This window comes from Synechococcus sp. CS-1333, assembly GCF_025128015.1.
In the GTDB taxonomy this organism is placed as follows: domain Bacteria; phylum Cyanobacteriota; class Cyanobacteriia; order PCC-6307; family Cyanobiaceae; genus MW101C3.
Window position 1 is genome coordinate 55,487 of the sequence record NZ_JAHLYO010000014.1, and the last position, 57,671, is coordinate 113,157.

51 protein-coding genes (1 of these 51 cut by a window edge) are annotated in these 57,671 nt (G+C 67.9%); 35 read left to right on the forward strand and 16 right to left on the reverse strand.

Annotation, left to right across the window (positions count from 1 at the left end; translation table 11 throughout):
- The 3 genes from KQ303_RS04755 to KQ303_RS04765 form a co-directional block, all read right to left on the reverse strand.
- On the reverse strand, positions 1-531 hold the 5' portion of the coding sequence (locus KQ303_RS04755) for a glycoside hydrolase family 104 protein (RefSeq protein WP_259729363.1). The gene continues 240 nt to the left of window position 1, outside the view; the window shows 531 of its 771 coding nt (coding positions 1-531); it begins with the start codon at positions 529-531; the stop codon falls past the left edge of the window.
- 479 nt (positions 532-1,010) lie between these two features.
- Positions 1,011-2,066 (reverse strand): hypothetical protein, encoded by a 1,056-nt coding sequence (locus tag KQ303_RS04760; protein WP_311134120.1) that lies wholly within the window; start codon positions 2,064-2,066, stop codon positions 1,011-1,013.
- Positions 2,067-2,077: 11 nt separating this feature from the next.
- Positions 2,078-2,929, reverse strand: coding sequence for a TIGR04168 family protein (locus tag KQ303_RS04765; protein WP_259729365.1), 852 nt, complete (start codon positions 2,927-2,929; stop codon positions 2,078-2,080).
- A gap of 123 nt (positions 2,930-3,052) precedes the next feature.
- On the opposite strand from KQ303_RS04765, the gene nadA reads away from it, so the two are divergent.
- From nadA to KQ303_RS04790, 5 genes are all read left to right on the forward strand, one after another.
- Positions 3,053-4,000, forward strand: coding sequence for a quinolinate synthase NadA (nadA, locus tag KQ303_RS04770; protein ID WP_259729675.1), 948 nt, complete (start codon positions 3,053-3,055; stop codon positions 3,998-4,000).
- 28 nt (positions 4,001-4,028) lie between these two features.
- On the forward strand, positions 4,029-5,024 hold the full coding sequence (locus tag KQ303_RS04775) for a ligase-associated DNA damage response exonuclease (protein ID WP_259729676.1): 996 nt from the start codon (positions 4,029-4,031) through the stop codon (positions 5,022-5,024).
- 349 nt (positions 5,025-5,373) lie between these two features.
- Entirely contained in the window at positions 5,374-5,718 is a 345-nt protein-coding gene (locus KQ303_RS04780) for a hypothetical protein (RefSeq protein WP_259729366.1), read from the forward strand.
- 357 nt (positions 5,719-6,075) lie between these two features.
- Positions 6,076-7,710 (forward strand): M10 family metallopeptidase C-terminal domain-containing protein, encoded by a 1,635-nt coding sequence (locus KQ303_RS04785; RefSeq protein ID WP_259729367.1) that lies wholly within the window; start codon positions 6,076-6,078, stop codon positions 7,708-7,710.
- Positions 7,711-7,889: 179 nt separating this feature from the next.
- Positions 7,890-9,602, forward strand: a complete 1,713-nt coding sequence (locus KQ303_RS04790) for an ATP-dependent DNA ligase (RefSeq protein WP_259729677.1) — start codon at positions 7,890-7,892, stop codon at positions 9,600-9,602.
- A gap of 67 nt (positions 9,603-9,669) precedes the next feature.
- Here KQ303_RS04790 and KQ303_RS04795 read toward each other — a convergent pair whose 3' ends face one another.
- The 4 genes from KQ303_RS04795 to KQ303_RS04810 form a co-directional block, all read right to left on the reverse strand.
- Positions 9,670-10,296 carry a DUF4178 domain-containing protein gene (locus tag KQ303_RS04795; protein ID WP_259729368.1) on the reverse strand — a complete coding sequence of 209 codons (627 nt, stop codon included), beginning with the start codon at positions 10,294-10,296 and terminating at the stop codon, positions 9,670-9,672.
- A 93-nt stretch (positions 10,297-10,389) separates the two neighbouring features.
- Entirely contained in the window at positions 10,390-11,937 is a 1,548-nt protein-coding gene (locus tag KQ303_RS04800) for a polyamine aminopropyltransferase (RefSeq protein WP_259729369.1), read from the reverse strand.
- Positions 11,934-12,167 (reverse strand): hypothetical protein, encoded by a 234-nt coding sequence (locus KQ303_RS04805; protein WP_094510625.1) that lies wholly within the window; start codon positions 12,165-12,167, stop codon positions 11,934-11,936. The genes KQ303_RS04800 and KQ303_RS04805 overlap by 4 nt, the downstream gene beginning before the upstream one ends.
- Positions 12,168-12,197: 30 nt before the next feature.
- Positions 12,198-13,274 (reverse strand): hypothetical protein, encoded by a 1,077-nt coding sequence (locus tag KQ303_RS04810; RefSeq protein WP_259729370.1) that lies wholly within the window; start codon positions 13,272-13,274, stop codon positions 12,198-12,200.
- Here KQ303_RS04810 and KQ303_RS04815 point away from each other — a divergent pair.
- The 4 genes from KQ303_RS04815 to KQ303_RS04830 all read left to right on the forward strand — a co-directional run bounded on the left by KQ303_RS04815 (position 13,273) and on the right by KQ303_RS04830 (position 17,813).
- Positions 13,273-13,482, forward strand: coding sequence for a DUF350 domain-containing protein (locus KQ303_RS04815; RefSeq protein WP_094510627.1), 210 nt, complete (start codon positions 13,273-13,275; stop codon positions 13,480-13,482). The genes KQ303_RS04810 and KQ303_RS04815 overlap by 2 nt on opposite strands.
- An 82-nt stretch (positions 13,483-13,564) precedes the next feature.
- Positions 13,565-16,081, forward strand: a complete 2,517-nt coding sequence (locus KQ303_RS04820) for a DEAD/DEAH box helicase (protein ID WP_259729678.1) — start codon at positions 13,565-13,567, stop codon at positions 16,079-16,081.
- 47 nt (positions 16,082-16,128) lie between these two features.
- A complete protein-coding gene (locus KQ303_RS04825; protein ID WP_259729371.1) occupies positions 16,129-16,851 on the forward strand; it encodes a PspA/IM30 family protein in 723 nt (240 codons plus the stop codon).
- A complete protein-coding gene (locus KQ303_RS04830; protein WP_259729372.1) occupies positions 16,848-17,813 on the forward strand; it encodes a phosphate ABC transporter substrate-binding protein in 966 nt (321 codons plus the stop codon). Before KQ303_RS04825 ends, KQ303_RS04830 begins: the two co-directional genes overlap by 4 nt.
- A 30-nt stretch (positions 17,814-17,843) precedes the next feature.
- On the opposite strand, the gene KQ303_RS04835 is transcribed toward KQ303_RS04830, so the two are convergent.
- Positions 17,844-19,823, reverse strand: a complete 1,980-nt coding sequence (locus KQ303_RS04835; RefSeq protein ID WP_259729373.1) for an NAD-binding protein — start codon at positions 19,821-19,823, stop codon at positions 17,844-17,846.
- A 195-nt stretch (positions 19,824-20,018) separates the two neighbouring features.
- Here KQ303_RS04835 and KQ303_RS04840 point away from each other — a divergent pair, with 195 nt between their 5' ends.
- Together KQ303_RS04840 and KQ303_RS04845 are read left to right on the forward strand one after the other, a co-directional pair.
- Positions 20,019-22,550 carry a glycogen/starch/alpha-glucan phosphorylase gene (locus KQ303_RS04840; RefSeq protein ID WP_259729374.1) on the forward strand — a complete coding sequence of 844 codons (2,532 nt, stop codon included), beginning with the start codon at positions 20,019-20,021 and terminating at the stop codon, positions 22,548-22,550.
- On the forward strand, positions 22,540-24,756 hold the full coding sequence (locus KQ303_RS04845) for a PhoX family phosphatase (protein ID WP_259729375.1): 2,217 nt from the start codon (positions 22,540-22,542) through the stop codon (positions 24,754-24,756). Before KQ303_RS04840 ends, KQ303_RS04845 begins: the two co-directional genes overlap by 11 nt.
- Positions 24,757-24,764: 8 nt before the next feature.
- Here the strand turns inward: KQ303_RS04845 and KQ303_RS04850 are convergent, their stop codons facing one another.
- Positions 24,765-26,912 (reverse strand): 4Fe-4S binding protein, encoded by a 2,148-nt coding sequence (locus KQ303_RS04850; RefSeq protein ID WP_259729376.1) that lies wholly within the window; start codon positions 26,910-26,912, stop codon positions 24,765-24,767.
- A 188-nt stretch (positions 26,913-27,100) separates the two neighbouring features.
- The gene (locus tag KQ303_RS04855; RefSeq protein WP_144036890.1) at positions 27,101-27,709 is read right to left on the reverse strand and encodes a hypothetical protein; all 609 of its coding nucleotides are present in this window, start codon (positions 27,707-27,709) and stop codon (positions 27,101-27,103) included.
- A gap of 881 nt (positions 27,710-28,590) precedes the next feature.
- Here KQ303_RS04855 and KQ303_RS04860 point away from each other — a divergent pair.
- Positions 28,591-28,815, forward strand: a complete 225-nt coding sequence (locus KQ303_RS04860) for a glycosyltransferase family 2 protein (protein WP_259729377.1) — start codon at positions 28,591-28,593, stop codon at positions 28,813-28,815.
- Between the two features lie 137 nt (positions 28,816-28,952).
- Here KQ303_RS04860 and KQ303_RS04865 read toward each other — a convergent pair whose 3' ends face one another.
- A complete protein-coding gene (locus tag KQ303_RS04865) occupies positions 28,953-29,189 on the reverse strand; it encodes a hypothetical protein (RefSeq protein ID WP_094510663.1) in 237 nt (78 codons plus the stop codon).
- Positions 29,190-29,284: 95 nt separating this feature from the next.
- On the opposite strand from KQ303_RS04865, the gene pdeM reads away from it, so the two are divergent.
- Positions 29,285-29,971, forward strand: coding sequence for a ligase-associated DNA damage response endonuclease PdeM (gene pdeM / locus KQ303_RS04870; protein WP_259729378.1), 687 nt, complete (start codon positions 29,285-29,287; stop codon positions 29,969-29,971).
- Here pdeM and KQ303_RS04875 read toward each other — a convergent pair.
- Positions 29,928-30,362 carry a CBS domain-containing protein gene (locus KQ303_RS04875; protein WP_259729679.1) on the reverse strand — a complete coding sequence of 145 codons (435 nt, stop codon included), beginning with the start codon at positions 30,360-30,362 and terminating at the stop codon, positions 29,928-29,930. The genes pdeM and KQ303_RS04875 overlap by 44 nt on opposite strands.
- A 125-nt stretch (positions 30,363-30,487) precedes the next feature.
- Here KQ303_RS04875 and KQ303_RS04880 point away from each other — a divergent pair, with 125 nt between their 5' ends.
- The gene (locus KQ303_RS04880; RefSeq protein WP_259729379.1) at positions 30,488-31,081 is read left to right on the forward strand and encodes a CDP-alcohol phosphatidyltransferase family protein; all 594 of its coding nucleotides are present in this window, start codon (positions 30,488-30,490) and stop codon (positions 31,079-31,081) included.
- Here KQ303_RS04880 and KQ303_RS04885 read toward each other — a convergent pair.
- Positions 31,053-31,970 (reverse strand): NAD-dependent epimerase/dehydratase family protein, encoded by a 918-nt coding sequence (locus tag KQ303_RS04885; protein WP_259729680.1) that lies wholly within the window; start codon positions 31,968-31,970, stop codon positions 31,053-31,055. The two genes, KQ303_RS04880 and KQ303_RS04885, sit on opposite strands and share 29 nt — an antisense overlap.
- Before the next feature lie 136 nt (positions 31,971-32,106).
- Here KQ303_RS04885 and hisA point away from each other — a divergent pair, with 136 nt between their 5' ends.
- Together hisA and KQ303_RS04895 are read left to right on the forward strand one after the other, a co-directional pair.
- Positions 32,107-32,868, forward strand: a complete 762-nt coding sequence (gene hisA, locus KQ303_RS04890; RefSeq protein ID WP_259729380.1) for a 1-(5-phosphoribosyl)-5-[(5-phosphoribosylamino)methylideneamino]imidazole-4-carboxamide isomerase — start codon at positions 32,107-32,109, stop codon at positions 32,866-32,868.
- A 165-nt stretch (positions 32,869-33,033) separates the two neighbouring features.
- The gene (locus KQ303_RS04895) at positions 33,034-33,396 is read left to right on the forward strand and encodes a Fur family transcriptional regulator (RefSeq protein ID WP_094510784.1); all 363 of its coding nucleotides are present in this window, start codon (positions 33,034-33,036) and stop codon (positions 33,394-33,396) included.
- Between the two features lie 491 nt (positions 33,397-33,887).
- On the opposite strand, the gene KQ303_RS04900 is transcribed toward KQ303_RS04895, so the two are convergent.
- Positions 33,888-34,232 (reverse strand): hypothetical protein, encoded by a 345-nt coding sequence (locus tag KQ303_RS04900; RefSeq protein ID WP_259729381.1) that lies wholly within the window; start codon positions 34,230-34,232, stop codon positions 33,888-33,890.
- A gap of 109 nt (positions 34,233-34,341) precedes the next feature.
- Between KQ303_RS04900 and KQ303_RS04905 the strand changes: the two genes are divergently transcribed.
- The 3 genes from KQ303_RS04905 to fumC are packed head-to-tail and all read left to right on the forward strand — an operon-like array spanning position 34,342 to position 38,047.
- A complete protein-coding gene (locus tag KQ303_RS04905) occupies positions 34,342-36,036 on the forward strand; it encodes a DUF3685 domain-containing protein (protein ID WP_259729382.1) in 1,695 nt (564 codons plus the stop codon).
- A gap of 38 nt (positions 36,037-36,074) precedes the next feature.
- Complete coding sequence (locus KQ303_RS04910; RefSeq protein WP_259729383.1) at positions 36,075-36,671, forward strand: thylakoid membrane photosystem I accumulation factor; 597 nt, start codon at positions 36,075-36,077, stop codon at positions 36,669-36,671.
- Positions 36,671-38,047, forward strand: coding sequence for a class II fumarate hydratase (gene fumC / locus KQ303_RS04915; RefSeq protein ID WP_259729384.1), 1,377 nt, complete (start codon positions 36,671-36,673; stop codon positions 38,045-38,047). The genes KQ303_RS04910 and fumC overlap by 1 nt, the downstream gene beginning before the upstream one ends.
- Positions 38,048-38,052: 5 nt before the next feature.
- On the opposite strand, the gene KQ303_RS04920 is transcribed toward fumC, so the two are convergent.
- Positions 38,053-39,435 (reverse strand): PhoH family protein, encoded by a 1,383-nt coding sequence (locus KQ303_RS04920; RefSeq protein ID WP_259729385.1) that lies wholly within the window; start codon positions 39,433-39,435, stop codon positions 38,053-38,055.
- Between the two features lie 97 nt (positions 39,436-39,532).
- On the opposite strand from KQ303_RS04920, the gene KQ303_RS04925 reads away from it, so the two are divergent.
- The 15 genes from KQ303_RS04925 (at position 39,533) to fba (ending at position 52,989) form a co-directional block, all read left to right on the forward strand.
- Positions 39,533-40,756, forward strand: coding sequence for a F420-0:Gamma-glutamyl ligase (locus KQ303_RS04925; protein ID WP_399233099.1), 1,224 nt, complete (start codon positions 39,533-39,535; stop codon positions 40,754-40,756).
- Between the two features lie 70 nt (positions 40,757-40,826).
- Positions 40,827-41,975: a hypothetical protein gene (locus KQ303_RS04930; RefSeq protein WP_259729387.1), complete on the forward strand. Its 1,149-nt coding sequence runs from the start codon at positions 40,827-40,829 to the stop codon at positions 41,973-41,975.
- Positions 41,972-42,463: a Holliday junction resolvase RuvX gene (ruvX, locus tag KQ303_RS04935; RefSeq protein WP_259729388.1), complete on the forward strand. Its 492-nt coding sequence runs from the start codon at positions 41,972-41,974 to the stop codon at positions 42,461-42,463. Before KQ303_RS04930 ends, ruvX begins: the two co-directional genes overlap by 4 nt.
- Positions 42,464-42,493: 30 nt before the next feature.
- Positions 42,494-43,048: a DUF3727 domain-containing protein gene (locus tag KQ303_RS04940; protein ID WP_094510671.1), complete on the forward strand. Its 555-nt coding sequence runs from the start codon at positions 42,494-42,496 to the stop codon at positions 43,046-43,048.
- Positions 43,045-43,560, forward strand: coding sequence for a YqeG family HAD IIIA-type phosphatase (locus KQ303_RS04945; protein ID WP_094510672.1), 516 nt, complete (start codon positions 43,045-43,047; stop codon positions 43,558-43,560). The genes KQ303_RS04940 and KQ303_RS04945 overlap by 4 nt, the downstream gene beginning before the upstream one ends.
- Positions 43,557-44,678, forward strand: coding sequence for a glutamate 5-kinase (gene proB, locus KQ303_RS04950; protein WP_259729389.1), 1,122 nt, complete (start codon positions 43,557-43,559; stop codon positions 44,676-44,678). Before KQ303_RS04945 ends, proB begins: the two co-directional genes overlap by 4 nt.
- A gap of 47 nt (positions 44,679-44,725) precedes the next feature.
- Positions 44,726-45,778: a UDP-3-O-(3-hydroxymyristoyl)glucosamine N-acyltransferase gene (gene lpxD, locus KQ303_RS04955; protein ID WP_094510674.1), complete on the forward strand. Its 1,053-nt coding sequence runs from the start codon at positions 44,726-44,728 to the stop codon at positions 45,776-45,778.
- A 90-nt stretch (positions 45,779-45,868) separates the two neighbouring features.
- Positions 45,869-46,957 carry a 3-isopropylmalate dehydrogenase gene (leuB, locus tag KQ303_RS04960; protein WP_259729390.1) on the forward strand — a complete coding sequence of 363 codons (1,089 nt, stop codon included), beginning with the start codon at positions 45,869-45,871 and terminating at the stop codon, positions 46,955-46,957.
- Between the two features lie 47 nt (positions 46,958-47,004).
- A complete protein-coding gene (locus KQ303_RS04965; RefSeq protein ID WP_259729391.1) occupies positions 47,005-47,907 on the forward strand; it encodes a phosphoribulokinase in 903 nt (300 codons plus the stop codon).
- Positions 47,908-48,001: 94 nt separating this feature from the next.
- Complete coding sequence (locus tag KQ303_RS04970; RefSeq protein WP_259729392.1) at positions 48,002-48,274, forward strand: hypothetical protein; 273 nt, start codon at positions 48,002-48,004, stop codon at positions 48,272-48,274.
- Positions 48,271-49,113, forward strand: coding sequence for an A24 family peptidase (locus KQ303_RS04975; RefSeq protein ID WP_259729393.1), 843 nt, complete (start codon positions 48,271-48,273; stop codon positions 49,111-49,113). The genes KQ303_RS04970 and KQ303_RS04975 overlap by 4 nt, the downstream gene beginning before the upstream one ends.
- A 74-nt stretch (positions 49,114-49,187) precedes the next feature.
- Complete coding sequence (gene accD / locus KQ303_RS04980; RefSeq protein WP_094510678.1) at positions 49,188-50,063, forward strand: acetyl-CoA carboxylase, carboxyltransferase subunit beta; 876 nt, start codon at positions 49,188-49,190, stop codon at positions 50,061-50,063.
- On the forward strand, positions 50,063-50,617 hold the full coding sequence (locus KQ303_RS04985) for a hypothetical protein (protein ID WP_311134121.1): 555 nt from the start codon (positions 50,063-50,065) through the stop codon (positions 50,615-50,617). The genes accD and KQ303_RS04985 overlap by 1 nt, the downstream gene beginning before the upstream one ends.
- Positions 50,614-51,774: a Gfo/Idh/MocA family protein gene (locus KQ303_RS04990; protein WP_259729394.1), complete on the forward strand. Its 1,161-nt coding sequence runs from the start codon at positions 50,614-50,616 to the stop codon at positions 51,772-51,774. Before KQ303_RS04985 ends, KQ303_RS04990 begins: the two co-directional genes overlap by 4 nt.
- A 141-nt stretch (positions 51,775-51,915) precedes the next feature.
- Positions 51,916-52,989, forward strand: a complete 1,074-nt coding sequence (fba, locus tag KQ303_RS04995; RefSeq protein WP_094510680.1) for a class II fructose-bisphosphate aldolase — start codon at positions 51,916-51,918, stop codon at positions 52,987-52,989.
- Positions 52,990-53,306: 317 nt separating this feature from the next.
- Here fba and KQ303_RS05000 read toward each other — a convergent pair whose 3' ends face one another.
- Complete coding sequence (locus KQ303_RS05000; protein ID WP_259729395.1) at positions 53,307-56,183, reverse strand: UPF0182 family protein; 2,877 nt, start codon at positions 56,181-56,183, stop codon at positions 53,307-53,309.
- 149 nt (positions 56,184-56,332) lie between these two features.
- Between KQ303_RS05000 and thrC the strand changes: the two genes are divergently transcribed.
- Entirely contained in the window at positions 56,333-57,619 is a 1,287-nt protein-coding gene (gene thrC, locus KQ303_RS05005; protein ID WP_259729396.1) for a threonine synthase, read from the forward strand.
- Positions 57,620-57,671: the final 52 nt, after the last annotated feature.

A 57,671-nucleotide genomic window follows, 5' to 3' on the forward strand; every position in this document is an offset into this window, starting at 1 on the left:
GGGCGTGAACACGCCGCGGTCGGCTTTTTCGAGTGCGCCGCGGCGCTGGATCAGGAAGATGGCGGCCTGATCCTGCACATGGGGCCCGAAGCCGTTCAGGCCCAAGCGGCTGCTGGCCATGGTCCAGGTGAAGGGCATGAACTGGTAGGCCCCGGCGGCGGCACTGGCGTAGCCCGGCGTGCGGTTCACCCGGTTGGGGTGACGATCCAGTGAGGGCATCAGGCTGCCGCCGAACATGATCCAGTAGCCCCGGTCTTCACCGCGGGCCCAGGTGCCTTCGGCGAAGCGGATCGTGTTGAGCAGTGCGCGGCGCTCCGGGGTGATCACGAAGAAGCGGGGATCCTGCGGCACTTCGCTGGGCAGGGCCACCGCCATGGAGTGAGGACCGGTGATAGCGGGGGCCGGAGCCGGGCGGCGGATCTCCTGCCACAGGAAGGGCGTTCTGGGCACGGCAGCGTGGGCAGGAGCCGCCAGCGCGAGCGCGGCGGCGGGCAGCAGCAGGTGGCGGGCAGCGGAGCGGAGAGTACGCAAAACGGGGGTCGGAGTGAAGGGGACGTGGGAAAGGAAGATGGCGGAATCCTGAGGGGGACTGCCGGTGGCTAGGCGCAATCGGTCAACGGTTTGTTGTTTCCGCTGCGCATTCGCGTGGGATTGAAAAGTCTGTGAATCGGCTGAGAAGTGACCCTGAACCTTGACGAAGCGGCTCAGATGTGCAGGTCAGTTTCTTGTTTCTGGACCGTCGTAGAGAAGGATGAATCCATCGCGGCGGGTTTGGTTCGGCACAATGTGACAAACGCCAACATGGATCCAAGGGTTATATGTGCCAATCGCACGACTGTCCACCAGTTATCTTGAGGCGCCGCACGGTTCTGATCACTGTTGAGCACTGAGTTTTTTGCTGCTCCGATCAATCTGAGCTGGTTGATCAGATCTGCTGATTGAAGCCGCTCAGTAGTGAAATACACCAGAACGGCTGCGCTGCAATGCTCCCCAGCGATCAGCGCTGTTGTTCAGGGCGCCATCCCTTCGGCCAGCTGCACCAACTGAGCCGCCGCTTGCTGAGCGCCATCGGCTGCCAGCGGATCGTCGCTGGGGGGCAGCAGCGGCTGGTCGAGCTGCCAGTCGCCGGCCAGCAGCTGCGGCTGGCTCAGCAGCCGGTGCCGGCCGTGGCGCCGCAGCCAGCCTTCCAGCACTGCCGCTTCAGCGAAGCCATGGCGCTCCACCAGATGCACCCCCGTGCCCTGGCCCAACGCCTCACAGAAGGTGCTGTAGCCGGCCTTGCTGATCTGGCGGCCGCACAGCCGCATCAGCTCCAGGGGGCGCACGTCCGCCGGCAGCAGGTGCACATTCGGCGCCGCCGACGCGCTGGCGTCGGTGGTCACAAAGGTCCAGCCGGGCCAGCGGGCGTAGGGCTCAGGGCCCAGGGCAAAACCCAGCCCACCGAAGCTCACCATCACGCAGCGCTCCCGCTCGGCCGGCAGGTCGAGCCGCTGCCGCAACGCGTCCGCCGCCAGCTGCGGCGCTGCTGCCGTCAGGCCCACCGCCGTCTCCGGCAGACCCCAATCCATCGCCATCGAAAACGGGCAGCGAATCACGTGCGTGCCGCGGCGGTAATCGTGGTGGAAGCGCTCGGCCCAGTCGAGGAAGGCCCCCCCCATGGGCGCGTAGATGTCGTCCCAGCCGAAGTTGCCCATCCACACCAGCGGCCGCTGCACCAACGCCGCCAGCCGCGCCGCCGCCGGCGGCACATCCCCCAGCAGCAGCACCGGTTCCCCCTGCTGCTGCAGCCAGTGCGCTTCCGCCTCCAGCAGCGGCGGCAGCGAGGCAGTCACGGCCTCCAGCGCTGCCAGGGTGGCGTCTCCATCCACACCGAGCGCATCGGCCTGAATCGCGCCCACATCCCAGCGCAGCGGGCGATGCTCGAACGGCACCCCCGCCAGGGCCAGCTGGAGAAAGGAGGGCGGCAGCGAGGTGGAGAGCACCAGCCGCCAGCGTGGCCGGAGCGTCGCCAGCGCCAGCAGCACCGAGGCCACCCGGGAGCCATGGCCGAAGCCGTGGCCGCTCACGCACGCATAGATCAGCACGGCACGGCCAACGGTTGCTGCACCAGCAACTGTTCATAGAGCAGCTCACCGCCGGGGTGGTACCAGCGGTGGCTGGCGCGCCGCACCCTGCCGTCCACCAGTTCCACCCAGGAGAAGTGGCGCAGGGCACGGCCCTCCTGATCGACGCCATGGCGCGGCACACAGGCGCTGTTGAGATAGGCGGTGCCGCTGCGGTCGATCACAAAGCTGCGGCGCAGGCCCCGGCCGCGCTTGAGCGCGTGGTGCATGTGGCCGAACACCACCAGTGGCACGGGCCGGTGGCGGCGGATGCGCTCGATCGCCAGGGTCAGGTCCTGGTCGCCCCAGTCACACGCGGGTGGTTTCCAGTCGCGACCGCAGGGGTCCTGGGCCTCGCTGCCCAGACCGGCCGGCCCACTGTGGGCCAGCACCAGCAGCGGCAGGGCCGGATCGGCCGCCAAGGCGGCGTTGGTGATGCGCTGGGCTGAGTCGTCGACGCTCATCGGCCCCCAGACCGCCTGCACCGCCTGTGAGAGATGGAAGCCACCGCCGGCGCTGCCGGGCCGGGCGCCCACCACCGCCAGCCCCGGGGGCTGCAGCTGCCGCAGCGCCCAGCCGCAATGGCGATCCCCCAGCAGCTCGATCTGGCGCCGCAGGCAGCGGCCGCTGGCATCACGGCCGGCGTCATGGTTGCCGAGGATGCAGGCCAGGGGCAACTCCAGCCGCCCCAGGCTGGCGGCGATGCGCTCCTGGCCATCGCTGAGGTCGCCGACCACCAGCACCGCATCAGGAGCGAGCCGGTGGAGCAGATCCACATCGCTGGCATCCCATTGCCCGTGCAGGTCGCCGGCGATCGCAATGCGCATGCGGGCCGGGCCCCGTCCCTAGGGTGGTGTCATCTTGGCCCAGAAGCCTTCTGGGCGCCGTCCGCGACACCCTCCACTCCCGCCATCGACACCGTCACCACCAGCCCGCTCTCTACCAGGCCGCTGATCGCCGGCCCCGCTCCCGCCCGGCACGCGCTGCCGCAGGCGATCCGGGAGCTGGCCAGGCAACGCCGCGCCGTGATCCTGGCGCACTACTACCAGAACGCTGAGATCCAGGACATCGCCGATGTGATCGGCGATTCGCTCGAACTCTCCCGCCGCGCCGCCCACACCGACGCCGAGGTGATCGTGTTCTGCGGCGTTCATTTCATGGCCGAAACCGCCAAGATCCTCAATCCAGGCAAAACGGTGCTGCTGCCCGATCTGGAAGCGGGCTGCTCCCTGGCCGATGCCTGCCCCGCCGAAGCGTTCGCCGCCTTCCGCGCCCAGCACCCACACCACTACGTGGTGAGCTACATCAACTGTTCAGCGGCGGTGAAGGCGCAGAGCGACCTGATCTGCACCAGCAGCAACGCCGTGAGCCTGGTGCAACAGCTGCCCGCCGACCGGCCAATCCTGTTCGCGCCGGATCAGAACCTGGGCCGCTGGGTGGCGCGCCAGAGCGGCCGTGAACTCACTCTCTGGCCCGGCAGCTGCATCGTGCACGAAACCTTCAGCGAGCAGGCGCTGCTGAAGCTGCGGCTCGATCATCCCGGGGCCGAGGTGATCGCCCACCCGGAATGCCTGCCCAACATGCTGGATCTGGCCGACTTCATCGGCTCCACCAGCAAGCTGCTGCACCGCGCCGAAACCAGCGAGGCCACCGCTTTCATCGTGCTCACCGAGCCGGGCATCCTGCACCAGATGCGCCTGAAGCTGCCCCATAAAACCTTCTATGAAGTGCCCGGGCAGGACGGCTGCAGCTGCAATGCCTGCCCTTACATGCGCCTGAACACGCTCGAGAAGCTCTGGCACTGCCTGGCCACGCTGGAGCCGGCGATCGAGCTGGATGAAGCGGTGCGCACCCGGGCGCTGCTGCCGATCCAGCGCATGCTGGATATGAGCCTCTGAGCAGGGACCCTTGCTGCCGCCGGGCTCCCTGATCCAGCACACCCCCCAGGGGCTCTACTGCCCGGCCGCCGACGCCTGGATCGACCCCTGGCGCCCGGTGCCACGCGCCCTGCTCACCCACGCCCACGCTGACCACGCCCGGCCCGGCAGCCAGGTGTACTGGGCGGTGGGCAGCGCCGCCGGCGTGCTGCGCCAGCGACTGGGCCAGGGCATTGATCTCCGCCAGATGGCCTACGGCCAGGAGCTGCGCCTCGGCGACGCCACCGTGTCGTTTCATAGCGCCGGGCATGTGCTGGGTTCGGCCCAGGTGCGGATCAGCGCCGGCGGTGAAACCTGGCTGATCAGCGGCGATTACAAGCGTGACGCCGACCCCAGCTGCGTGCCGTTCGAGTCGGTGCAGGCCGATGTGCTGATCACCGAGGCCACCTTCGGTCTGCCGGTGTATCGCTGGCGGCCGGGCCAGGAGGTGGCTGCCGAGATCCACGCCTGGTGGAAAGGTGCCCCGGAGCGGCCCTCGATCCTGTTCTGCTACGCCTTCGGCAAGGCGCAGCGTCTGCTGGCGGAGCTGCACCAGCTGGGCGTGAGAGAGGAGGTGCTCCTGCATGGCGCCGTGCAGACCCTGATGGCGCCTTACCGCGAGCAGGGGATCGCCATGCCGCCCACCCGGCCCGTGAGTGAGCTGCCCCGCAGTGAGCCAATGGCGAGCCGGCTGGTACTGGCGCCCCCGTCGGCGCATCGTTCGGTGTGGATGAAGCGGTTCAAGGCACCGCAGACGGGCTTCGTGAGCGGTTGGATGGCGGTGCGCGGTGCCCGGCGGCGGGGCGGCTACGAGCGGGGCTTCGTGCTCAGCGACCACGCCGACTGGAACGGTCTGCTCAACACCGTGCGCCAGAGCCGCGCCCAGCAGGTGTACGTGACCCACGGCCAGAGCGACGTGCTGGCCCGCTACCTGCGCGACGTGGAAGGCATCAGTGCCGAGCCCCTCAGCGGCGGCATTGCGGCGGAGCGTGGGGAAGAAACGTAGGGGGGGGTTGTGACCTTTGACCTCGTGGACGGAGTCCGCGAGCCCCGAAGCTCTGCATCAGACGGCACACCTTGGCGTCACGACTTGACTGTCTTCGTGCGTCGATGGGTTCGCTGTTGCCGGCCTTGGCGGGCAGAGTTGCTTGCCTTCGGATGGAGGGTTGCCGGCGAATGATGAAAGCGAATGGCTGCTGACTGCAGGCTGAACCTTCATGAATTGCCGGTACAATTGCAGAGGCGACCCCTCCGATGCTGTTGCTCCCGGTTGCCCTCCGTGCCGGCTGCATGCATGGGTCAGGCCGCAGGCAATGGTCGCCACACTGCAGATTTGATCACACACCACGGCTGCCATGACTGCATTCCGCACGTTGCTGATCTCGATGTTTCTTGCCCTTCTCGGCTACACGGCGGTGGTGATCAGCCAGCAAGGGCTGGGCCTGGTGGCTGTCTTCATCGGCAACCTGCTGCAGCTGAACTGGTCCGGGCAGTTCAATCTGGATTTCTCGTTCATGCTGATGATCTCCGCCCTCTGGGTGATGTGGCGTCACCAGTTCAGTGGCGTGGGGGTGATGCTTGGTCTTGCTGCTTTGGTTGGCGGTGTTCTGTTTCTCAGCACGTATCTGTTCATCCAGAGCTTCCGGCTGAATGGAAAGATGGTGCCCCTGTTGATCGGCCCCCAACGGGTGGCTGCCTGAAACGCTGCCCAAGGAGCCCGTGTTTCCAGAACGACTGTGTCGCTCGGAGCGCACAGCACCCCTCCAGGCTGCAGGACTCACCCACGATCAGCCAGGCGCATCGGCGCCAACAAACCATTGTCAACCTGCCACGCCTTGCTGGCTCCTTGGCGTGCACCAGTTGAGGGATGCTGTCCATCCCAGGAAAACCAATCAGTCGGCACGGCGTGATCGGCACCCCTGCAGGCCAGCGGCTGATCACACGCACGACAGCATGGAAAGCCTGCAGCGCTCTACAAAGCTGTGGCATCGTCATGCAGTGCTCAGCAGAAGGGTTCTCTGTAGAGTTCAGCCGAAGCTACACATCCGGATCATCGAATGACAACCGGCAGCCTGGCGATCAACAACAGCAGTGGCGAGCCGCTGAGCTACTGGGTGGTGTCCAATGGCTACACCTCCGAGCAGATCGTGAGCACGGGAACGCTCACTACAGGAACGAACAGCATCTCTGTGCCATCAGGCAGCAACCTAAGAATCTATGTGTCGAGCACAGATATCTTCACGAGCCAGAACAACGCCGGTGGCGGCGAACCGAGTGGGCTCTCAATCCGTGATGCCTTCAGTTTTTATGAGTACACCTGGGATGGAACCTACAGCAGCACGGGATTCAGTGCTGATGTGAGCTATATCAACGACTGGGCCTATCCCATTCAGTCGAACCTCAATGGCACCACCTACGGATTCCTGGATGCCACGGCGATCGCCCAGGCCATGGCTGCCCTGCCTCCACAGAACTTCCTGCCCCAGAGTGCGGCAAGTCTGGCGGCCGTCGGCACCGTTTCCGACCTCTACGACGCTGCCAACCGTCGTTTCATCGGCCCGATGTCGATCTGGCAATGGCAGGCCAGTGAGTCTTTCTGGACCCAGCAGGCGGCGGCCGTCTCGCTGCCGCCGGCGATGGCGGCGGGATGGGCCAGCTTCGGGGCCGACGTGCCCTGGGGGCCGATGCCCTGGGGAGGAGTCTCCCCTACGGCCAGCGGGCTCCAGCCGTCCGGCAAGGCCAGCAAGCTGCCTGCGGGGGGAATCCCCGCCCTGCCCGCCCTGGCGGCCGGGGTGCCGCTGCCTGCTGGCTACCCTTCGCCCACCTTCGGCTTCGATTTCTCCAGCAATCTCAACTGGAGCACGATGAACAATGGAGCCGGATCGAGTGTGGATCCCTCCGACGACTCACTCTTCTATGCGTCCAACTTCAATGTGTGGAATTTCGGCTATGCCTTTGGCACGCCGGGTGCTCCTGCTGGCAATTATGCGCCGGACGACCCCTCCAATCCGAACGCTTATACGTCGATCCTGCGTGCCCAGGCCAACACCGAAGGCGGGATGGGTCTTTATGCCAATGGCAACCAGAACTTCGTTGGTTTCTACACCTTCGCCAAGGACGACTACAACGCCAATTATCAAGGAAATCTTCAGCAGCTCACCATCACCATCGGTGCGCTGGCTTCCGCCTCCACCGGCAGCTCCGGCAATGATGAAGTGGTGGGCACCCGCCGCAATGATGTGATCTCCGGCGGTTACGGAGCGGATCTGCTCTCCGGGGGAGCAACGCCGCCCAGTGGCCAGCAGGAACCCGGCCGTGATGCCATCACCCGTCAGCCCTTGGGGGGATCCAGGCAGGCTCTGCCAGGCCGTGATGGTCGCGATGTCTTCGTCTACGTCCGGGCCGACAGCAGCCTCAACACCAAGCACCAGCGCGATGTGATCACCGACTTCGATCCTTCCGATCAGATCGATCTCGCAGCGGTGGATGCCTGTTCACTTCAAGCGGGGCAGCAACGCTTCAGCTGGATCGGGCAGCGGCAGTTCAATGGTACGGCGGGCCAGTTGAGGATTGATGTCTCCCCTTTCCGCCATGCTTTGTTGCAGGGTGATGTCGATGGCAACGGCAAGCCTGACTTTGAGGTGAAGTTGCTGGGTGTCGATCTGTTCGCACGCTCCAACCTCCTGCTCTGAAGGAATTCACGTTCCGAGGGTTCTGCCAGGACTGGCCTTGGCGCTTGAGGCTTCCGGCGCACGTAGCGGATGGCGCTCATCCTCACGCTGATTGCCGATTGCCCTTTGGTCACGCCGCCTCAGGCCTGATCGCTACAACCGGCGCCAGGGCCGATGCCCTGCCCACCCATCCCCTGCCTGTGCACGCCTTCTGTGACCTGTTCGAGTGCCTGGATCGCAGCAGCGGCACCAAGGCGCGCGTGGCGGCGCTGGTGGGGTACTTCCGCGAAGCGCCCGCGGGCGATGCGGCCTGGGCGCTTCAGTTGCTGCTCGGCAAGCGGCGCCGTCGGCTGCTCACCGGACGGCGTTTACGGGAGATCTGCCTCGGGGCGGCCGGGCTGCCGGAATGGTTGTTCGAGGCCTGCCACTCCCAGGTGGGGGATTCGGCGGAAACGATCGCCTTGCTGTTGCCCCAGCTGAAGCTGCCGGCTGGCGAACCGCTCGACCTGCCGCTGTCGGTGTGGATGGCAGAGCGGTTGCCGGCGCTGGCTGCGCTCGACGGCGAAGTGCAGGCGCAGGCGGTGCTGCAGATCTGGTCATCCCTGCCGCCATCGCAGGTGTTCGTGTTCAACAAGCTGCTGAGTGGCGGTTTCCGGGTGGGGGTATCCACCGGCCTGGTCACACGTGCCCTGGCCGAGGTGAGCCAGCTGGAGGAGGCGGAGCTGGCCCATCGGCTGATGGGTGGCTTCGTGCCCAGTGCCGCTGCCTTCACCGCCCTGCTCAGCCCCACCACCAGCGGTGAGGACGCACCGATCAGCCGCCCCTATCCCTTTTTCCTGGCCAGTCCACTGGAGCCGGAGCGGCTGCTGACGGACGACCCCGCTGATTGGCGCGCCGAGTGGAAATGGGACGGCATCCGCGGCCAGCTGATCCGCCGCGCCGGCACCACCTTTCTCTGGAGCCGTGGCGAAGATCTGGTGAACGAGAGCTTCCCGGAGCTGGTGGCGCTGGGCGATGCCCTGCCGGACGGCACCGTGCTCGATGGGGAAGTGATCGTGTGGCCGCCGGCGGCGGACCGTCCGCTCGGATTTGCGGCCCTGCAACGGCGCCTGGGGCGGCGCAGCGTGAGTCGAGCGTTGCGTCAGGCCTGCCCGGCTGCCTTCGTTGCCTATGACCTGCTGGAAGCGGGCGGCCGTGACCAGCGCCAGCACCCCCTGGCGGCGCGGCTGCAGGACCTGGTCCAGCTCGGCGCGCGGTTGGGGGAGACCGCCGCTGAGGAGTTGAAGGGGGTTCTGCGCCTCTCGACCGGGCTGCCGTTCCAGAGCTGGGAGGAGCTGGAGCCGCTGCGCAGCCAGGCGCGCCAGGCCGGTGCCGAGGGCTTGATGCTCAAGCGGCTGGACTCGCCGTATCTTGCGGGCCGCAAGCGGGGCCACTGGTGGAAACACAAGCTCGAGCCGATGGAGCTCGATGCAGTGCTGCTCTATGCCCAGGCAGGCAGCGGCCGCCGCGCCAACCTCTTCACCGACTACACCTTCGGGCTATGGGCCACCGCACCATCTGACTCGGTGGATCCGGAACCGTCAGGACAAGGGACCAGCCCGCGCCAGTTGGTGACCTTCGCCAAGGCCTATTCCGGTCTTGATGATGCCGAGATCTCTGAGCTTGATCGCTGGATCCGGCGCCACACCACCGAACGCTTCGGGCCGGTGCGGGCCGTGGAGCCGCTGCAGGTGTTCACCCTGGGCTTTGAAGGCATCCAGCGCTCCGGCCGGCACCGGAGCGGCGTGGCAGTGCGTTTCCCGCGCATCCTGCGCTGGCGGCAGGACAAACCCGCGGCCGAGGCCGACACCCTGAGCGCCGCCGAAGCCCTGCTGGAGGACGACAGGTCAGGACCAGGGTCCGTATACGGATGACGGCTGCAACCGTGGGATGGCACCCACCCCATGGCGGCAGGGTCACCGCCCCTAGCGGTAGACCAACTCAGCGGTACACCGAGCGCCCATCGCCGGGCAAGAGGCTGAGCTGGCCGGGATCGATCAGGCGGCCCACGCTGAGCTCGGGCGGGTCGGGGGTCTGACCGGCAGCGGCAGCAGCGGCCAGATCCCACTGCTCCAGCGACAGCACCAGGCCGCCGCTGGCGGTGTAATCGGCGTAGCGGCAGCCGCTCTGGCGCCGGTTCATCACCCGCGCGCTGGAGCTGATCGAAGCCCGGCCCTGCTCCTTGAGCGCGTAGGTGACGCCGTCCAGCTGCAGCCGCGCCGGGAAGCGGCCTGCGCCGCAACCAGCCAGCGACGCTGGATCCAATGCCGAAGCGCTGACGCTCTCCAGCCAACTCACCTCCAGCCAGTCGTCTTCACTGACGCTCAACCAGCGGGCGTCGTTGCCGTCACGCAGCAGATACTCCAGCCACTCGAAGCCTTCCTCGGCACACAGCAGCCTGTCCTCCACCACCCAGTCGCGCCCTTCGAACTGCACGATGTCGCCGTAGCGGAGGGTGAACAGGGTGCGGTCCTGGGGCAAGGCAGCCGGACGGCGGCACCAGCGCCGCAGCTGCATCACCACGACAGCTGCCACCAGCAGCCCCAGCAGCACGATCCAGACCGTCATCGGCTCGATTCCAAGGGCCGGCCACGGCCGCCGGTAGCGGCGAGCCTATCGACACCACCCTGGCGGCCAGGCACATCGCCACCATTGCTCAGCTCACGGCCCCGACCAGCGGCTCTGGCGCTGGTACTCGGACAGCACAGGACGCAGCAGGCGGTTCGGCCGCACCTGCTGGCCGGCCGGCAGGCGCAGGTCCCGCGGCAGCGGGAACAGGCGGGCGATCTGGTCGTCATCGGCCCAGCGGCCGCTGAACGGCAACGGGGCGGCCTGCAGGGTCTGGCCCGCGCGGTAGGCGATCACGAAGCCCCAGGGGCCGAAGCTGGGTACATCCACGCTGTAGGCGCGCGTGGTGAGCGGCAGTTGCTCGAAGGTGGCCTGGATCGAGGCCAGCACTTTGGGGGTGAAGAAGGGCGTGGAGGCCTGGGTCACCAGCCGCCCGTCCGGCGCCAGCAACTGCAGCAGCCGGCCGTAGAAGCTGACGCTGTAGAGACGCGCCAGCGGTGCGGTGGCGGGATCCGGAAAGTCGGCGATCACCACGTCGTAGGCGCCGGGCAGGTGCCGCACCCGCTCGAAGGCGTCGCCACTGTGGAGATGCACCCGCGGGTCGTCGAGGCTGCCCTGGTTGAGCCGCCGCAGAAAGGGGTGCCGGCGCGCCAGCTGGAGCATGGCGGGATCCAGCTCCACCAGATCCACTCGCTGCACACCCGGCCAGCGCAGCACCTCCCGCAGTGCCAGGCCATCACCGGCACCGAGCAGCAGCACGCGATGGGGCTGCTGGTGGAAGGCCATCACCGGATGCACCAGCGCCTCGTGGTAGCGGTATTCGTCGAGGCTCGAGAACTGCAGGTTGCCGTCGAGGAACAGGCGCAGGTCGTCGCGGCGGCGCGTCAGCACGATGCGCTGGTGACGGCTCTGCACCCGGCCCACCACCGGGTCGTCGTAGAGGCTGTCTTCGATCCTGTCGCCCAGGGGCAGCACAGCCCAGGCCACCAGAGCCACCAGCGGCAACGTGCCCCCCACCAACCAGCGCCAGCGGCGGCTCAGGGGGAACACCCGGCAGATCACCAGGCAACTGAGCAGCGGCACCAGCGCCAGCAGGCCGGCGGTGGGCAGCAGGCCCAGCCAGGGCAGCAGCACCAGCGGGAACAGCAGCGCCCCCACCAACGCGCCCAGGTAATCGAGCGCCAGCACCCGTGCCAGCGCCGTGCGCAGGTGCTGCTGGGTCTCCAGCAGGCGGGTGAGCAGCGGCACCTCCATGCCGCCCAGCACCCCCACCAGCAGGGTGAGCACCACCAGCCCCAGCCAGACCGGCCCGCCGGCACCGAACAGGGCGAACAGCCCGAGCGGCGCCAGCAGGCACAGCGGGCTGAGCAGCAGTTCCACCAGCAGGAACAGCCGCAGCAGCCGGGCGAACGGGTTGGGGCCACAGGCGAGGAACTGGCTCAGCCAGGCCCCCAGGCCCATCGCCGCCAGAAAGGTGCCCACCACGATGCCGGTGGCCAGGGTGTGGTCGCCCAGCAGGTAACTGGCCTGGGTGGCGAGCATCAGCTCCAGCACCAGGCTCACGGTGGAGGACACCGCTGCCGCCGCCAGCAGCACCCACACCTGCAGGGGGCGCAGCGGCGGGGCGGCAGCGGTGGTCACTTGGCGGAGCCCGGTCCTCGCCCCTGAAAGCCCGACCAGCTGCGCGAGCGGTCCGGCGCCGCTACCCAGCGGCCCGCCCGGTAGCTGCCGCCGTAGCGCACGCCGCTGAAGCTGGCCGGCGTGCCCTCCTGGCCAAGGCGGAACAGAGCCGGCTGCAGGATGGCCGTGCCGGTGCCCACGCCCACGGCGCCGACGGCCAGTAGCAGGATCACCGCTTGTTCGCGGGGCATGTCGAGCGGTCTCCCAACTCTCTGAGCATCTCAGGCGCGGGCGCCCGGTGGGCGGATCGGCAGCAACGGCACCTGGAAGGCCGTATTGATGCCATCCTCCACCCACAGCTCCAGCCATTCGATCTCCCAGGGGTCGTCCTGGGGAGTGAAGGCTTCCGGCACCGTCACCCGCACCCGGTAGCTGCCGGGTTCCGCCAGCCGCAGGTAGTACGCCTCAGAAAGCGTGAGCCAGTGATCGCCATCGCTCGCCTGCTTGACTAACTGCAGAGTGACCTGATGATCGAGGCGACGCTCGCCGGCCGCATCGTTGAGGCTTAAGCAGAGCAAGGCCGTGGTGGGCGGATACGTCTCAGGCTTGGCGCCATCGGGAAGCTCCCAGTGAGCGTTCACCACCAGCTTCACCAGCCCCGGCCCGCCTAGCGGCAGGCGTGCAGCCGCCACCCCGTGCTCCACCCGCAGCAGGCGCCGCGAGCGCGTCGCGCCGTACACCGCCCCCAGCAGGCAGAGCACGATCGCCTGGGTGACCACCGCCGTGAACACCAGCAGGCCGGCGGCAACGCTGTGGTTGCGCACTGTGCCGCGCAGTGTCACCGGTGCCTGGAGCGGTAAGCCGCTCGCGTCGAGCAGCTCTTCGGGCGTCACCTCGAGTTGGAAACGGCCGCTGCTCCGTGGGCGGAGCTGGAGCAGCAGGGCCGTGTCCTGCTCCTGCCAGCTGCCGCTGTTGCCGCCATCCGTCCAAAGTCCGCTCTCACGCCAGCCATCCTTGAACAGCTCCAACACCGTTCTGCCTGCCTTATCGAGCAGGCGCACTTCCAACACCACCGTGCTGTTGGATGGGATGTCCGCCTCCATGGCGATCCGCGGACTCCCCAGCCAGCCATCGCGAAGCTCGAAGGGCTCGCTGCGGCCCGGCTGCTCCTCCGTCGCCACCAATACCAGCCGTTGCGGTGGTTCGAGCGCGGAGAGCGCCAGCACCGCAAGGGGCAGCAGCGGTAGCAGCAGGGCCAGCAGCGGCCAGCGCACCGTCGTGGCCGCCGTCGCGCTGCCGCCAGGTCGGCCTGCTCCCGGGGAGTCCCTACCCTGACGGCGAAGGCGTGTCGTGGTCATGGTCAAACCGCTGCTCCAGTTGCTGCTGACGGTTGGCTGGACGTTCTTCGGCGTCATCCTCATCTACGGCGGCCTGCTGCTGTTCGATCGCCTCTCGCCGATCGACTACCGCAGCGAGATCCGTAAGGGCAACATCGCTGCCGGGGTGGTGCTCGGCGCCGTGATCCTGGCGATCGCCGCTGTGGTGGTGGCCGTGCTCTCCAGCTGACGGGCGGCGCGACTTGGCCAGCCGCAGGGGCGCGCCGCTCCGCCCGATCGAAGACTGGTTCCAGCTCCAGGGCTGGCGGCCGATGCCGTTTCAGCGCCAGTGCTGGAAGGCCTATCTGGAGGGCCGCGACGGGCTGATCCAGGTGCCCACCGGCGCCGGCAAGACCTACGCCGCCGTGATGGGTCCGATCGCCCGCATGCTGGCCAGCCCCGGGGCGGGTGTGCGGCTGCTCTATCTCACGCCGCTGCGGGCGCTCAGCCGCGATCTGGCCCTGGCGATCCGCGCGCCGATCGAGGCGATGGGCTGGCCGCTGCGCGTGGGCATCCGCAATGGCGACACCGCCAGCGCCGAACGCAGCCGCCAGCTGCGCCAGCCGCCCCAGATCCTGATCACCACGCCGGAATCGCTGTCGGTGCTGCTGGCGGGGGCCAAGGCCGACGAGCTGTTCGGCGGCCTCGAAACTGTGGTGCTGGACGAATGGCACGAGCTGATGGGCAGCAAGCGCGGCAGCCAGTGCGAGTTGTGCCTCAGCTGGTTGCGCCAGCGCCGGCCGGGCCTGCGCACCTGGGCAATCAGCGCCACGATCGGCAACCTGGAGGAGGCGGCGCGCGCGGCGGTGGGGGCAGCGGCTCCGCCGCCGTTGATCGTCACCGCCAAGCTGCGCCGCCACACCGAGATCCGCAGCCTGCTGCCCGACCAGATCGACGGCTTCCCCTGGGCGGGTCACCTGGGCCTACGCATGTATGAAGAGCTGGTGGCGGCACTCGATCCCGCCGTCTCCACGCTGCTGTTCACCAACACCCGCAACCAGTCGGAGCGGTGGCATCAATGCCTGCGGTATGCCTGCCCGGAAATGGAGGGGGCACTGGCGCTGCACCACGGCTCGATCGACCGGGCCGAACGGGAGGCGATCGAAGCGGGGGTGAAGACAGGCGGGATCCGCTGGGTGGTGTGCACCAGCTCGCTCGACCTGGGCGTTGACTTTCAGCCGGTGGAGCGGGTGGTGCAGATCGGCAGTGCCAAGAACCTGGCGCGGCTGCTGCAGCGGGCCGGCCGCTCCGCCCATTGCCCCGGCGGCACCTCCCAGGTGCTGTTCATGCCCACCAACGCCCTGGAGCTGCTGGAGGTGAGCGCGATGCGGCGCGGGCTGGCGGCGGGGCTGGTGGAACGGCGCCGGCCGCCGCAGGCGCCCCTCGATGTGCTGCTGCAGCACCTCACCACCCTGGCCTGTGGCCCCGGCTTCAACCCCGAGCACGAGCTCGCGACTGTGCGCACGGCCTGGAGCTATCGCCACCTCGACGAGGCCACCTGGCAGTGGTGTCTGCGTTTTCTGGAGGACGGGGGGGACTGCCTGGGTGCCTACCCCCGCTACCGCAAGCTCGAACGCGAGCCGTTGGCGTCGCCAGCAGAACCCACGGCACTGGAAGGCACCCTGCTGGCGGGTGCGGTGCCTGAACGCACGCGTGAAGCGCAAGACCATGCAGAAGCTCCCTTCCGTTACCGGGTGCGCGAGACCGCCATCGCCCGCCTGCACCGCCTCAACATCGGCACGATCACTGCCAGCCGTTCGATCACGGTGAAGGTGGTGCGGGGCGCCACGCTCGGCCATGTGGAGGAGGGGTTCGTCAGCCGGCTCAAGCCCGGTGATGTGTTCTTCTTCGCCGGCCGCCAGCTGGAGTTCGTGCGCCTGCGCGACATGACCGCCCTGGTCAAGGCCAGCACCCGCAAGAGCACCCTGGTGCCGGCCTGGGGCGGTGGGCAGATGGCCCTCTCCGACCTGCTCAGCGAACACCTGCGCCAGGAGGTCGACCGCTGCGCCCGGGCCCTGGCGGCCAGCCGCGACCCCGAGGATGCCGCCACGCTCGACACCCCCGAGCTGCGCGCCCTGGAGCCTCTGCTGCGCCGCCAGCACGAGGTGTCGGCGTTGCCACGCGCGCATGAGTTCCTGGTGGAGATCACCCGCAGCCGCGAAGGCAGCCACCTCTACGCCTATCCGTTTGAAGGGCGCTTCGTGCATGAGGGCCTCGGCTTCCTCTGGGCCGGCCGCCTGGCGCGGCTTCAGGCCGGCACGATCACGGTGTCAGTGAACGACTATGGCTTCGAGCTGCTGGCGCCGCGCGGCTATCCCTTCGCCGAGCTGTTCGAGCAGGCCGGCGACGCGCTGCTGGAAGCGGCGGGGCTGCAGCACGACCTGGAACGCACGATCAACCTGTCGGAGTTGTGCCGCCGCCGCTTCCGCGCGATCGCCCAGGTGAGCGGCCTGGTGCTGAACGGCTTTCCTGGCCAGAACAAAACCGGCGGCCAACTGCAGATCAGTGCCAGCCTGCTGTTCGATGTGTTCCAGCAGCACGAGCCGGCCAACCGCCTGCTGGCCCAGGCACGCCGTGAGGTGCTCGACGAGCAGCTGGAGCTGGGCCGCCTGCAGGCCGCCCTCACGCGTCTGCGGGCCAGCGAGCTGCGCCTGGAGCTCACGCCGCGTCCGGGGCCGTTCGCCTTTCCGCTGCTGGCCGAGCGGCTCAACAACCGCATGAGCAATGAATCGGTGCTGACCCGGCTGGAGCGGCTGATGGCGGAGGCGAGGCGGGCCGAGGGGATCTGAGCCGCACTGGACGGGCTACGTACGCTGGGGCGACGGCGCACCTTCCCGTGAAGCGACTGATCTACTGGCTGATGGGCGATCGAGCCGGCCGTGTGGTGGTGGGCAGCTGGCGCTGGCTGTGGGGGCGGCCGGTGGAATCCGGCGGCCAGGTGGCGGTGGCGGTGGCGGAGGAATCCCTGCAGTCGATGCAGCTTTCCGTGCAGAAACTCGCTCAGGCGGTGGCCATGCAGGTGGGCGCCTATGAGCGGGCCAAAAAGAAGTACCAGACGAAAACGATCGAGCTCAGCACCTACGAGCAGCAAGCCCAGCTGGCCCAGCGGGCCGGCCAGATCGACGGCGCCAAGCTGGCGATGGGCCGTGCCATCCAGATCGAGAAGCTGTTGCCCGCCCTGGAGCAGCAGGTGCAGCAGGCTGAGGCCTATGTCACCGCCTCCAAGGACAAGCTCAACCGGGAGCGCCTCAAGCTCGAGCACTACAAGAGCGACATGCAGAACATGAAGGATCTGGCGGAAGTCAACGCCGCGCTGGAATCGATCGCCAAGGTCAACAACGACTTCGACATCGGCTCCGCCCGCTCCTCCTTCGAGCAGGCAAGGAACGCGGTGGAGAGTCGAAATCTGCGCAACGCCGCCCTCGCCGAACTCAGCGAAAATCCGCAGGAAAAGCTCACGGCCGATCTGGAACAGCTTTCGATCGATGCGGAGGTCACCCAGCGGCTTCAGGCCCTTGAAGCTGCCCCCCTGCCCCAGTTCGAAGACAGGCAACCATGAACGGTGAGACCCCGAGCGGCAAACGCAGCGGACCGCCGCCGATCGTTTACATCCTGCTGCTGGTGATCGCAGCCGGAGCTCTCTGGGGTAGCCGCAACCAACTGCTGGGCCTGCTGGGTGCCCGTCCTTCCCTGCCCGGCCTGCCGCAAGGGGTGCCCAGCCTGCCGCAGGGGCTGCCCGGTCTGCCGGGCCAGGAGCCTGCGGCGGCTGCCTTCCCGCCGCCCAGCGCCGTGCCGGCCGGCACGGCCGTCAGCATCGATGGCTCCACCAGCATGGTCCTGATCAACGAAGCCCTCAAGGCCGGCTTCATGGCGGCGTTTCCGGGCACGGAAGTCACCACCGCCGCAGTGGGCACCGACAACGGCATCCAGGCGCTGCTGGGCGGCTCCGTGACCCTGGCGGCGATCTCGCGGCCGCTGACCTCTGAGGAGCAGGGGCGGGGCCTGAGAGCCGTGCCAGTGGCCGACGACCGGATCGCCCTGGTGGTGGGCATCGACAACCCCTTTCGGCGTGGCCTCTCCCGCAGCCAGGCGGTGCAGATCTTCCGCGGCGAGATCATCAACTGGGCCACGCTCGGCGGCGCCAATCGGGCCATCCGGGTGTTGAACCGCCCCAGCGTCAGCGGCACCCATTCGGCCTTCCGCGCCCTGGTGCTGGAGGGGCAGCCCTTCGGCAGTGGCCCCACCATCACCACCATGGAGCGCGACGCCACCACGCCGATGCTGCGCCTGCTCGGCACGGACGGCATCGGCTACGCCACTTACGCCCAGGTGGCTGATCAACAGACAGTGCGCGTGGTGCCGATCGACGGCATCACCCCGGAAGCGCAGGACTATCCCTTAAAGCGTCCCCTCTTCTATGCCTACCGGGAGCCGGCCAGCCCCGCCGTCCAGGCCTTCCTCGGCTACGCCCTCTCACCCCAGGGCAGCGCGGCGGTCGCCGCAGGCGTGAAGGGGCCCTGATCTAGCGCTGCTCGGTTCACCAACTGGATCTTACGGCTGGCGTTCCAGCTGACCTGGCAGCTGCCCTTCCAGCTGGCTGAAGATTCCCAACCGACGGAGCTCAGCGTGCAGCCGTTCGGCGGGCTCACGGTCGAGCAGCGGGGTGAGAACCTCGCTTCGGGCGAGCAACCCAGTGGTCTCTCCCAGCGCGCAGCCCAACCAGCGGGCCAGACACTGCTGACATTCAAAACGCGCCTCCCCCTCTATTCCATCAGGCACGCGCAGCCGCAACCGCCAGGCCGGCGGCACGGCCTCCCCGCGCTCGATCCTGCGCAACCCTTTCAGCGTGGCCAATACCAACACCGCATCGCCCGTAGCCACCACCAGATCACAGGCCGGCAGCTCGATCACCGTGGCGCTGCCGCGGCGCCTCAGAGACACGGCAGTGACGCCATATCCGTGCTCCAAGCGGGCGATGGTGCGGCCGAGCAGGGTGTCGCCGGGCGCGATGCGGTAGCGCACCAGCAGCAGGTGGTGGCCGCCGATGCCCACCACCCCCTCCACCCGTTCCCCAAAGGCGGTAGCCACCAGGGCGTCAGCGGCCAGGTCGACCGCCGAGATCACCGTGACTCCGCCTAGCAACTCTCCTAGCCTGGGCGCCGCTGCCAAGGCGTGGGCAAGCACAGCCAGGCGTGCCTCGGGCCAGCGCCGCTGCAGCGCCAGCGCCGCTTCCAGATTAGCCAGCAGATCGGGAGAGAGCAGCCCCACGGCCGACACCCTGCTTCCCCTGAGGGCGGTCAGGGCCGCATCAACGCTCTCGTAGATGGGGGTGCCAGCCTCCTGGTCCTCCCAGTCCTCCCCCCGCTGCACCCGCACGACCGGCAACTTCTGGCGCTGGAGGGCGTGCGCCACGCCACGCGCCAGGTCGCTGCCTTCCACCAGCAACACCGGCCGCAGCCCCCGCCGCAGCCGGGCAGGACGTCGGCGCACGAGCCGATCACGCAGCAGCCGTTCCAGCAGCACAGCCACCAGCGCTGACGTGAGCAGGGTGCCCACCAACGAATAGAGCAGCGTGCCGGTGATCAGCCAGCCGCTGGCCTCCGCCAGGCCTGCGCCGCCATCGAGCAGCACGTTGACCGGATCCACGTATTCCCCCTTGAGCAGCGCAAGGGTGACGAACATCCCCTGCCGCCAGCTGCCCGGGTGGGAAAACAGCTGTGGGCCGATCACCAGCAGCAGGGCCAGAGCACCCACGGCCAGCCACTGCGCCCGTGACCGGCGGGCGAGGGGCGCCAGCAGCCGCCGTGGCAAGGCGGTGACTCCCGCCACCGCTTCGGCGCGTTGGCCGGCGGCAGTGGGCGCCACCCCGAGCGGGTGGAATGATCCCGGCGTGAGCAGCAGATCGCTCCCACCGCCCCCGGCCTGGTCGGGGTGCTGCACCGGTCGCTGCCAGCGAGGGTCCTGGCGGGGCCCTTCCACCAAGTGATACAGCTGGCCATCGGCTTCGAAGCTGGCGGCGGCTTCGCCCGGGCGCAGCGCGCCGCTGATCGCGCCGGTGGCCAGCAAGGCCGGGTCCACCACCGCCAGTCCGGGCAGGCGGGCTTCCAGCAGCGCACCCAGGCTGGCCTGCCGGCTGGAGGATCGCAGCACAATCGTGGCGCCAGGGTTGAGCAGGCGGCACTGCAGCGCCGCTTCCACATTCACCGAGCCATCGGAGCTGAGCAGCAGCACGGCGCGCGCCTGGTGCAGACCGGCCCGCTGCAGGTCGCCGGGCTGGCGCATGTCACCTTGCAGCAGCCCGGCGCCGAGCCGCTTCCGCAGAGTGGGATCGAGCCAGCTGGGCGGTTGCAGATCGAGCCCCGCCAGGGGCACATCAAAGCTGAGCAGGCGGCTCAGGCAGGCCTGGCCCAGCGAGCCGAGGCCACACACCAGCACCAGTTCAGCCCGGCAGTCCACCGCCGTCGCCTCGCCAGGGAAGCCGGCGTCATCGTCCTCGGATGGGCGTGGCACGCTCGCCGCCAGGGAGGACACCCATCATCAGCAGCGGGGCGATCATCAGCCGAGCCGGCGTGATCCAGGCGACAGCGCAGCAGCAGTGCTGGCCGCGCATCTGCAGGGCAACAGCGGGGCTGGCCGCGAAATGTGACGGCTTCCGAAGCTCAACCGTGTGTTGAACAGCCCTTAACCAGCCACCGACAGCTTGAAAGGGTTCCACGCCCGTCAGCCATGTCCGGATTGCAGACGACGGGTCCTACGCCCTCCAGCGCCGACCTGGCCCTGCCGGCCAGCTACGGCGACCCGCAACGCAATGGGCTGAGCGCCGCCGATCTGGTCGACGGCATGACCGAGCACCTCTTCTACACGCTCGGCCGTCAGGCCAGGGGGGCCAGCCACCATGACCTCTACATGGCGCTCAGCTATGCCGTGCGTGACCGGCTGATGACCCGCCACCTCGCTTACAAGGACGAGCTGCGGCGGTTGCGTCCCAAGGCGGTGGCCTACCTCTCGGCCGAGTTCCTGATCGGGCCGCAACTGGGCAACAACCTGCTGATGCTGGGCATCGTCGAACAGGCCAGGGAAGCCCTGCGTCGTTTCGGGATCAACAACCTGGACACGGTGCTCGATGAGGAGGAGGAGCCTGGACTGGGCAATGGCGGGCTGGGACGCCTGGCGGCCTGTTACATGGAGTCGCTGGCCAGCCTCGAAATCCCCGCCACCGGCTACGGCATTCGCTACGAGTTCGGCATTTTCGATCAGCTGATCGAGCACGGCTGGCAGGTAGAGATCACCGACGGATGGCTGAAGGGAGGCTGGCCCTGGGAATTGATTCAACCCGAGCGCAGCTGCAGGGTGGGTTTTGGCGGCCACACCGAACAAGTCCGCGACGAACGGGGTGAACTGCGGCATCGCTGGGTGCCTGCTGAAGCGGTCATCGGCATCCCCCACGACGTGCCGGTGCTGGGCTTTCGCGTCAACAGCTGCAACCGGCTGCGGCTCTGGCGCGCCGGCGCCGCCGAAGACTTCGACTTCCATGCCTTCAATCGCGGCGATTACTACGGCGCGGTGGAGCAGAAGGTGGGATCGGAAACCATCTCCAAGGTGCTCTATCCAAATGACGGCAGTGATGCCGGACGGCGGTTGCGGCTGCGGCAGCAGGCCTTCTTCGTGAGCTGCTCCCTGCAGGACATGCTGCGCAGCCTCGTGCTGCGGGGTATCCCGATCGAGGCGTTCGCTGATCACTGGGCCGTTCAGCTCAACGACACCCATCCCGCGATCGCCGTGGCCGAGCTGATGCGGTTGCTGGTGGATGAGCATGGGCTGGGCTGGGAAGCCGCCTGGGAGATCACCAGCCGATCGATCGCCTTCACCAATCACACCCTGCTGCCGGAGGCACTGGAGTGCTGGGATCTGGGCCTGTTTGCCTCGCTGCTGCCACGGCATCTGGAGGTGATTCTGGAAATCAACCACCGCTATCTGCAGGAGGTGCGGCTGCGCCAACCGGGCGATAACGACCTGCTGCGGCGGCTGTCGATCATCGATGAGACGGACGGCAAGCGGGTGCGAATGGCCCACCTGGCCGTGGCGGCGGCCCACAGAATCAACGGCGTGGCCAGCCTGCACAGCGAGTTGGTGCGCACCAGCCTCTTCCCCGACGCTGCCCGCCTCTGGCCGGAGCGGTTCACCAACGTCACCAACGGTGTGACACCGCGTCGCTGGCTGGCCCTCGCCCATCCCGACCTGGGGACCCTGCTGGACGAAGCGCTCGGAACCGCCTGGCCTGCCGCTCCGGAGCTCTGGCAGCGGCTGGAAACCTGGCAGAACGATGCAGCCTTTCTGGAGCGCTGGGCCGGGGCGAAGCGCGTCGCCAAAGAGCGCCTGGCGGCTCTGATCGAGGCCCGAACCGGGCAGGTGATCAATCCGACCAGCCTGTTCGACGTCCAGGTGAAGCGGATCCACGAATACAAGCGGCAGCACCTCAATGCCCTGCAACTCGTGGCTCAATATCTCCGGCTCAAACGCGGCGACAGCGATGGCATGGTGCCGCGCACGGTGATCTTCGGTGGCAAGGCAGCGCCGGGGTATGCGATGGCAAAATTGATCATCCGCTTCATTCACGGCGTGGCTGGTGTCATCAACGCCGACCCCGATGTTCACGAGATGCTGAAGGTGGTGTTCCTGGCCGATTACAACGTGAAGCTGGGGGAGAAGGTGTATCCAGCGGCCGATCTCTCCGAGCAGATCTCCACCGCCGGCCTGGAGGCTTCCGGCACGGGCAACATGAAGTTCACCCTCAACGGTGCGCTCACGATCGGCACCCTTGACGGGGCCAACATCGAAATCCGCGATCAGGTGGGTGCCGAGAACTTCTTCCTGTTCGGTCGCACCAGCGAGCAGATCAGGGAACTGCGTGCCAAGGGCCAATCCCACGACCGATTGGAGGCGATACCGCTGGCACGCGAAGCGTTGGATCTGATCAGCGCGGGCCACTTCAGCGAAGGGGATGGCAACCTGTTCCGCCCCCTGGTCGACTCCATCCGGGGGGCCGATCCCTATTTTCTGCTGGCGGATTTCAACGACTATCTCGCCTGCCAGGACCAGGTGAGCCGCACCTGGAGCCAGCCGGCCCTGTGGACACGCAGGTCGCTGCTGAACACCGCCCGCAGTGGCTTCTTCTCCTCCGACCGCGCCATCCGCCAGTATTGCGATGGCATCTGGGGCGTGCGCCCGCTGCGCATCGCCATGACCCATGGCTGCTGATCCGACCCTGCGCCGCCGCGAGCTGCTCGCCCTGCTGGGGGTATCGGCTGCCGCTGCCGCCGCTTCTGGCGGGGCCAACCCGCCGGCCGCCCAGGCCCTTTCCCGCACGGCCGCGCGGCGGCCTCCCTCCCTGAACGCACTGCCCTTCAAGCCCCTGCCCGGCCCCCTGCCGTTGCCGGTGGCCGGGCTCAGTGGCACCGAGCAGGAGCGGCTGTTCAGCACGATCACGCTCGACGACCGGCTGGTGGTGCCGGACGGCTACCGCGCCGAGCTGGTGGCGGTGTGGGGGGAGCCAGTGGCCGCAGGCCGCTTTGGCTACAACAACGATTACCTGGCCCTGCGGGAGCTGGGCGATGGCCTGGCCCTGCTGACGGTCAACTTCGAGTACATCAGCCCCCGGCCCTGGCTGGAAGGCTTCAAGGAAGCCACCGGTGCGGAGCTGCCCGGCCGCGCCATGATCCAGGCGCTGGTGAAACGGGGCGGGGCTCTGGACGTGCCGTCGCTCGATCCCAGCGACCCCCTGGCGCGGCAGTGCCGCCAGCTGGCGGCGGAAGCCCTGCGCGATCTGGGCGTCGGCGTGATCGCCCTGCGCCGCGATGGTGAGGGCAGCTGGCGGCGCGAACCGGGCCGCTACGACCGGCGCATCGATGGGCTCAGCGGTCTGGAGGATCCAGCCGCCCTGCTGCGCGTGAGCGGGCCGGCGGCGACGGTGTTCCGCGCCCGCGAGCGCCTCGGCTACGACGACGGGCTCGGCGATCGGGTGATCGGCACCTTCGCCAACTGCGCCGGTGGCGTCACCCCCTGGGGAACCGTGCTCAGCGCTGAGGAGAACATCCAGGATCAGGTGGTGGAGGCGGTGTATGCCGATGGGAGCGCCTCGTCGCCGGCCCAGCTGCCATTCCAGTTCGGCGAACAGCGGGTGAAAGGCCTCGGCAATCCCTTCGCCCTGGCCGGCAACAAGTACGGCTGGATGGTGGAGCTGGATCCGCAGCGGCCCGAGCAGCCCGCTGTGAAGCACAGCTGGCTGGGGCGCTTCCGCCATGAGGCGGTGGCGGTGCGCGCGCAGGCGGGTGAACCGCTGGTGGTGTATTCCGGCTGCGACCGCATGGGCGGCCATCTCTATCGCTTCGTGAGTGCGGGGCGGATCCGCGATCCCGCCGACCCTGCCAACTCTCGCCTGCTGGAGGACGGCCGCCTGGAGGCGGCCCGTTTCGACGCTGACGGCAGCGGCCAGTGGATTCCGCTGGCGCCGGCCACCGCCGTCGATCCGCTGCTGCCCAGCCACTTCGAACGCCACGGTGTGTCGCAGGCCTGCCGGCTGCCTCACAGCGACCGGCGCCAGGCCGGCGCCGAAAGCTTCAGCAGCGATGCCCAGGTGGCCGACTACCGCCGCCGCTTCCCCACCCTCGGCGACCTCTACCCGGGCAAGGGGGAGCAACGGATGGGGGCGATCCTGATCGATGCCCATCTGGCCGCCAGCGCCGCCGGCGCCACGCCCTCCGCACGGCCGGAGGACACCGATCTCGATCCGCTCAACGGCGACCTGTTGGTCGCCTTCACTGCCGGCGGCGCCAATGACGACGGCCGCGCCGATCCCGCCATCTTCCGTGGCCCGGCCGGTGAAGCCAGCTGGCCGCACGGCTGGATCCTGCGCCTCAGCGATGGCGGCCCCGAAGCGGGCAGCCGTTTCCGCTGGAGCATGGCGGCCACCGGTGGCACGCCATGGCAGGGCGGCGCCGGCTTCTCCAACCCCGACAACCTCGCCTTCGATCGGGCCGGCAACCTCTGGATGGTCACCGACCATTCCGGCCGCGGCAGTGAGATCCAGCAATTCGGCAACAACGGCTGCTGGCTGCTGCCCCGCAGTGGCCCGGCGGCGGGGGAGGCGCTGCTGTTCGCCACAGGACCGATGGAATGCGAGCTGTGCGGTCCCTGTTTCGATGCCGCCGAAACCAGCCTGTTTCTGGCCGTGCAGCACCCTGGCGAAGTGAACGGCACCAGGGCCGGTGAGGCCCGCGAAGGCCAGGGCTATCCGCTCGTGAACCGCGATGGCCGCACCTTCGAGCAGTTGCGGTGGGTGCCGCTGGGCTCGAATTGGCCGTCAGGGGTGCCGGGGCGGCCACCAAGGCCAGGGGTGGTGGCGATCCGGCGCCTGGATAGCGCTCCGCTGCTGGCGCCCACCAGCCCGCGCCCCAGTGATCCGTGATCAGTGCATCAGCCCACCGCCACCAGCCAGCGGCCCGCCGCCGCCAGCAGCAGCGCCGCCAGCGAGCCGCCCCACAACGACAACCGACCCGGCGTCAGCAAGCGGCGCAGCAGCAGCAGTGAGCCTGCGGTGCCCACCAGCACCACCACGCTCTGACAGAAGGCGATCACGTGGGGGTCAGCGTTCCAGGCCGGCAACGGCGCCTGGAAGCTGACCGGCAGCACCAGCCCCGCCTCCGCCATGCCGAGCGGCAGATGGCGCGCCAGCAGGAGCGCCCACAGCAGCGGCAGCAGGCCGTAGAGCGACAGGCGGAGACCGGGAGTTGTCACGGAGGCCCGCAGCGTCGCCACCAGCCGGACCAGCAGGAAAAGCGCGGCCGGCAGCGCCAGAGACAGAGCCGCAAAAGCGAGCCGGGGCAGCAGCGGACCCTCCTGCAGGCTGGCGGGCGCCAGCGGCAGGCCGCCCAGCAGGCGTTGCCACACGTGCAGGCACACGCCACCGGCCAGCACCAGGATCAGGCCGGCTTCCCCCGCCGGCGGCCGCATGTCGCGCTGCAGATCGGCGGCGGGGGGCCGCACACTGAGCTGTACCGAGCGGTGCGGACAGGCCTGGACGCAGGTGAGGCAGAGCACGCAGTTGCGGTTGTCGGCCAGGTGGGCGGGATGGGTGCCGAGCGGGCAGCCGGCCGTGGCCAGCCCCTCGCCTTCCGCCGGCCCCCCTTTGAAGCAGGCGTAGCTGGTGCAGCTGCCCCCGCAGACGCCGGCCTGGGCACGCAGCTCCAGCACGGAGAGCTTGGCGAACAGGCCGTTCATGCCCCCCACCGGGCACAGATAGCGGCACCAGAAGCGCTTCTCGAACAGCACCGAGCAGATCACGGCGCCGGCGGTGATCACCAGCAACAGGCTGCTGCTCAGCCGGGCCTGGTTTTCCATGCCGCTGAGCTCTTCCCACAGCAGGATCGCCGCGAAGCCGGCCGCCAGGCAGGGCGCTGCCCAGGCGTCGGTGTCGCCGTGGGGCCAGGCGGCGGGACGCCAGCCCAGGGCGCGGGCCAGCCGCTGGGCGATCTCCCCCCACACCATGAACGGACAGAACGAGCACCACAGGCGCCCCACCAGCGGGTAGCCGAGCAGGATCAACGGCCACCACCAGGCCCAGAACAGCACCAGTCCGCCGTTGTGGGCGCGGTCCTGAGGGCCGGCCCACAGCCAGATGTTCACCAGCACGAACACCCAGCTCACCAGGCCGAACAGCAGGGCATTCCAGAGGCGCGGTGCGCGCATGGCGCCGCGCAGGGAGGGCTTCCAGCGCCAGAGATCGAAGCGAAAACGCGGCTGCCGCGGCGCCAGCCAGAACACCTCCTCAGGCAGTTGCGGTGGTGGGCGTTGGCTGACGGCAGCGGCGGACGGCACCGGGAGCTGGCGCAGGGCCCGCTCCACCAGCTGCTTGAGCTCGGTGATGTTGCCCGGGAAGTCGTGGGTCTGCAGCCGCCGGATCACCTCCGCCCCCACCGCCGGCGCCACCGGCCAGCCCAGGTGGCGGCTCTGCTGGCGCAGCAGGTAGCGCAACCACTCGCCCAGGTCCTGACGCCGCACCCGCAACGCCGGCACCCGGATGCGGCTGCAGACCCGATCGAAGGCCGGCAGGGCCGATTCAGCGGTGAAGAACACCCGCCCAGCGAAGTGACGCTGCCCATCTGAAGGGTCCTGGGCTGGCGGCTCCCCCGGCGCCCGCCAGCTGCCGTCGCGGGCCAGTTGCAACAGCGCGGGCTGAAGGGCGGGATCCACCCGATCGAGCTGGCAGATCAGCAGGGCGCCATCGCCGAGGGCCTCCAGCAGCGAGCCGCGCCCGCCACTGCCGGCGGCACCGAACAGGTCACTGCCATCGGCGCGCAGCAGCGCCCCATCCAGCCGAACCATCAGGCGGCGGCGGTGGCTGGAGCCACGGTGAATCAGGGCCGCCAGGTTGTCCTTCTCCAGCCCCGGCTCCCCCGAGAGCAGCACCGGCCCGTGCGCGGGGTCGGCGGAAGCGCGGTGCACCGCCTCACGCAAGGTGCCGGCGTAGCGGCTGGAGCCCACCACGCCCCGCCGCGCCGGTCCCACCAGAAACGGAGCCAGCCGCAGGAAGGCCTCGGGCACGTTGGACGACTCTTGCGTCACTGATGGTGGAGCCGGTTCCCTTTCGCGAGGCGAGGCGGGAGAGCCTTCGGAGTCCGGGGGCAGGGGCACGTTCAAGGCCAGTGCCTGCGTATAGCTCCACTCTGATGCGCTTTTGTGCGGTGCAACCGCGCTGCTGTGCGATGCAACCAAGCCAGGACGGCTGAGCCGCAACCAACCGGGCCTGCGCCTCAACGCTGCGGGCCGTAGGGCTGGGAGGGAATCGCCAGGGAGGGAGGCAGATCCGACAGACGCTCCGGCAGAGGGGAGCCGGTGCGCTGCAGCTCGGCGATCGGACGAACCTGGCCCATCGCCAGACCGGTGAGCATCGGCAGTTCTGTCTTCAGCTGATTGGCCGGTTTCGGATTCACAAAGCGAAAACTCAGCGTGGTTTTCTGGCCGGCGGTGTCATAGCCCACCACCGTGAAATACAGGTCGGCCGACTTGCCGGCCCTGGAGCCCGCGAAGGCTCCGCCCACCATGCCCCCCACCAGACCGATCGGGCCCAGCAGCACGCCACCGGCAATCGCCCCGGCGGTGCCGCCGCCGATCGCGCCCACCGTGCCGTTGGTGGTGTCGAAGGTTTCCTGGCCGCCCGTGAACCACTGGGCCACCCGACCGATCGGGATGAAACGCCCCTGAGCAGCGATACCGGTGGCGTCGAGGTTCACGGTGCAGGCACTGGTTCCGCAGAGCGCCTGGTAGGTGGAGGCCCGCGCCGGCAGATGCAGAAGCAGCCCCAGGACCAGGGAATAGGGAAGCAGCGAGGTGAACAACAGGCGTTGCAAGCGTCCGTCCATCGTTTCGGCACTCAGAGCCCTGTCAGTCAATCGAACTGCACGCCAGGAGCAAGCATTGCCACAGAGCCAGCGGTGACCGAATGTGACCCAGGCCGCCTAATCGAGGCGCGTCATTACACCATGGTCTGAACAGACCAGTGGCCGTTGTGGCACAGGTGTGAGTGTCTGCTTCAGGCGATGCCTGCATCCCTCCACTCTTTTGCAGCGGTTGCAATCCAAGTCCATCAGCCGCTCATCAAGACTCCCAAGGGCGCCATCCGATCGAAGAACTGTCGATCCGAATCCATTTGCGGCCTCTACCAGCAGAACCACTCAGGGCAACGGAAAACGTACAGAGTCAGATGTCACTTGCAAGCCGGCAACGTTCTTACCCTCTGCACGGAAAGCCTCACCAACGCTACGGCCGCGGAGGCCAGCACGGCTTTATTGAGGCCATCATTGAGCCCAGCGTCAGTTCGTTTCCGGTTCCATTCACAGCCAAGGGCCCAAGGGAGTAGGCGCGCGTCTCTCATGGGATGCCGACCATTGATTCCGTCATGCGTGAAACAGCCCCTTCGGTGCTGTCTTGACTCCGGCAATCAGTCATTGGCTTGCCGGCCAAGCTGATCGGCAACCCCAGGCCTTCCTGCCGAAAGCGGTGATGGGTTGATCGGGCAGCACAACCTGACCCATGGCGGCTGGGCACGAACCCTCATGGACACAACGTGCATGAGCATGGTGATTCATGCATCAGCAGAACGTGCCCTTGGTGATGACGATGCAACGAGAGTCAGTGGAAAGAACCCCATGCCGACTGGATCGTCTTTCTTTGGCTGGTAGGCGCCTGGGGCTTCAGTGGTAGGGCCCCCACCGCTGTCACCATCGGCGACCATCTCCTGGTAGTGGTCTCCACCTACAACGAATCCGCCAACGTCGAGGGCTGCCTGAGAGCGCTGCTGGCGAGCGATCCCCCGTGCCATCACTGGCAGCTGGTGGTGGCCGATGACGACTCGAGCAACGACACCGTCAGCAAGGCGGAAGGGGTGATCGCCGCGAACAGGCTCGCCTCGATCTGGAAATCCACCACAGGCCGCGGCTGGACCTGGCGGGGACGCTCGCTGGCCTGAGGGAACCCTCAGGCCTTTTCGAGCCGGCGGATGATCATCGACATCAGCGCCAACGAACCGACGAGAGCGACGAGCAGGGCGATGGTCATGACGAATGGGGTGCCGAAGGTGGGTGCAGGTTACGGAGCCGCTGGGGATCAGCCCTGCTCAGAGACCGGCGGGACCGGGGCGAGACAGCGATCACGCAGCAGGCGGGCCACCGTGAGGTTGCTCACCGTCATGCTGCTGTCGCGCTCAAGCAGCCATTCGGCCATCTCCATGCGCAGGGCATAGGCCTCTTCGAAGAACTCCAGCCGCTCCAGATCGCGCAGACGACCTTCGATCCACTGGAGGGTTTCTCCAGGGAGCTGGCGCTGGGAACGACGTTGGCTCACGGGGAGTGCCGCCTAGTGAGGGAATCTTGATGGATGGCGAGGGAAACTGGGTATCGAATGGAACACATCTGCAGCACAGCTGCGCACAAAAGCCTTTGACGGAACACCTTCCCTTCCTCTGGCGCGGTCACAAGCTTGAGCTGCTGGGGGCGCGGGCGGTGTGGGATCCGACGCAACGTCTGCTGTTGGTGGCGGATCTGCACCTGGGCAAGGCCGAGTCGTTTCAGGCCCATGGCGTGCCGCTGCCCAGCGATGGCGATGCCTCCACCCTCAACGCCCTGATCGCGCTGGCGCACCGCTGGCAGCCGGCTGAGGTGGTGGTGCTGGGTGATCTGATCCACGGCCGGCTCGGCCTCACCGGCGAACTGCGTCAGAAGATCCAGGCCTTGCCGGAGCTGCTCGGTTGCCCGCTCACGCTGATCGCTGGCAACCACGAGCGGGGCAGCTGGCTGGAAGGGCTGGTGCAGCAGCCCAGCAGCCGTCGCGGCCCCCTCTGGCTGAGCCACGGACCGGAACCGCTGCCAGTGGGCGGGGGGGAACTGCTGCAGCTCTGCGGCCACCTGCATCCGGTGGCCACAGTCGGGGACCGCAGCGATCGGCTGCGCCTGCCCTGCTTCGTTCACGACGCGGAGGCTCAGCGCCTGGTGCTGCCCGCCTTCGGCAAGCTCACCGGCGGCCACCCCTGCGAAGAGCACCATCAGCGCTGGCTGGTGGCCGACGGCGCGATCGTGGCCTGGCTCAGGCCGCTGCCGCCAGAGCGCGCACCACATCACCGCGGGTGAGCACACCCACCAGCTTGACGCCCTCAAGCACGAACAGCCGCTGGGTGCTGCGGTCCTGCAGCAGCCGGGCCGCGTCCGGCAAGGACAGTTCGGCACTGCAGGTGTGGGGATGCGCACCCATCAGTTCACCCACCGTGCTGCCCAGCACCTGGTGCACCTGCCGGTCCCAGTCGAGCGGATTGCGCAGGTAGATCACCGCGTCCAGCAGCATCACGTAGGGGCCGGCGTCAAAGCCGCTCTCCTTCACCATCAGGTTCTGTTCGGTGAGCTCACCTACCAGCGCTCCCGCCGCATCCAGCACGGGCAGGCCGCTGATGTGGTGGTCGCTCAGCAGTTGCACCGCCTGCTGCAGAGGGGTTTCGGGCGTCACGCTCAACACCGGGGTGGTCATGGCCGCCGCCACCCGCAGGGCCGGCTGGGAGTCGAGGGTCATCGGAGCGTTGCGATTGCAATGGTTCTAGGCCAGCGAGGGGTCGGGATCCGCGGCAGCAGACTGGCCCTTCCGGCCTGCCCAGCTTGACGCCGACACCCCAGCACCGCCCCACAGGCCGACCTGCCGCTTCTGCAGCCCGGCGCCTCGCCGATGGGCTCACGCTGGCGCGGGCCGTGATCGGCTTGCCGCTGCTGCTGCTGCTGGCCGCCGATCAGCAGGGGGCGGCCTGGTTCCTGCTGCTGCTGGGCGGCTTCAGCGACTGGGCCGACGGCGTCCTGGCCCGCCGTGCCGGCGGCGGTTCCGCCTGGGGTGCTCGCCTCGATCCCCTCACCGACAAGATCCTGATCAGTGCACCGCTGCTGTGGCTGGGCGCCGCCGGACGCCTGCCGCTCTGGGCGGTGTGGCTGCTGCTGGCGCGCGAGCTGCTGATCTCAGGCTGGCGGGCCGGCCAGGGGGATGGCGGCCCCGCCTCCCGCGCCGGCAAGGCCAAGACGGTGCTGCAGTTCAGCGCGCTGCTGCTGCTGCTCTGGCCCGAACGCTGGGGGCTGGGCCTGGGCCAGGCCGGGTTTGTCGCCGGGCTGCACAGCGCCGGTTGGTGGCTGTTCTGGCCCTCGCTGGCGCTGGCCCTGAGCTCGGCGCTGGGTTACCTCAGCCCAGCAGCGCCGCGTCGCCGCTGAAATCAGGCCGGGCGGCGGGGCGCAGGGCGTAATCGTTGGTGTAGCTGTCCGCCAGGCCGGCATCAAGATCGAAGGCCGGCGTCCAGGCCAGCTCCCGCTCCAACCGGTGCACATCGGTGAGGAAATGGGCCAGGCGCAGGGGAAAGGCCTTGCGGGCCTTGGGGTCGAGGCCCGAGGGATCGAAACTGCGGATCGTCACCGCTGCCGGATCCTTGCCGCAGGCCCGTGCCGCCGCCGCCACCAGTCCGCGGAAGGTCACGCCCTTGCGGCCCGAGCAGTTGTAGATCCGGTTGGTTGCGGCCTCCACCTCCAGGCAGCGGGCCATGGCCGTGGCCAGGTCACTCACGTGGCCCAGCTGGGTGATGGTGTTGCCGTCGCCGGGCAGGGGGACCGGCTGGTCGTGCATGAGGCGGTCGAAGAACCAGCTCTCCACCGGGTTGTAGTTGCCGGGTCCGTAGATGTAGGTGGGCCGGAAGCTGGTGAAGGGGATACGCTCGGCCCGCAGCCAGTCTTCGGTGTGGAGCTTGCCGGCATGGCGGCAGGCGGGGTCGGTGGGTGCGGTTTCATCCAGCGGCCACAGCTCACTGTCGGCATAGACGCCGGCCGAGCTCACGTACACGAAGCGATGGGCGGGGGGGCCGGTGCGCTCCACCACCGCCCGGCTGTCGTCGAGGTTGCGGCCGCTGCTGTCGATGATCACGTCGAAGTCACGGCCCCGCAGCGGCTCGAGCGCGGCGGCATCGCTGCGGTCGCCCACCAGATGCTCCACCCCGGCCGGCACCGGATTGCGGCCGCGGGTGAACAGGGTGAGCGCATGGCCATAGCCCTGCAGCTGGGCCACCAGGGGCTTACCGATGAAGCGGGTGCCACCCATCACCAGGATCTTCACGGAAGCAGCGGCAACGGCGCCGCCATTCAAGCGCTGAGCGGGGCGGGAGCCGCCACCGCATGCGCCCCAGTGGGCAGGTGCTGCCCCCACCCCTGCCGGCGAGGATGGGCCATGACCACGGCTCACCCGCTCCGCCATGCAGATCATCCCCGCCATCGACCTGCTCGACGGCCACTGCGTGCGGCTGCACCAGGGCGATTACGACCAGGTCACCCACTTCAACGACGATCCGGTGGCGCAGGCCCTCGACTGGCAGAGCCAGGGGGCCGAGCGGCTGCATCTGGTGGATCTCGATGGCGCCCGCAGTGGTGAACCGGTCAACGATGCGATGGTGCGCGCGATCACGGCGGCGCTCCGTATCCCGGTGCAGCTGGGCGGCGGTGTACGCACGGCAGAGCGGGCAGAGGCGCTGCTTGCCGCCGGCCTTGAGCGGGTGATCCTGGGCACGGTGGCGATCGAACAGCCGGAGCTGGTGCAGGCGCTGGCGGCCCGCTTCCCCGGCCGGATCGTGGTGGGCATCGATGCCCGAGGCGGCAAGGTGGCCACCCGGGGCTGGCTGGAGGACAGCGCCGTGGAGGCCACGGCACTCGCGGCCAGCTTCAAAGGCAGCGGTGTGGCGGCGATCGTGAGCACCGACATCGCCACCGATGGCACCCTGGCCGGCCCGAACCTGGAGGCGCTGCGCGCGATGGCCGCCGCCAGCCCGGTGCCGGTGATCGCCTCCGGCGGCGTGGGTTCCGTCACCGATCTGCTGGCCTTGCTGGCCCTGGAGCCGCTCGGCGTGGAGGCGGTGATCGTGGGCCGGGCGCTCTACGACGGAGCGATCGACTTTCGTGAAGCCCTGCAGGCCGTGGGGCCGGAGCGGTTACAGGATCCGATTCCGCCGAGCGTCTGCTAGGGGCCGATCCCTTACCCCAGGGGCAAACCGATTAAGGTTGAGGTAAAGCATTCGTATCCACGTGTGAAGGCTGCGACTGCCCCACCGCTGACCAACGGGCAGAGCACAGGCCCCACCGCCCTCGCGGGGGTGATCGAGGTGTTCGGGCGCTGCCGCGACCTGGGCATGCGCCTCAGCCGCCAACGCAAGCTTGTGCTGGAACTGCTCTGGCGAGAGCGGCGCCACCTAAGTGCCCGCGACATCTTCGAGCGCCTCAATCAACAAGGCCGCCGCATCGGCCATACCTCCGTCTATCAGAACCTTGAAGCTCTGCAGAGCGCTGGAGTGATCGAGTGCCTCGACCGCGCCAATGGCCGCCTCTACGGCTACCGCAGCGACCCCCACAGCCATCTCACCTGCCTGGTGAGCGGTGAAATCCAGGACCTTGACGTGGTGCTCCCCGACGACCTGGTCCGCCGCATCGAAGAGCTCACTGGCTACACGATCGAGTCGTACACCCTGCAACTGGCCGGCCGGCCCCGCCAGTGAGCGCGGTGGAGGGGCTCAGGGGAAAACAGGTGGCGAGAATCAGTGGCATCCAATGCTTTCAAGTGACGTGCAATCAATCCAAGTGACATCCAATGTCAGCTTGTGACATCACGAGAATTATCTTCTTTGCTGCAACCTACGGGGACGACATTAACCAAAGAGGGCCAGAACAACGGGGACAGCTCGACGAATCTGAACGTGCATCCAGACGTTTCGACTCGACGCAGGTGGAATCCATAGCCGTGCGATTCTTCACCGCTAGTGGGATCCTCTGGAAGCATCGCTTTCTCGCCGTCTCGTTTTGTCGCTCATGATGGAGAAGGCGTGTGGATCCTTCAGGGGCAATAGTTTCTCCTTCGCGGAAGGTTGAATCGCGAGAGAGCGAATGCGTCAAACGAATTAAGCCAGGACGGACAGACTTCAGGACGAACCAACTCCAGAAACGACGGATTCCGTAGGCAAACAGAAACGCGGGTTATTGGAGTCGCAGCTCACAGGATTCGTAAGCTGGCGAATCCAGATGTCATCCCCATCGAGGAAAGAGAAAAGACCCCCTCAGGATTCTCTGCGAGACACAACCCATCCTCCAGCTCTGCAACCAAATCCTGATTCAGGGCGCTGATGGTCTGGTAGAGAAGACATGAATTTCTGGCCAGCCGGCTGTCTTTGGATGGCGCGTGGGTGGCGCCGATCCAGCGGGAAAGAACCGCTACGGATTGCGGCAAGACAATACCAATGGAGCGCATTCCTGACGGAAAGCCTGAACTCCCAGCCCCCTGCCAGGCCCCGTCCCCACCGTTGAGCTTTGGATCAGGGAAAAGCGAGACAGGCACCACGTGATCGGCACAGCCCCCAGCCCGCATCTGTTCACTTCACTGGCCTCCAATCACGCTGGAGAATTTGTCGTCAGGTCGTTACCTTGGCTCCAATGAGCGCACGCCCCCAGTGACACCAGCCCCTGAGGGCTCTCCAGCCACGGCAACAAACCGTCCCAGGATCCTGCTGTTCGCCGACCCCTTGCTGCGCGATGGCCTCAGCCGCCTGCTGAGTGCCGCGCCCTGTGCCGCCGAAGTGTTCACCGATCCAGCCGCCTGCAGCCGTGCGCCCCAGCTGCTGATCTGGAGCGTGAGCGCGCCGGTGCAGCCCGCCAACATGCTGCGAGAGCTGCAGCGATTGGAGGAGCGCTGGCAGCCTGCCCCGCTGCTGTTGCTGCTGCCCGCGCAGCCGGGTTGCTCCAGCGGCTGGTTGCTGCAACTGCCCGTGGCCGGCCTGCTGCAGGACCCCGATCCCGACACCTTGCTGGCGGCCGTGAGCACCCTGCTGGCCGGTGGGCGAGTGGTGGAGCTTCAGGGCGACGGGGCCCCTTCCGCAGAGGTCACGCCGCTGATGGGGCCGATCGGGCTGGGGCAGTGGCTGCTGCAGAGCGGCCTGCAGCAGATCGATGCGGAGCAGCGCCTCTGCCGTCGCCTGCTGACCCCACCACCGGACACCTTCCTGCTGCAGTTGATCCTGGAGGGCCGGTTGCGCGAACTGGGCGCCGCCCGCTCCCTGCTGCTCTGGCTGTGGGGGCCGCTGGTGCTGGCCTGGGGCGATGCCCAGATCAGCGACGACGGCGGCCTGCCAGGCGCTGCTTTCATGGGCGACCCGCCGCAGCCCCCCGCCAGCGGCAGCACGGCAATCACCCTGCGGCAACGCACCGCCGAAGGGGTGTGGAGCGCCATCCGCCAGCGGCTCCAGGAGTCCAGCCTGTCGGGGCCGCTCGATCCGCATGCCGGCACCCTGTTCGCGCTGCAGGGGCTCAGCGTGGAGCGGCGCCGCGACCTGCTGCTCGCCCTGCTGGGCCAGCTCGATCAGCTGCTGCTGCGGCTACGGCAGGAACGGCCGGCCACCGACACGCTCGAGGCCCGCTGGCAGGCGCTGCAGCCGGAACTGCGCCGCCATGCCCTGCGGCAGGTGGCCGGGGCCTACGTGCGGCTTCCCCTCGATGGGGTGTTGCTGCCGGTGGCCGACCACCTCAGCAGCACCACCGTGCTCACCAGCGACGACCCGGAACTGCCCGCTTCCCTGCCGATGCTCAGTGCGCTGATGGGGGGGCAACCGCTGCTGGTGGACGGCCGCCTGCTGTCTCCCGATGAACCCACTGCCCTGCTGCACCTGGAAGCCCTGGTGAGCAACTGGCTGATCCGCACTGCTGAGCTGATCAGCGCCGAGCTGCTGGCCTGCTGCGGCGACTGGCCGGAACTGAGGCGCTACCTGTTGGTGAATGAGCTGCTGGCCACCCGCAGCCTCGAACGTCTGCGCAACCAGCTCAATGCCCAGCAGCGCTGGAGCAGCTGGTTCGAGCGCCCGATCCAGCTCTACGAAAGCAGGAGGTTGCTGTATCGGTTGGAGGCGGGCAGGATCACGCCGTTGCTGCTCACCGAACCCCGCGACCGCGAGCTGCGGCAGCTGGGCTGGCTGCAGCAGACGGTCACGCTGGCTCTTGAAGCCCGCGATGCCCTGGCACCGCAGCTGCAGTCTTTCCTGCGCCAGCTGGGCGATCTGCTCGTGGTGGTGCTCACCCAGGTGATCGGCCGGGCCATCGGCCTGATCGGCCGGGGCATCCTGCAGGGAATGGGCAAAGGCATCAACCGTCCCTGAGCGGCGGCTGGGCCCTGGTCTTTCGGCTGGGCGTCACAATGACCCCAACCCGCCTCCCGCTTCGGTTGCTGCGCCCTAACGCCTTTCCCTTCCTGATCCGCCGCAGCCTGGCGCTGCTGGTGGCGCTGTTCCTGCTGCTGGCTCCAAGACCAGCTCTGGCCTCGCTCACCACCAACAGCTACGACGGCAACATCTTTGCTCTCTACGCGGGCAATGGCTCGCTGGTGCCACCCCGCAGCACGCTGGCCCAGGCCCGCGCCGACCATCGGCCTGTCGTGCTGGTGTTTTATCTCGATGACAGCGCCGACAGCAAACAGTTCGCGCCGGTGCTCTCGGAGCTGCAGCGCCTGTGGGGCCGCACTGTGGAGCTGATCCCCCTCACCACCGATCCGCTGCAGGGACTGGCCGATCAGGGTCCAGACGATCCGGTGCACTACTGGAACGGCACCATTCCCCAGGTGGTTGTCTTTGATGGCGATGGCAAGGTGCTGCTCGACGCCAACGGACAGGTGAACACCACCGCGATCAGTGCCGTGCTCAGCAAGGCCACCGGGGTGGAACCCGCCGGCGGCGAGCGGGCCACCAGCACCCGCAGCTTCAACGAGCTCAACAGCGAAGTGGTGTCCGGCAGCTGATGGCCACCCGCACCGAAACCGACAGCCTGGGCCCGGTGGAGGTGCCGGCCCAGCACTACTGGGGCGCCCAGACCCAGCGCTCCCTGCATTTCTTCCCCTACGGGGAGGCGATGCCGCTGCAGCTGGTGCACGCTTTCGGCCAGCTCAAGGCGGCCTGCGCCGAGGTGAACCGCGACATGGGCCGGCTGCCGCCCGAGCTCGCGGCCCTGATCGTGGCGGCGGCAGAAGAGGTGGCTTCAGGGGTGCTTGATCCGGAATTCCCGCTCAAGGTCTGGCAGACCGGCTCCGGCACCCAGACGAACATGAACGTCAATGAGGTGATCGCCAACCGGGCGATCGACGCTGCCGGTGGCACGCTCGGCAGCAAGCGGCCTGTCCATCCGAACGACCACGTCAATCTGAGCCAGTCGAGCAACGACACCTTTCCCGCCGCGATGCACATCGCCGTGGCGATCGAGCTCGAACGCACCCTGCTGCCGGCGGTGGAAGCCCTCGCCGCCACCCTGGCTGCCAAGGCCGAGGCTTACAGCAGCATCATCAAGATCGGCCGCACCCACCTGCAGGATGCGGTGCCGCTCAGCCTGGGCCAGGAATTCAGCGGCTACGTGGCCCAGCTGCAGCTGGCCGCAGCTGGCTTGCGTCTGCTTCTGCCCCAGGTGCTGCAACTGGCGATCGGCGGCACGGCGGTGGGCACCGGCCTCAATGCCCCCAGGGGCTACGGCGAGGCGGTGGCTGCACGGCTGGCGGAACGGATCGGCTTGCCCTTCACCAGCGCCCCCAACAAATTTCAGGCCCTGGCGGGCCATGAACCGCTGGCCGGTGCCCATGGCGCGCTCACGGTGCTGGCGGGCAGCCTGATGAAGATCGCCAACGACATCCGCTGGCTGGCCAGCGGCCCCCGCTGCGGGCTGGGGGAACTGGTGCTGCCTGAGAACGAACCGGGGTCCAGCATCATGCCCGGCAAGGTGAATCCCACCCAGTGCGAGAGCCTCACGATGGTGGCCGTGCAGGTGATGGGCAACAACACCGCCGTGCAGATCGCCGCCAGCCAGGGCAACTTCGAGCTCAACGTGTTCAAGCCGCTGATTGCGCTCAACCTGCTCCAGAGCATCGAATTGCTGGCCGGCGGCTGCCACGCGTTCCGTGAACACTGCATCGAAGGGCTCGAACCCGACCGCGCCCGCATTGAAACCCTGCTGGATCAGAGCCTGATGCTGGTCACCGCGCTGGCTCCGGCGATCGGTTACGACGGTGCCTGCCGCATCGCCCGCCACGCTCATCTGCACCGGCTCAGCCTGCGCGAAGCGGCGCTGGTGCTTGGAGAGATCAGCCCAGAAGCCTTCGACCGCTGCATTGACCCCGCACAGATGATCTGAGCGGCTCAGAGCAGATTCGCCGCCAGCTCCGCCAGAGCAGAGCGTTCTCCTTTCTGCAGGGTCACGTGGCCGGCCAGCTGCTGTCCCTTGAACTTCTCCACCAGCCAGGTGAGCCCGTTGCTGTCAGCATCCACGTAGGGATTATCGATCTGGTAGGGATCACCGGTGAACACGATCTTGGTGCCTTCACCCACCCGGGTCACGATCGTTTTCACCTCATGGGGGGTGAGGTTCTGGGCTTCATCCACCACCATGAACTGGTTGGGAATCGAGCGGCCGCGGATGTAGCTGATCGCCTCCACTTCCAGCAGACCCATGCTCTTGAGATCCAGCCAGTTGTTGCGCGGGCCCCGGGCGCCACGGGCCGGGGTCTGGCCGGGGTCGTCGCTGCCGAGCAGATAGTCGAGGTTGTCAACGATCGGTTGCATCCACGGGCCCATCTTTTCCTGCAGGTCTCCTGGCAGAAAGCCGATGTCCTTGCCGAGGGGGATCACGGGCCTAGTCACCAGCAGGCGCTGGTAGGTATGGTCATCGGCCACCTGATGCAGACCGGCCGCCAGGGCCAGCAGGGTCTTGCCGGTGCCGGCCTTGCCCACCAGCGTCACCAGCTGAATCGAGGCATCGAGCAACAGATCGAGCGCGAAGGTCTGCTCCCGGTTGCGCGCTGACACCCGGCCCAGCTTGGCGCGGGACACCTTGGGCAGAGGCCGCAGCTGGGCGGCAGCGGAGCAGTAGCGCGCCAGCAGGGTGTGGCCGGGCTGGGCCGCATCCACCAGGGTCACGCCCTCGTTGGCCTGCAGCGGGGGAGCCTCGGGCGGCGGCGGCGGCAGTTCGGCCACAGCCAGGCTGCCCTCGCGCTGCAACTGCTCCATCTGGGCGGCGTTCACCCACCACTCGGCGGTGCCGGGGTAGAGATCGGCGATCGCCACCTTGTCACTGGTGTAGTCCTGAGCGATCAGGCCCACCGCATCGGCCTTGATGCGCAGGTTGGTGTCCTTGGTCACCAGGATCACGGGCGGCTGGCTGCCCATCACGCCCTGCAGGCGCTGCTCCAGCGCCACCGCCAGGATGTTGTTGTCCCCGTTGCCCGATTTGAGTTCCGGCGGCAACTGGCTGAGTGTTTCGCTACGGCAGAACACCACCTTCAGCTGGCCGTGGGCGATCGGGTCGATCTCCACCCCCTCCGCCAGGTTGCCCTTTTCACGCAGCCCGTCGAGCAGGCGCGACACCTGACGGGCATTGCGGCCCTTCTCGCTGCTGTCGCGTTTGAAGCGATCGATCTCCTCGACTACCTCAATCGGAATCACGACGTTGTTGTCCTCGAAGCGCACCAGCGCCCGCGGGTCGTGCAGCAGAACGTTCGTATCGAGAACGAAGGTCTTCTTCATAGCGTGCCGGCGTGCTGCCGCCCAGAAAGCTAGGGCGGTGCTGAGGCCACCATCTACGCTCCCGCTGTTTCGCCGCCCGCAGCACTCCGTGGCCCCATTGCCCGCTCCTCTGTGCCTGGCCCTGATCGCCGCTCTTGGCTTCGGCGCCCTGCTGCTGTGGCTGGAGCTGCGCCACCGGCTGCGGCCCGCTTCACCGCTGCGGCTGGATTCCCATGACTGGACGGTGCAGGAGCACGCAGCCGCCAGCGACGGGGCCATCACCGTGGAAGGCGTGCTGCGCCTCAGCAACCCCCATGCCCGCATGGAGGTGATGGTGCCGGAAGTGGAGCTGCGGCCCACCCTGCTGGGCAAGGGCGACCTGAGCGGGGTCACCGTCACGGCCCGCCTCACCGCCGCCCATCCCGATGAGGACACCCGCGCCGATGGCTACTGGGCGGCCTACATCGTCAAAGGCAACAAGCAGACGGAGGCCCGCGTCTCGCTCACGATCGCCGCGCCGGCCGGCCGGCCGTCTGCTGGCGCCGCCGGGCAGCAGCCGATCGATCCCCTCGCCCTGATCGACACCCTCTGGCTCGAGGTGTTGTGGGTCAACTACGGCCCCTTTGGACGGCTGCAACGCCGTGACGGTCTGCTGATACCCCTGCGCAAGCCCGAGCCCCTGCAACCCGCCACCTCCCGCTGGCGAGCAGGGGAAGCCTGTCAGGTGCTGCCGCTGCCCACCCATCTGCTCGGCGTGCTGGATGATCCAGCCGACGTTCTGCGCCGCTACGCCGCTGCCGTGCTGCAACCCGGCGACATCCTCACGATCGGCGAAACACCGCTGGCGGTGATGCAGGGCCGCTACCAGCACCCGGCCATGGTGGAGCCATCGGCCCTGGCCCGCCTGCTCTGCCGGGTGTTCCATCCCACCAGCAGCCTGGCCACCGCCTGCGGCCTGCAGACCCTGATCGACGACGTAGGCCCGGCGCGGGTGCTGTGCGCCTGGCTGGCCGGCACCCTGATGAAACTGGTGGGCAGCCGCGGCGGCTTCTACCGCCTGGCGGGAGAGCAGGCACGCCTGATCGATGACATCACCGGCACCACCCCCCCCTACGACCAGACGATCGTGTTGGGCCCGGCCCACCCCGAGCGCAGCTGCCGTGAACTGGCCAGGCAACTGGGCGTGCCGGTGGCGGTGGTGGATGTGAATGATCTGGGCCGGGTGAAGGTGCTGGCCGCCAGCGAGGGCTGCGATGAGGGCCTGCTGCAGCGGGCATTGCGGCCCAATCCGGCCGGCAATGCCAACGAGCGCACGCCTCTGGTGGTGGTCCGCCCCGCCTGACCCTCACGCGCTGGCACCCCTCCGGCCAGCCGGTCCAGAACCGATACAGTCGGGTCACGACTGAAGTCACGTGCGGCACCCCATCCCCCTACGCCCCTCGGGAGGTGACCCGCTCGCCGCGCCGGGGGAGCTGCGGATCGAGCCGTTGCAGGGCTGGTCGTTGCCGCTGCTGAACGATGCCGCGTTCGCTGATCTGCAGCCGCTATTGCAGCGCTCCCTTCTGCTGCGTCAGCCGGAGCGCCTGCTGAGTGCCCTGGTGCAGCGCCCGCCCCTGGTTCCTGAGGTGCTGGTGGCCTACGAGACAGCCGATTGCATGCTGGGGGTGAGCGTGGTGCGCCGCCTCAACCGGAGTGGCAGCTGCTGGGGTGTTGAGGCGTTGCGGGTGGCACGCACCGCCCTGCAGCGACCAGGCAGCCTCAGCGGCCAGGAGATCCAGGCGGGCCTGCTGCGCGAGGCGCTGCACCGCTGCAGCGGTGCAGCCAGCTGGATTGCCCGCTGTGACAGCACCGACACCGACCGGCTGGCACTGCTGCGGGAGCAGGGCTTTCAGCCCCTGCGGCACGAAGTCTCCTGGCTGTGGAACGCCCCGGCAGAGCCGGGCCCGGCTCTGCCGCCCCCTGGCGACCTGCAACTGCGGCCCCTGAATCGGCGCACCGCTGGCCTGATGCTGCACCTGGAGCAGGCGGCCTGCCCGGCGCTGCTGCGCCAGCTGCTTGACCGCCGGGTGGAGGATCTGCTTGACCAGAGCAGCGGCCCCAGTGCGCTCTGGCTCGACCCCAGCCGCCAGCAGGCAGTGGCGGGCGTGCGCCGGCTGCATCACCAGGGCCATGGCCCGGTGGATCTGCAGCTCACGGTGCATCCCGGTTGGTCGCGGCTGCACGGCCCGGCGCTGGAGCACCTGCTGATCCAGGCGGTGGCCAGCGATCCGGTGGTGCGCCTCTGTAGTGATGCCGGCGATGCGGAGCGCTGCGCCTGGTTGCGCAGCATCGGCGCCAGCCTGGAAGGCGAGCGGCTGCTGATGGCGCGCAGCGTCTGGCGCCGCCACGAGCAGGCCAGCAGCCGCGCCGCCAACTGGCGCCTCGACACCGTGCTCGAGCCGTTCAAACCGCGCCGTCGCACGGTGCCCACCCCTGCAGGACCGTCGGCGCTCACGCCCGCCGCACGCCCAACGCGGGCACTGGTGAGTGCCTCCTCCAGTGCGCTGTCCACCCTCCGGTGAGCGCCACCCCCGGCACGCGGCAACAACGCCAACCCCCACAGCCCCGCTCCGTGCTGGCGCTGGATGTGGGGCGGCGCCGCATCGGCCTGGCCGGTTGCGATCCGCTCGGGCTCACGGTCACCCCACTGCCGGCACTGGCGCGCGGGGCCTACGCCCACGACCTGGAAACCCTGCGCGCCCTCAGCGCCAGCCGGCGGGTGCAGGCGCTGGTGGTGGGGCTGCCGCTCGACAGCCTCCAGCAGCCCACGCCCCAGGCGGCCCACTGCCGCCGCTACGGCGAACGGCTGGCCCGCCACCTGAGCCTGCCGCTGGCCTGGGTGGATGAGCACGCGAGCAGCTGGGAGGCGGGAGAGCGCCACCGCCTGCACGGTGACCGCAGCGGCGCGCTCGACAGTGCCGCAGCGGCGCTGCTGCTGGAGCAATGGTTGCGGGAAGGTGACGAGCCGGTGACCTTGGCGACCCCCCTGCGGACAGCAGGCCGGCGCTGAGACATTCTGAGAGGGTCTGACTCCCCCTCCATGAGTGCCGAAGGCCCCTCGATCACAGGATCCGGTGACGTGCCCACGGTTCTCGTCCGTGACGACCACGACCGCCAGCTGCTCTGCTTCCTCGAACAACTGATCCCGCTTGATGGGCACGATTACGCCCTGCTCACGCCGGTCGATACCCCGGTGTGCCTGTTCCGCCTGCAGGGCGACGACGAACCGGAGCCGATCGAAACCCTCGATGCCACCGAACCGATCCTGTCGGTGGCCGATGTGGTGCTGCAGGAGCACGACCTCACCCTGGTGCGTTCCGCCGTCACGCTCACGGTGAGCGGTGAGCTGGAGGAGCCCGATCCGGAGGATCTTGACGACGAGGACGGCGACGAAGACGACGACACCGACACCTACGAGCTGCTCGTCAGCTTCATGGTCGAAGACCAGGAGTACGGCCTGTACATTCCGCTCGACCCTTTCTTCGTGGTGGCCCGCATGCACAACGGCGAAGCAGTGCTGGTGGAAGGCGAGGAATTCGACCGCGTGCAGCCGCGAATCGAGGCTGAACTCGACGACAGGGAGAGCGCTGGGTGACCTCCCGCCACCTGCTGCAACCCGACTGGGAGCTGCAAACCAGCCTGGCCGGCCTGCCTCTGGAGCGGCTGATCGCCCAGAACATCAAGGCGCTGGTGCTGGATGTGGATCGCACCCTCATCCCGCGCCGGCAGTCGCAACTGCCGCCTGCCGTGGAGCAGTGGCTGATTCAAGCCAAGCCGCACCTGCGCATTCATCTGTTCAGCAACAACCCGTCCCGGCGCCGCATCGGAGCGGTGGCGGATCAGCTTGACCTCCCCTACACCGTGTCAGCGGGCAAGCCGCGCCGCAGCACCCTGCGGCGGGTGCTGGCTGAGCTGAATCTGCCGGCGCGGCAGGTGGCCGTGGTGGGGGATCGCCTGTTCACCGATGTGCTGGTCGGCAACAGGCTCGGCCTGTTCACGGTGTTGGCCAAGCCGGTGGATGTGCACGGGCTGCCCTGCCGCGTCGACCATCTGCAACGCCTGGAGGTGCGGCTGGCGCGGCTGGCGGGAGCGGACCTGAAGGGATGACGCGACGTGTGATCAAGGTGGGCACCAGCCTGCTGCGGGGCTCGGCGGATCGCGACACCGCCTGTGTGATCGCCGATCTGGCGGCCAGCCTCAGCCAGCAACGCCGCCGGGGCGATCAGGTGACCCTGGTGACCAGCGGCGCCGTGGGCCTGGGCTGCCATGCCCTGCAGCTGGAAAAGCGCCCCACCGAAGTGGTGGCGCTGCAGGCGGCGGCGGCGGTGGGGCAGGGCCAGCTGATGGGGCTTTACGCCGAAGCCTTCGCCAGCCACGGCGTGCGTGTGGCGCAGGTGCTGCTCACCCGCGGCGACCTGGCCTCGCGCCGCCGCTACCAGAACGCCTGCCGCACCCTGGAACACCTGCTGGGTTGGGGAGTGATTCCGATCGTCAACGAAAACGACACCCTGGCCACCGACGAACTGCGCTTCGGCGACAACGACACCCTCTCGGCGCTGGTAGCGGTGGCGATCGGCGCCGAGGAACTTGTGCTGCTCACCGATGTCGACCAGCTCTACTCCGGTGATCCCCGCAGCGATGCCACTGTCGAGCCGATCGAGGAGGTGCGTGATCTCCAGGAGCTGGCCCGGCTCAGCAGCGTGGCCAGCGGGGGCGGGCGCTGGGGAACCGGCGGCATGACCACCAAGCTCACTGCCGCCCGCATCGCCACCTCCAGCGGGGTGCGCGTGCGGCTGGCGGACGGCCGCGACCCGCGCGTGCTGGAGGCCCTGGTAGCCGGCGAGAAAGTGGGAACGGTGTTTCAGCCCAGCTCCAGACCCCTGGCCGACCGCAAGGGCTGGATGGCCCATGCCCTGCTGCCCAAAGGGGATCTGGTGATCGATGCAGGGGCGCAGAAGGCGCTGGTGGAGCGGGGCGCGTCCCTGCTGGCGGTGGGCATCCGCGCCGTGGAGGGCCGCTTCGGCCGCCAGGACGCGGTGCGGCTGATGTCGTTGCAGGGAGAGGAGATCGGCCGGGGCCTCTGCGCCCTGAGCAGCGAGGAGGTGCGGCAGGTGCTGGGCCTCAGCAGCAGCGAGGTGCAGCGGGAGCTGCAGCAACCGGCAGGAGCGGCGGTGGTGCACCGCGACCATCTGGTGCTCACGGCCCTGGCACCCGCCAGCGACTGACCGCAAGGCAGGCCTACGATCCGGCCTCAGTTCGCGGCTCCGGCAGCATGCGCTTCAGCACCCTGCTGCTCCAGCTCGCCCAGCGGGGCCTGCTCAACGACTCCGCACCGCGGCATCTGGCAGGCGACCCCGAACTGAGCGGGGCAGCCGCCGTGGATCAGGCCGCTGCCGGCCAGCTTTCCTTTCTCGAGCCCGGCCACCAGCTCAGTGCCGCCCTGGCCACCTGCCACGCCTCGGCGCTGCTGCTGCCGCTCGACCCGGAACTGCAGCAGTTGGCGCAGGAACGGGGCATGGCCTGGGTGGCCCTGAAGGATCCGCGACTCGGGTTCGCCGAGGCCCTGGCGGCACTGCACCCGCCCCGGCACTGGCCCGCCGGTATTCACCCGTCGGCGGTGATCGATCCCAGCGCCAGCGTCGGCACCGGCGTGCACATCGCCGCCCATGTGGTGGTGGGGGCCGACTGCCTCGTGGGTGAAGGCTGCGTGCTCCATGCCGGCGTGGTGCTTTACCCCGATGTGCACCTGGCTGAGGGCTGTGAGCTGCATGCCAATGCGGTGCTCCATCCCGGCAGCCGTCTGGCGCGCGGGTGCGTGGTGCACTCCAACGCCGTGATCGGCTCGGAGGGTTTCGGCTTTGTGCCCACCGCCAATGGCTGGCGCAAGATGCCCCAGACCGGCCTGGTGGTGCTGGAGGAGCAGGTGGAGGTGGGCTGCGGCACCACGATCGATCGCCCATCGGTGGGGGAGACACGCATCGGCGCCGGCACCAAGATCGACAACCTCGTGCAGATCGGCCACGGCGTCGTTACCGGCCGGGGTTGTGCGCTGGCCGCCCAGGTGGGCATCGCCGGCGGCGCCCGTCTCGGCAACGGTGTGATCCTGGCGGGCCAGGTGGGTGTGGCCAACCGCACCACGATCGGCGATCGGGCGATCGCCTCGTCCAAGTCGGGCTTGCACGGCGACATCGCCGCCGGCGAGGTGGTGAGCGGCTATCCGGCGATCCCGAACCGCCTGTGGCTGCGCTGCTCGGCCGCCTTCAGCAAGTTGCCGGAGCTGGCCCGCAGCGTGCGCCAGCTCAAGGCCGCCGCCGGCGACCCCTGAGGGCTGCGCGGGTGGGTCTATGGCTGTGCGTGTGGATCAGCGCCTGAGCCGGTAATCTCGCCAGTTGCCCCCGCCGCCTCGGCTGAACGCATGACCACGTACCGGATCACCCTCCTGCCCGGCGACGGCATCGGTCCGGAGATCACGGCGGTGGCCAGGCGGCTGCTGGAGGCAGTGAGCGCCAGCCACGGTTTTTCCCTCAGCTTCGACGAACAGCCGGTGGGAGGAGCGGCAATCGATGCCTGCGGCGTGCCGTTGCCGGAGCGCACGCTCGAGGCCTGCCGCCAGAGCGATGCGGTGCTGCTGGCGGCGATCGGTGGTCCCCGCTACGACGGCCTGCCGCGCGAACAGCGCCCGGAAAGTGGCCTGCTGGCCCTCAGGGCCGGCCTCGGCCTGTTCGCCAACCTGCGCCCGGTGAAGATCATTCCGGCCCTGGCGGGCGCCAGCAGCCTCAAGCCTGAGGTGATCGAGGGCGTCGACCTGATGGTGGTGCGCGAGCTCACCGGCGGCGTCTACTTCGGCACCCCGAAAGGCCGGGTGGAGGCCGGTGGGCATGTGCGTGCCTTCAACACCATGGCCTACAGCGACTACGAAATCGATCGCATCGCCAAGGTGGCCTTCCAGCTGGCGACGGAACGTCGCGGACGGCTGTGTTCGGTCGACAAGGCCAACGTGCTTGATGTGAGCCAGCTCTGGCGCGACCGGGTCACGGCGATGGCCGCCGACTATCCGGCGGTGGAGCTCAGCCACCTTTACGTCGACAACGCCGCCATGCAGCTGGTGCGCTGGCCCAAGCAGTTCGATGTGCTGCTCACCAGCAACCTCTTCGGCGACATCCTCAGCGACGAAGCCGCCATGCTCACCGGCAGTATCGGCATGCTGCCGTCCGCCTCCCTGGGCAGCGACGGGCCGGGCCTGTTCGAGCCGGTGCACGGCTCAGCACCCGACATCGCCGGCCAGGATGTGGCCAATCCGATGGCGATGGTGCTCTCGGCCGCCATGCTGCTGCGGGTGGGTCTGCAGCGGCCTGAAGCCGCCGACGCCCTGGAGCGGGCCGTCGACCAGGTGCTGGCGGCGGGCTGCCGCACCGCTGACCTGATCGGTGAGGCCGACCTCGCCACCGGCTGCACGCGGCTGGGTTGCGCCGCGATCGGTGATCGGCTGCTGGAAGCCCTCTGACCGGCGACCTGCCAAACTCACAGCCTCGTTTCTCCCCCGCTGCACCGATGTCCAAACGTCACCCGGTCGTGGCTGTCACCGGTTCCTCGGGTGCAGGCACCAGCACGGTCAAGCGCGCCTTCGAGCACATCTTCCAGCGGGAGGGCATCCAGCCGGTGGTGGTGGAGGGCGACAGCTTCCACCGCTTCGAGCGCGGCCCGATGAAGGAGGAAATGGCGAAGGCCCAGGCCAACGGCATGAACTTCTCCCACTTCGGTCCGGAAGCCAACCTCTTCGATCAACTCGAGGATCTGTTCCGGGCCTACGGCGAAACCGGCAGCGGCAAGAAGCGCTACTACCTGCACTCGGTCGAAGAGGCCGCCGAGCACAACGCCCGGCTCGGCACCCAGCTCAATCCCGGTCAGTTCACACCCTGGGAAGAGATCCCGACCGGCACGGATCTGCTCTTCTACGAAGGCCTGCACGGCGGCGTGGAGGGCGACGGCTACGACGTGGCCTCCCTTGTCGACCTGCTGATCGGCGTGGTGCCGATCGCCAACCTGGAATGGATCCAGAAGATCAGCCGTGACAACGCCGAGCGGGGCTACTCCGCCGAAACGATCGTGGACACGATTCTGCGACGCATGCCCGACTACATCAACCACATCTGCCCCCAGTTCAGCCGCACGGACATCAACTTCCAGCGGGTGCCCACTGTGGACACCTCCAACCCGTTCATCTGCCGCAACATCCCCACCCCTGACGAGAGCTTCGTGATCATTCACTTCCGCAAAGGGGCGCGGGAGAAGTGGGGGATCGATTTCTCCTACCTGCTGCGCATGATCAACGGCTCCTTCATGTCGAGCCCCACGAGCATCGTGGTGAACGGCGGCAAGATGGGCTTCGCGATGGAGCTGATCCTCACCCCGATCATCCACCGGCTGATCGAGGATAAGAAGAGCCTCTTCTGACCGATTAGGCTGCGCCCAAAGGTCGCGCCGGGGGAGGACGATTTCCATCGCCACATCTCCTGATTCTTCATCCGGTTCCGTCCCCCCGTCGTTCGTGATTCGGGGGGCCGCCGGCGCGGCCAACCATTCCGTGCGCTGGGATCGGATCAACAGCGGCGATGTGCTTCGACGGGCCCGTCAGGTGTACTTCCACTACTGCGAACATGTCCCCGGCGGTAGTGAACCGCTGGGGATCGTGCTGCAGGAGGCCACTGATCAGGGCCGGGTGGTGTTCGAAGCCCCGGTGCTGTTGCCGGAGGAGCGGTTCATTCCACTGGAGATGATTGGCGGGCGGGGCGCACGCTCCCGCAACAACCGACGTCCATGACCCCCATCAGCCTCGAACCGATCGCCGTGCTGGCAGCCGTGCTTGGCGCCTGCGTCGGCAGTTTCCTGAACGTGGTGGCCTGGCGCCTGCCGCGCCGCGAATCGATCCTTTCGCCCCCCAGCCACTGCCCCCACTGCGGCACCACGCTGGCCTGGTATGAAAACCTGCCGGTGCTGGGCTGGCTGTGGCTGCGGGGCCGCTGCAACCACTGCCACGCACCGATCTCTCCCCGTTACCCGCTGGTGGAGCTGCTCACCGCTGGGCTGTGGGTGGCCGTCGTGCTGGCCAGCCCTTCCGCCATGGGCGCGCCGCCGTTCTGGCAGCTGATGATTGCCGGCTGGGCGCTGATCAGCCTGCTGGTTCCGTTGGTGCTGATCGATGCCGATCAGCTGTGGCTGCCTGAACCGCTCTGCCGCTGGGGCCTGGTGGGGGGTCTGGTGGTCACCGCGCTGCTGGGGATCAGCCAGTCGGAGGCGATCGCCCGCCAGCTGCTGGTCAACCACCTGCTCGCCGCCGCCGTGGGGCTGCTGGTGTTTGAAGGGCTCAGCGCCCTGGGCGAGAAGCTGCTGGGCCGCCCCGCCCTCGGTCTGGGCGATGCCAAGCTCACGGCCCTGCTGGGGGCCTGGCTCGGGCTGCAGGGCATGGGCCTGGCGGTGGCCCTGGCCGTGCTGGGTGGCGCGGCACTGGGCTCGATCGGCCGCCTCACCGGCCGCCTGGGCCCGCATCAGCCCTTTCCTTTCGGCCCCTTTCTGGCTTTCGGCGGCATCGCCGTGTGGCTTGCAGGCGAGGGCTGGTGGTTGCGCTGGTTCGGCGGCTGGCTGGGCTACCAGAGCCTCTGAGCGGCTTGCAGCGGCATGGCGCCGGCAGCGGCAGCTTTTAATGGTGATCCGTTCTTGCGCCTGTCGCCTCTCCCGTGTCGCTGTTCGACTGGTTCGCCGATCGCCGCAAGGCTGCACCGGTGGTGCGCGCCCCCCAAGAACTCGACGAGGGCGACGGGCTCTGGAGCAAGTGCCCGGAATGCGGCCTGGTGGTCTACCGGAAAGACCTGATCGCCAATGCCAGCGTCTGCAGCGGCTGCGGCCACCATCTGCGCATCGACAGTGAAGCCCGCCTGCGGCTGATCGCCGATGAGGGCACGTTCCAGCCGCTCGACACCGATCTTTCCCCCACCGATCCGCTCGCCTTTAAAGACCGGCGCAGCTACGCCGATCGCCTGCGCGACACCCAGAGCAGCACCGGTCTGCGCGATGCGGTGATCACCGGCCTCTGCCGGATCGAAGGCATGCCCCTGGCGCTGGGCGTGATGGATTTCCGCTTCATGGGCGGCTCCATGGGTTCGGTGGTGGGCGAGAAGCTCACCCGCATGATCGAAACCGCCACCTTCCGCCGCTATCCGGTGTTGATCGTGTGCGCGTCTGGCGGGGCCCGCATGCAGGAAGGCATGCTCAGCCTGATGCAGATGGCCAAGATTTCCGGCGCCCTGCAGCGGCACCGCCAGGAGGAGCTGCTCTACATCCCCCTGCTCACCCACCCCACCACCGGTGGCGTCACCGCCAGCTTCGCGATGCTGGGCGACCTGATCCTGGCCGAACCGAAGGCCCTGATCGGCTTCGCCGGACGCCGGGTGATCGAGCAGACCCTGCGCGAGAAGCTGCCGGAAGGTTTCCAGACGGCTGAGTATCTGCAGGATCACGGCTTCGTCGACCTGATCGTGCCCCGCACCCGCTTTCGCTCCACCTTCGCGAGCCTGCTGCGGCTTCATGGCGTCACCCCCGCCGTAGCCGCTTGATGGGCTGGCTCACCAAGCAACTCTTGCTGCCGCTTTTGCAGCGCTGGTCGCCCCAGCTCGCCGCCCGCCGTTTCTGGTCGTTGGCACGGGCGATGGTTTCCGGCTGCAGGCTCCGGGGCGTCATGGTGGCCGCCGCGCTGCTGCTGGCGCTGCTCCCGGCTCTGCTGCTGCCGGCCCCCGGCTGGTCGGGTGGTGCGGCCCTGGCCGGGCCGGTCAGCTGGAAGGAAGTGCCCGCCACAGCGGAAGGGCGCCAGTGGTGGGATGAGGGCAGCCTGCGGCTGAGCCGTGACGGCTGGCTCTCCGTGCTGAGCCGCTTTCAACCGGCGCCGCCCCCGGAAACAGACGACTCCGGCAATCCCAACAGGACCAAGGCACGGCCCGGTCAGCTGTATGTGATGGACCTCGATTGCGGCCAGCGGCTGTATCGCGACACGTCCGTGAATGGCCTGCCCCGCTTCGGCGCTGACTGGCAACCCACCGGCGGGGATCCCCTGATCAGCGCGGTGCTGGAAGAAGCCTGCGCCGCCGGCGCCCCCCTGCTGGCCCTCCGATGACACTGCTCGAAGCAGCGCCCCTACGGGTGGCGGTGGCTGGCCTGGGATTCGGGGAAAAGGTGCACCTGCAGGCCCTGCGCGCCAGTGGCAGCACCGAACCGGTGGCGCTCTGGCACCCTCGCCGCGAGCGGGTGGAGCAGGCCGCCAGCGCCGCCTCCCTGCCTGGCTTCACAAACTTCGAGGCCCTGCTGGCGGACCCCGGCATCGAGGCGTTGGTGATCGCCACGCCGCCCGCCCCACGCTTCGCCCTGGCGAAAGCCGCCCTCCATGCCGGCAAGCACCTGCTGCTCGAGAAACCCGTGGGCGTTTCGGCGGAGCAGGTGGAGGAATTGCAGCGGTTGGCGATAAGCCGGGGGTTGCAGGTGGCGGTCAACTTCGAATACCGGGCAGTGCCGGTGTTTCAGCAGCTGGCGGCCCTGCTGGCGGCGGGCGTGATCGGCGACCCCTGGCTGGTGAAGCTCGACTGGCTGATGAGCAGCCGCGCCGATGCTTCCCGACCCTGGAACTGGTACGCCCAACGCAGCGAAGGTGGCGGTGTGCTGGGCGCCCTGGGCACCCACGCCTTCGACATGCTGCACTGGCTGATCGGCCCCACCCGGGAGCTGCAGGGCACACTCTCCACCGCCATCGACGCCCGCCCGCTGCCCGATGGCAGCGGCCGCCTGGCTGCCGTGGATGCGGAGGACATTGCCCTGCTGCAGCTGGGACTCGATGCGGGCCTCGCTACAGGCTTCGGCAAAGGCAGCGCTGCTGGCAGTGGTGCTGGAAGCCAGCGGCTGGTGCCGGCCCAGGTGAGCCTGGCGGCAGTGGCCCGCCAGGGGCGCGGCTGCTGGCTCGAGTTGTACGGCAGCGAAGGCACGTTGGTGCTGGGCAGCGACAACCAGAGCGACTATGTGCATGGCTTCCACCTCTGGCGGGCAGGGCGAGGCGAAGCGTTGCAGCCGGTACCGGTGGACCCTGCTCTGGCCTTTGCCCGCACCTGGGCCGATGGGCGAATCGCCCCGGTGGCGCGCCTGCACCGCTGGTGGGCCGAAAGCGTGCGCACCGGTCAGCCGATGGTGCCGGGTCTCAGCGAGGGCTTCCGCAGCCAGCTCTGCTGCGATCTGGCCATCGCCGCCGCCGACACCGGCCTGCGCCAGGACCTGCCGGTGGGTTGAGAGCGATCAGCATCGCCTAGAGTCGCGCGCATCCCGCGTCAGGGTTTCGAAGCCGGTGGCCTGGTCTCTTGGTCCGCCTCCCCTCGTTCACCGCGCTGGTGCCCCCGACGTGCCCACCCACACCCTCAGAGGTATTCCCCCATGGCCCTCGTTCCCCTTCGGCTGCTGCTCGACCATGCCGCTGAGAACGGCTATGGCATCCCTGCCTTCAACGTCAACAACCTGGAGCAGGTGCAGTCGATCATGGAGGCTGCCTATGAAACCGACAGCCCGGTGATCCTGCAGGCGTCCCGCGGCGCTCGCCAATACGCCGGTGAGATTTTCCTGCGTCACCTGATCATCGCCGCCACCGAAACCTATCCCGACATCCCGGTGGTGATGCACCAGGACCACGGCAACAGCCCTGCCACCTGCTTCGGTGCCGCCGCCAACGGCTTCACCTCGGTGATGATGGACGGCTCCCTGGAAGCTGACGCCAAAACCCCCGCCAGCTACGAGTACAACGTGGCTGTCACCAAGGAAGTGGTGGATGTGGCCCATGCCATCGGCGTGAGCGTCGAAGGGGAACTGGGCTGCCTGGGTTCGCTGGAAACCGGCAAGGGTGAAGCCGAAGACGGCCACGGTTTCGAAGGTGCCCTTTCCCGCGAGCAACTGCTCACCGACCCGGCCGAAGCCGCCGACTTCGTCGCCAAAACCAAAGTGGATGCTCTGGCGATCGCCATCGGCACCAGTCACGGTGCCTACAAGTTCACCCGCAAGCCCACCGGCGAAGTGCTGGCCATTTCCCGCATCGCCGAAATCCACAAAGCGATCCCCAACACCCACCTGGTGATGCACGGCTCCAGCTCGGTGCCACAGGAATGGCTCGACATGATCAACAAGTACGGCGGTGCCATTCCCGAAACCTATGGCGTGCCGGTCGAAGAGATCCAGAACGGCATCAAGAATGGCGTTCGCAAGGTCAACATCGACACCGACAACCGTCTGGCCTTCACTGCCGCTGTGCGGGAAGCTGCCTTCAAGGATCCCGCCAACTTCGATCCCCGCCACTTCAACAAGCCTGCACGGGCCTACATGAAGCAGGTGTGCCTTGATCGCTACCAGCAGTTCTGGTGCGCCGGCCAGGCCAGCAAGATCAAGCAGCAGAACATCAACTACTACGCCGCCCTCTACGCCAAGGGCGTCCTGGATCCCAAAACCGCTGTGGCGGTCTGAACCGTCCACAACCCCCCTGTCGACAACCGACAGTGTCGGCCTCACCCAGTGCACCTTCACACGCACCAAAACCACCCTGGGGCCTTCGGGCCCTTTTTTCATGGGGAGATTTCGGGCTCATGGCATCGAGAGCCATCCGGTCCCATTGGTCTGATGTGACATGGAACCCCAGGCCCCTTTCGGGCTGTCCATCCCATGAACCATGCCGATCAGAGCTTCCGGCCTTGCTGTGGGACGTTCGGGCCAGTGGTCGTGTGGAGGCTGCAAACTGATTGATCGCGCGAAAGCTTCCAATCGTCCTACCGCCACAGCCTGGCTCAGAGTGTGTCGAGACCAGGGATTGGCAGGGGCAGAGGGAAGGCCGGAAGTGATTCTGCTGGGCCGGAGCCTTTGGCTGTGCCCTGGGTGAGCTTCTCAAGGGCCAAGTCAAGATCCCGGTCCATCACAAAGCGGCGCCCGTCGGTGACCACCACCCGCACCAGCGTGGGCAGGCTTTTGTTGCCCGATTCAAGGTAGAACGGCTCGACATAGAGCAGACCATCCCCCACCGGTAACACCAGCAGGTTGCCATGCACCAGCCGGGCTCCGGCTCGGTTCCAGAGGCCGAACTGGAAGCTGATCTGAGGATCCTGCTCGATCAGCGCGGTGACCTGCTCCGGGCCCAGCAAAAGCCGCTGCTGGGGGAAGCGAACAAGGAACAATTCGCCGTAATGGGGCGGATCGTTGCGAGCAGCCAACCAGCCCACCAGGTTCGAGCGTCGCACCGGAGAAAAGGGCAGCAGCAGCACGAATTCCGGCCGCCGTTCTCCAGGCAGTTGAACAGTGGCGTGATAGGGCTGCACGGCCACGGTCTCGGAACCGTAAATTTCGAGCGGTACCTCCCAGACATCATCACCGTTGTAGAACGTGCGCACATCGGTGACGTGATAACGAAGCAGACGCTCCGACTGAATCTTGAACTGACTGTTGGGCACCCGAATGTGGGCCAACAGTGCTGAGGGCATGTCCGTGAGTGGGTGAAACAGCTCAGGAAAGGCCCGCTGCCAGGTAAGCAGCACCGGATCACTCGGATCGCTCACGTAGAACCACAGCCTGCCGTCCTGAGCATCCACAACGGCTTTCACAGGATTGCGGAAATAACGGATGCCTTCCGCGTTGGCATCGCTGTAGGGGTAACTGCGGCTGGTGGTGTAACCATCGAGCATCCAGTATTGATGGTGCTTCTCGTCAAACTCTGAAGCGTTCTTCACGTTCACCGTCACCATGTACGGCTCACGTTCGAAGCGCAGGAAAGGGGCCAGTGCTTTCACCCGTTCATTCACCTGGCGCCGCAGCAGCAGCAGGGAGCGGGGCGTGAACGAACCAGCCAACAGCACCCTGGGCTCATGCAGATAAACCGCAGCGGTGAACCGCTGCCAGGCATTGGTGAGCGGAATGCCCCGTTCCCCATCGTAGTGGCTGTAAACGTTCAGCTCCCCGTCAGGGAAATCGAATTCCTGCACCTTGGTAGGAGCAATCGCATAAGGCGCCGGAGCGGAAGCAAAGTAGAGGCGTGGCCGGCCCACGGGAAAAGCGGCCTGTGCCTCGGCGTCCGTGATGCCCAGCTGGGAGATGCCCTGCACCCGGCCGCTGCGGCCGAGATCCTTCACAAAGAAGAGCGGCAATCCGTCGGGCCCAAACACATTCACCGGTGACACGGTGAAGCCGTAACCGTGGGTGAAGACGAGATGCCGGTTCAGCCAGGTGCGCGACCCTTCCGGAAGAGCGGTGCTGTCCAGCTCCCTGGCGGAGATCATCACCTGCTGGGAGCTCTGGTCCTCTCCAGCGGCGGAGAGGTCGTAGCGGTCGACAGCGGCGGAGGGAAAGCTGTAGTAAAGGCGCAGCTGCTGCAACTGCCGGTTGGCCGCCAGCAAGGGCCCGCTGTCCCAGAGGCGGATGTTGGCCAGGGTGCCCGGCGCTGCGACAAGGTCGGCGGCGGTGATGCGTTGCAGGGGCTCCAGGGTGGTGTTGAGCACCTCCTCAAGGCCGAAGGCGCGCCGAGTGGCAAGGATGCTGCGCTCGATGTAGGGCGTTTCCACCGCAAGCTCACGCGGCTGCACCCAGAAGCGCTGCGCCTGCGGCGCCACCAGGAACTCGGCCACCGGCAGCAGCAGAGCCGTGGCCAGCAGCGGGATCACCACCACCCGGCGCAGCCAGGTGCGTCGCACCGGCAGCGCCAACCCCAGCGCCGCCAACATCAGCAGCAGGGCCAGCAGCAGCCGGATGGGCAGGCGCACATGCAGGTCAACGAAGCCGGCGCCCGCCGCCACACCGCTCCCCTGCACCATCAACGCAAACGGGGAGAGCGCATTGCCGAGTGAGGCCAGCGCCGCGAGCACGGCGATCTGGGGCTTGAGTACGCCCTGCTGGTCGCGGCTCAGGCCCACGAAGCGCAGGTCGCTGAGGCTGGATCCCTCGGTGAAGCTGACCCAGAGGCAACCGGCAAGCCCCACCACCAACTGCGCGATCAGCACGCTGAGCAGCAGTTGCAGGGCCGGCAACCGCAGCACCGAAAAGCTGAGATCGAAATGGGTGAGCGGATCGGCTTCACCGAACGGCACGGCCAGCAGTGCCGGCAGCCACAGGCTCCAGCCACGCGCCAGGGCTGTGGCCGAACCCGCCAGCGCCGCCACCAGCACCAGCCGCAGCACCTGCAGGGGCCACACCAGCAGCAACAGGCCAAGCAGGGCGGCCAGCAGCCCCACCCCTACGGGCGAGAGGCCGGCCAACGCGGACAGGCCACTCACCACATCGCCATCGAAGGGATCGGAGATCAGACCCCGGGCCTGCACGAACAGAAACACGAGCCCTGTGCTGAGCAGCAGCAGCAAGGCCAGCAGCGTGCACACCAGGGCAAGGGGGCCCATTCGAAGCAGTGGCTGGCGCGGCAACGGCTTGGCTGTGGCCTCGCTGCGCAGGCGCCAGCAGCGGTGGAGTTGCTGCAACTGCAGCGGGACCCCCACCCCCATCACCAGCAGGAACCCAAGCACCTGCAGCATCCAGCGGCGCAACAGCACCTGCTGAAAACTGAACTGGGTGTACCACGCCCATTCGATGCTCAGCCGCGAGACCACGATCACGCCGAAGGCGAGCAGGGACACGAGCAGCAAGCCCGCCAGCAGCGGTGGCTTCAGGCGAGGGAAACGGTGGGGCACGGGCTGAGGCTAAACAGGCATCGGCTGCTGACAAGCCTGCGGCCTGAATGGCACTCCGAAGTCAACTGAATACCCGACTTCAGAGATCGGATATTTCCGTGCCTTCTGCTCATCGCTGCTAGCTTTCGATTCAACGCTGCAGTGAGCCTGTGACGGCCACCCTCTCTCGTGCCACCTTCACGGGGCTGCGCTGCAAGGAATGCGGCCACCCCTACGACGCCGGAGCCCGCCACGTCTGCGAAGACGTCTGTTTCGGGCCTCTGGAAGTCGTCTACGACTACGACGCCATCCGCGCCCGGGTCACCCGGGCCACGATCGAAGCCGGCCCGGCCTCCATCTGGCGCTACCGCGAATTTCTGCCCGTGCAGGGCGATCCCATTGATGTGGGCACCGGGTTCACCCCCCTGGTGCGGGCCAACCGTCTGGCCCGGCGCCTCGGCCTCAAGAGCCTCTACATCAAGAACGACGGCGTCAACATGCCCACCCTGTCCTTCAAGGACCGGGTGGTGTCGGTGGCCCTCACCCGCGCCCGCGAGCTCGGCTTCACCACGGTGAGCTGCGCCAGCACCGGCAACCTGGCCAACTCCACAGCTGCCATCGCTGCCCATGCGGGCCTTGAGTGCTGCGTCTTCATCCCCGCCGATCTGGAGCTCGGCAAGGTGCTCGGCACCTTGATCTACAACCCCACCCTGATGGCGGTGAAGGGCAACTACGACCAGGTCAACAGGCTGTGTTCGGAAGTGGCCAACACCTACGGCTGGGGCTTCGTGAACATCAACCTGCGCCCCTACTACTCAGAAGGTTCCAAAACCCTCGGCTACGAGGTGATCGAGCAGCTGGGCTGGCAACTGCCCGACCACATCGTGGCGCCGCTGGCTTCCGGTTCCCTGTTCACCAAGATCCGCAAGGGCTTCGACGAATTCATCAAAGTCGGCCTCGTCGATGAAAAGCCGGTGCGCTTCAGCGGCGCCCAGGCCGAGGGCTGCTCACCAATCGCCCAGGCCTTCGATGCGGGCCGTGATTTCATCACCCCCGTCAAGCCCGACACCATCGCCAAATCAATCGCCATCGGCAACCCTGCCGATGGCCCCTACGCCCTCGACATCGCCCGCCGCACGGGCGGCACCATCGCCTCCGTCACCGACGAGGAGATCGTGGCCGGCATCCAGTTGCTGGCCGAAACCGAGGGCGTGTTCACCGAAACGGCCGGCGGTACCACCATCGCCGTGCTCAAGAAACTCGCCGAGCAGGGCAAGATCGACCCCGAAGAAACCACAGTCGCCTACATCACCGGCAACGGCCTCAAAACCCTTGAGGCCGTCAGCGGGGTTGTCGGCGAGCCCCACACGATCGAACCCCAGCTCAGCAGCTTCAATGCCGCCTGGGAGCGGGCCCAATCCCTGCATCGCGCCACCTGGGAGCCGATGGGGGTCTGAACCCAGCCCACCGGGATTCCCGGCGATTTCCTTCCTTCCTTCCCCCTTGCCC

Bases quoted from the DNA above. Each gene is read 5' to 3' on its own strand.
- KQ303_RS04920 (WP_259729385.1), bottom strand. From the start codon at position 39,435: ATGAAGAAGACCTTCGTTCTCGATACGAACGTTCTGCTGCACGACCCG.
- KQ303_RS04820 (WP_259729678.1), top strand. From the start codon at position 13,565: ATGCCGTTTCAGCGCCAGTGCTGGAAGGCCTATCTGGAGGGCCGCGAC.
- KQ303_RS04855 (WP_144036890.1), bottom strand. From the start codon at position 27,709: ATGGACGGACGCTTGCAACGCCTGTTGTTCACCTCGCTGCTTCCCTAT.
- KQ303_RS04895 (WP_094510784.1), top strand. From the start codon at position 33,034: ATGCGCCTCAGCCGCCAACGCAAGCTTGTGCTGGAACTGCTCTGGCGA.
- KQ303_RS04845 (WP_259729375.1), top strand. From the start codon at position 22,540: ATGGCTGCTGATCCGACCCTGCGCCGCCGCGAGCTGCTCGCCCTGCTG.
- leuB (WP_259729390.1), top strand. From the start codon at position 45,869: ATGACCACGTACCGGATCACCCTCCTGCCCGGCGACGGCATCGGTCCG.
- KQ303_RS04765 (WP_259729365.1), bottom strand. From the start codon at position 2,929: ATGCGCATTGCGATCGCCGGCGACCTGCACGGGCAATGGGATGCCAGC.
- proB (WP_259729389.1), top strand. From the start codon at position 43,557: ATGACGCGACGTGTGATCAAGGTGGGCACCAGCCTGCTGCGGGGCTCG.
- KQ303_RS04965 (WP_259729391.1), top strand. From the start codon at position 47,005: ATGTCCAAACGTCACCCGGTCGTGGCTGTCACCGGTTCCTCGGGTGCA.
- KQ303_RS04810 (WP_259729370.1), bottom strand. From the start codon at position 13,274: ATGACCACGACACGCCTTCGCCGTCAGGGTAGGGACTCCCCGGGAGCA.
- KQ303_RS04815 (WP_094510627.1), top strand. From the start codon at position 13,273: ATGGTCAAACCGCTGCTCCAGTTGCTGCTGACGGTTGGCTGGACGTTC.
- KQ303_RS04805 (WP_094510625.1), bottom strand. From the start codon at position 12,167: ATGCCCCGCGAACAAGCGGTGATCCTGCTACTGGCCGTCGGCGCCGTG.
- lpxD (WP_094510674.1), top strand. From the start codon at position 44,726: ATGCGCTTCAGCACCCTGCTGCTCCAGCTCGCCCAGCGGGGCCTGCTC.
- KQ303_RS04875 (WP_259729679.1), bottom strand. From the start codon at position 30,362: ATGACCACCCCGGTGTTGAGCGTGACGCCCGAAACCCCTCTGCAGCAG.
- KQ303_RS04785 (WP_259729367.1), top strand. From the start codon at position 6,076: ATGACAACCGGCAGCCTGGCGATCAACAACAGCAGTGGCGAGCCGCTG.
- KQ303_RS04985 (WP_311134121.1), top strand. From the start codon at position 50,063: ATGGGCTGGCTCACCAAGCAACTCTTGCTGCCGCTTTTGCAGCGCTGG.
- hisA (WP_259729380.1), top strand. From the start codon at position 32,107: ATGCAGATCATCCCCGCCATCGACCTGCTCGACGGCCACTGCGTGCGG.
- KQ303_RS04840 (WP_259729374.1), top strand. From the start codon at position 20,019: ATGTCCGGATTGCAGACGACGGGTCCTACGCCCTCCAGCGCCGACCTG.
- KQ303_RS04780 (WP_259729366.1), top strand. From the start codon at position 5,374: ATGACTGCATTCCGCACGTTGCTGATCTCGATGTTTCTTGCCCTTCTC.
- fba (WP_094510680.1), top strand. From the start codon at position 51,916: ATGGCCCTCGTTCCCCTTCGGCTGCTGCTCGACCATGCCGCTGAGAAC.
- KQ303_RS04795 (WP_259729368.1), bottom strand. From the start codon at position 10,296: ATGACGGTCTGGATCGTGCTGCTGGGGCTGCTGGTGGCAGCTGTCGTG.
- fumC (WP_259729384.1), top strand. From the start codon at position 36,671: ATGGCCACCCGCACCGAAACCGACAGCCTGGGCCCGGTGGAGGTGCCG.
- KQ303_RS04830 (WP_259729372.1), top strand. From the start codon at position 16,848: ATGAACGGTGAGACCCCGAGCGGCAAACGCAGCGGACCGCCGCCGATC.
- KQ303_RS04975 (WP_259729393.1), top strand. From the start codon at position 48,271: ATGACCCCCATCAGCCTCGAACCGATCGCCGTGCTGGCAGCCGTGCTT.
- KQ303_RS04990 (WP_259729394.1), top strand. From the start codon at position 50,614: ATGACACTGCTCGAAGCAGCGCCCCTACGGGTGGCGGTGGCTGGCCTG.
- KQ303_RS04940 (WP_094510671.1), top strand. From the start codon at position 42,494: ATGAGTGCCGAAGGCCCCTCGATCACAGGATCCGGTGACGTGCCCACG.
- KQ303_RS04910 (WP_259729383.1), top strand. From the start codon at position 36,075: ATGACCCCAACCCGCCTCCCGCTTCGGTTGCTGCGCCCTAACGCCTTT.